Source organism: Niallia sp. FSL W8-1348 (genome assembly GCF_038006745.1).
Taxonomy (GTDB): Bacteria; Bacillota; Bacilli; order Bacillales; family Cytobacillaceae; genus Niallia; species Niallia alba.
This window is the reverse complement of record NZ_JBBOVV010000002.1, coordinates 1-57,671: the sequence shown is the minus strand read 5'-3', so window position 1 is coordinate 57,671 and position 57,671 is coordinate 1. Positions and strand designations below refer to the sequence as shown.

The window sequence follows — 57,671 nt, the reverse complement described above, 5'->3', positions numbered from 1 at the left end:
GTTTTTCAGAACATCTTGTTTACCATCATATGAAAAAGTAACATTTTTAAATTCAATAACACCATTTTTGATTTTATTTTCCCTATTAAGAGCAAGGCTTGGTTCTACGTCCTCTTCATCTAAAACAGTAAATACGCGAAACGCAGATACGATAGCTTGCTGATAAAGGGATAAACGCATCATCATATTATTGACAGGTTCAAAAAAACGGTCCAAATAACTTACAAATGCATATAACACACCAATTTCAATAGGATTCGCAAACGAAGATATACCAAAATAACTTAAAACAAAAATAAGCCCAAGAACGTAAACAAGATCGATAGCTGGTCTAAGCAATAGCCCTTCAAGCTTTATATTACGCATTCCCGCATTATAGTGCTTTGTATTGATATCATCAAATTCAGTTTTTAATCGCTTTTCTTGTCTAAAGACTTGGATTATGTTCATCCCTTGTAAAGATTCACTAAGCTTTGCATTCAATTGGCTTAATCGTTCTCTTATATCTTGATAGAAGTTCGCACTGTATTTTCGATACGTATAGATGATAAATCCAAGAATTGGAAGTAAAATTAAACAGATAGCACCTAGCTTAACATTTAAAACAAACATAGCGATAATAATTCCAAAAATCATGAATCCACTTTGGATAAATGTTGCCAGGACACTGACAAACATATCTTTAATCGCTTCTGTATCATTTGTTACTCTGGAGACGATACTTCCTGCCGGTATTTTGTCAAAATAGCGGAGTCCAAGTGTATGAATCTTGGTAAACACATCGACTCGAAGCTGTTGAATAATATATAAAGCAATTTCTTGAAACTTAAATAATTGAAAATACATGATTACAACATTCATTATCTGAATTAGAATATAGGTTATTCCTAATACCATTAATGGCTGTACTTCTAAATTTCTTGGTGTTAAATAATCATCAATAAAGATTTTAATTAAATATGGTCCTGCCAATTCTCCTAATGTCGATAATAATAACAGACCAAAAGCGATCATTACCGCTTTTTTATGTGGTTTAATATAACCCAATAAGCGAAATAATACTTTTCTTTGCTGTTCACTCGTCAGTTTAATTGTCTTATCCATTTGTATCCCCCATGCTGACCATTACTTCTAAAGCTTGGCGGTGGTACATTTCTTTATACCATCCAGTTTCCTTTACCAGCTTTTGATGGTCCCCACTTTGAATAATTTGCCCTTCATCTAATACAATGATAAGGTCTGCATGTTCAATAGCACTTAATCGATGCGATGTGATAATAGTTGTTTTCCCTTCTCTATTTGCTCTTAAAGCTTCCAGAATGCTTTCTTCTGTTTTTGCATCAACTGCTGATAAAGAGTCATCTAATATTAGTATTTCTGGATTCATAAGGAGTGCACGTGCAATTGAAATACGCTGCTTCTGACCGCCAGATAGCGAAACTCCTCTTTCACCTACTACCGTATCATATCCATCAGTAAACCCGAGGATATCCTCATGAATATTTGCCAAGACTGCCGCTTGATGGATTTCTTCCTCTGAAACATTTGGATTAGTGAAAGCAATATTTTCTCTAACACTAGCGGAAAAAAGAAAATGTTCCTGTGGCACATACCCAATCGAAACTCTTAATGCATCCAAGTCTATTTCTTTTATTTCCGTTCCATTAATCATAATCTTTCCATTATAATGATCGTATTCTCTAAATAACAATTTTAAGAGCGTTGTTTTCCCTGCTCCTGTTTTCCCAACGATCCCAAGTGTTTGCCCTCGTTTCAAACAAAAGTGAATACTTTTTAGAACATCTACTTTATTGTTATAGGAGAAAGATTTCAAATCATAGACAATATCCCCTGCTGGAGGCGTTTTGATAGCACTTGCCTGATTGATAATATCAACCTTTGTTTCTAGCAAAGCCGTGACACGATCATACGAAGCTCTCCCTCTCTCCATAATATTAAAGAGCCATCCAAATGCCAGCATCGGCCAGATAAGCAGACCAAGATAAGTGGTAAAAGAAACGAGTTGCCCCAAACTAAGCTCTCCATTAATAACGTAACGTGAACCAAAAACGATTGCTAAAAAGAAAGAAATACTGACAATAATGGAGATTGTAGGATCATAAAGTGCATCCACACGAGCTACTTTAATATTTTTATCCACTACATCAAGAGAAGATTTACGAAAGTCTTCTACATCTTCTTTTTCTTGACCGAAAGTTTTTAATACCTTTATGCCAGAAATACTTTCCTGTGTCTTATCATTCAAGGAAGAAAAAGCAGCCTGCGCTTGATGAAAATATTTATGTATTAAAGAACACTAGTGTTGCGTAAATAGTGTCATAATTTTCAGTTTAATTGTTTACTCTACTTAGAGCCAAAAAAGTAATTACCTTTCTAAAGGCGGCTCCTGTCCATTTGGAAATTTATTTACAATTAGACCTGTGCAACGACAACAATTTGTTGATTAAGGGATGGCTTTTCCTTCAATTTTGCGAAGCCAGACATGTGCTGGTTTCCACAATGATGCCCTTAAATAACGGCTAATTTGCAAGGTTTTCCGCTTACTTTTTGTTTCGAGTTGTACCAGAACATGAAGACAAAAAACAATAAGTGCGATAAACACTTGATTTTGAATCGCCCATTCACTTTGACCGTAGAATTTCTTGATATTGAGATGTTGTTTAATCCATTTAAAAAACAGCTCAATTGCCCATCGTGATTTATACATTTCCGATATTTCTTCGGCGCTTAAGTCAAAACGATTTGTGATTAAATGAAGTTCATTACCTTTTGAATCTATTATTTTTAGAAGTCGAAAATAGTTTTCAGCTCGGTTTTGAGTTGTACCAATCAACACCATTTGATCCGACAAAACAGATGAATCCTTGGGTAGTTTAAAATCATAAACCTCCCGTACGACTGCGTTTTTTCGTAGCCTAGAAAGAAAAAAGTAGCCTTCATCGGTCATGCGATCAAAACGCTCGTAGTCTAGATAACCTCGGTCAAACACATACATGCATTCTTTATCGTCAACCATAATCTCAAGTTGACCACGATCGTGTTCGCTTGCCGTTGTCATCACGGCTTTTTCGGGATAGGATTCTCCCTTTTCCATAAATACAAGGCGTAAGTGTAACTTTACGCCTGCCTTAGTTTTGCGGAACTTCGCCCATTTATGATTGGTCAAATTTAGTGGCAAAGTACTTGAATCAATAATTTTTAACGGCATGACAAGTTTTGTGTAGTGTGTTTTGGCGTGAATTTGTCCGACTAAATCAAGGAAAAGTCTTTGAAACAAATCTGGATTTAGACCATTTAAACGGCGCGAGAGCTGAGAAATGCTTATAGAATCAAGGTCGATTTCCTTTTGAAGATGATCATCAAAAAGGCAATCACTTAACGCATGAAGACTTTCAACTTCTTCTAATTGTGCAAAAAGTAATAGTTTTAGGAATGATTCTGTCGTTAACTTTTTCGTATAGCAATCTAATTTCAATGTTTTCACCTGTTCTTCAAATAATTGAAGATTAATTGGCGAAAACCATTGTCCAAATGAAGTTTTTCGTGTAATCTTGTCCATGAGATTGGTCCTTTTTTAGTGGATTTGGACGGGTTACCACCTGACTTATCCATTATAAAGGACTTTTTCTATGCATAAAATAATAAAAGTGAACATTTCGAGTATTTTTAATAGTGGAATTAAATTAATGCAACACTAGTGATTAAAGAACCATAATAACTAGTTAAGATAGCCATTAACGGCATTGGTAATAAACAAATAAGCGTAAGCTTCCAGCTAATTGTAGTTGCCATTGCAATAATAACAAATCCGCCAGTTGCTAATGAATCTACTAAAGTAAGAACTCCCTGTCCTGCCGTTTGTTGAATCGCCTGAATATCATTTGTTGCATGGGCCATTAAGTCTCCTGTTCGATTTCGTTGATAAAAGGACTGAGACATCTTCGTAAAGTGACTATATAGTTGATTTCTCATTAATTTCCCTAGCTTTACAGCAGAGCCGAATATCATTACCCGCCAATAATAGCGAAGCACATACATTGCTAATGCGGAAGCAACTAAAACTCCTAACCACTGTAATAAATTGGACCAATTCAGTGTTCTTCCCTGAATATGATCAACAACAATACCAACAATTCTTGGGGGAATTAGCTGCAGTACAGCAACTAAAATCAATAGGGAAATTCCTCCTAGATATGCTTTCTTCTCCTGCATAAAATACCATTTTAAATTTAAAAAAACCTTCAACCATATACACCTCTTATCTGTTAGCAACTAAATATGTAAAAATACCCTTCATTAGTTTAGCAAAATATTTAGGAACTGGAAAGAAATTTTATTATATTTTCAAAATATTTAATGGAGTGAAAATATTGTTTCTTTTTGTTTTTGATTTTCATTAAAATTTTTTCTCTATTAAGTAAGCTTAACTGCTGACTCCACTATCATGTTCTTTAACCCCCTTCTTATTGATAAGTTCTCCCTGTACCCGAATATACGTTCTGTTCAAATCTAGTTTATTATTGTCTTAGTTACCTGTCAACAAAAAACAGAACTTTTGTTCGAATAATTTATTATCATGTTTTTGCTAGTTAAGCTCTTAATTTTCAGAAAAAATGATATAATAGTAACTGTTATCGCTTAAGATTCTACAGACCAATTTTTTTAGGGGAGGCGTTCATTATGATAAGCAAAAGATTTAATTTGATCGTAAAATTCCATGGGGATATGCCTAGCTAATAAACTTTAGAAATCCCCATATTTCGAGAGGGGAAAAATGAATGAATAATACGGAAGTGAAACTAATAAGTTTGAATGAAAACAATTGGTATACATGTTGTGAATTAAAAGTATCAGATGAACAAGCAAAATTTATCGAACCTAACGCCATTTCCATTGCTCAATCCAAATTTGAACCAACATTAAAACCTTATGCCATCTACTTTGGAGAGAAAATCGTTGGTTTCTTAATGTTTAACGCTGAAGAGGAAGAACTTGGTGGACATTGGATATACAGAATAATGGTTGACAAGGATTTTCAAGGAAAAGGAATTGGAAAAGCAGCCACTGTATTAATGATGGAGGAAATGACTAAAATAGCCAATGTTAAAAAAATCGTGGTTGGGTATCACCCTGAAAATAAATCAGCACATCACCTATATTCCAGTTTAGGTTTTATCGATCATGGAGACAGATTCGGTAAGGAAATGGCAGTTATAAAATATATAAATGATTAAATAAAGAAGGTAAAAAAGTTCAGAGTTTAAGAGGATGGGACATAACTAAATAGATACTCTGTAAAGACGAACAATTTCTAATATAGCTAGTAAATAGCGGCTGCTTTCGCATACTTTTTACAAGAGGAAATATAATTAGTTGGAAAAACAGAGCAGCCGGAATACACGAAGACTCCTATGGGATTAGCGAGACAGTCTGAGACCCTGCAGGCCACAGGCCGAAGCGGCTCAGCGCGAGCCCCATGGAAAGCGAAGTGTATTCCGGCTGCGGGGAATCGCACCAAACTTCATGGAAACATCCTTTGAAAAACAAATAAAAGCCCGAACAATTATACGGAACATTCATTAGCATCTTCGTATAATTGTTCGGAATTATCCTTGGCTGGAATACTTATGTCCCAGCCTCTTTTTTGTTTTTCCTTTATTAAGACGTCTTTTCATCGTCAAAAAAATATATATAGAGCAATTTGTCATTTATTGCGGTTTCCGGGGAAATGATGCTTATATTTCCAACCATGTATTATATAGAATAATTAAGAATAAAAAAAATTCTACATCAATCACTTTTCTTCATTCATACGATACAACAATCGATCTACGTCTTCTTTATATAAAAGGAGTTTTTTGCTGTTTTTTCTCTCCTCCACTTGATTAAGATATTCTTCATAACTAATAGGAACTTTCTTTTCTTCCGCATCTTCTAAACTATTTATTGACTGAACCAAAGATGAATGTTTATTCTCAACATTCTCATAACGAAGAATTAAACGACTAAAATCGCTAAATTCCATATAATCACCTTGTGCGATGAGAATGAAGTACTTAAAACATATACTTATTAATTTCAAATCATCCCCACTGTAAATTGGGTTTTTACTGTATTCTATTTTTCTTAATGAGAAAATATATTCCAAATCTTCTTCTATCAATCCTTCTTTTAACATTTCATTTCCATATTGCATCACTGGGACTAATTTTAGATCAGTGTATGACTCCACTTCGTCATCTAGATTACTTCGTCCTACTTGCCTCGATTTATAAAGGATGTATGCCATTTTAGTGTATAGGCTTTCTAGTCTAATCTGGTATGTTAACATACTAAATCTCCTTTTCTTTTATTTCCTTTCATCCTTCACTTCTGTTAGTATATAAAATTCTGTAAAAACAAATAAAAACCATATTTTCCTGCTGTGTATTCACAGAAAAATATGGTTTAAGAAGTTTTGATGAGATTACCATTTATTTATAAATAATGACTGAATACTCTCCTATCAAATCAGAAAAATAGGCTTTGCTACTAGCTTGTCCTATTATTTTCCTTGTTGTTTGTTCATCGCTGTCATCATTTGATTGATTTTCTTTTGAGAAGGTTTCATTCCCATTTGCATCATCATCATTTTTAACATTTGCTCGTTAATTGGTGGGTTTTTCTTTAAGTAGTTCATCATGTATTTACGCGCAATAAAAAATCCGATAACAATACCGGCGATCAATGCTACGACAATACTCAACCAAGCGTACCAAGGCATATCTTTTTTCCTCCTTCATGTTGTCTATACTTTAGTGTACTAGACCAGATAATATTATACAATATCTGTTACAGAATTTCTCCATTTTACACAAAATTTCTTTCTTTTATCGGTTTTAACCAGCCAAATCGATCATTTTCTATATCTATTGCTAAAAAGGAAGGCTCGTGCTTTCGAATAATTTCAAAGAAAATGGATTCCGCGTCATAATAACCATCTGCTTCTATATATAAATAATCGTCCTTCATCATTAATGATGCGCTGCTTAAATTTCCATTTTCAATATAAAACACACCATCTTTATATTGGAAGCTCTTATTTCTCTGCAAAGCGGCATATAATTGATTCTCGATCATCCATTTGGAAATAGGCAGTGTAATAAAATCAACCTGTTTTTGAAGAATTTCCTTTAATGGTTGTCCATCGTCTGTTTTAGTATGGTCCGAAAATAAATTGTAAAACAAGCGTTCTCTACCGTTATAATGAATGGCGATTTTTTCTTTAATTAAATACAATTGATATCTTCTCATACTGCTCTTCACCAACCTGTCCACTTCTTTTCCTTCTATTATAAAGAAGGTTTGTTTCAAGATGTGTCTCAAGGTGTAAAAAAAACAGACTTATTTTGTCGAATCAAAGAAAGTAGAATGAACAAAGAAGTGATTTTCCGTCATTCTTGAAAATCACATCCCAGTCATTCTTACTAGTTTAACTTTCTAGCAATACTTTTAAGCGTTTTACAACATTGGGCACGGTAAATCCATATTCCTCTAATATTTTATTTCCAGGCGCAGATGCTCCAAATGTATCTATTGAAAGAACATCTCCTTCATCCCCTACATATTTATGCCAACCAAGAGAGCTCCCCATTTCTATTGCTAATCTTTTCTTTACTGATTTAGGAAGAACTGTCTCTTTATACTCGTTTGATTGCTGTTCAAACCGATCCCATGCAGGTAAGCTTACAACAGAGATATTAATTCCGTCTTTTTCTAATTCTTGCTGCGCTTCTACTGCTAGACCAACTTCGGATCCTGCTGCGATTAACAATGCATCTGGTGTTCCTGCTTCTGTAGGAGAAATAACATATCCACCTTTAGATACACCATCATATGCATTATCCTTTGTCCCTTTAATGGTTGGCAAGTTTTGTCTAGTTAAAACTAATGCTGTTGGCTTATCCGTAGATTCTAACGCAATTTTCCATGCCGCTGCTGTCTCATTTCCGTCGGCTGGACGAATGACAGAAAGATTTGGCATTGCTCTTAAGGAAGCTAATTGCTCTACAGGCTCATGGGTTGGACCATCTTCACCTACTGCAATACTATCATGGGTGAATACATATGTTACTGGCAGTCCCATCAATGCAGCAAGACGAATAGCCGGTCTTAAATAATCTGAAAAAACGAAGAAGGTACCGCCAAAAATTTTCAATCCACCATGGAGGACAATTCCATTAAGTGCTGCTCCCATCGCAAATTCTCTAACTCCAAACCAAATATTTCTTCCTTCAGGTGTTTCTGGAGTAAAATCGTCTCCTCCTTTTATCATTGTATTATTACTTCCCGCTAAATCGGCAGAACCACCAATTAAAAATGGTAGATTGTTTGAAATACTATTGATAACTTCACCTGATGAGGCACGGCTTGCTAAGCTGCTACCTTCTTCATAAACTGGTAAGTCATTATCCCAGCCTTGCGGTAATGTATCAGATAAAGCAGACTTTAACTGTTCAGCTAGTTCTGGAAATTCTTTTTCGTAATTTGAAAAAAGATCATTCCATTCTTTTTCCTTTTTATCCCCATGGATTGCAACCTTTTCTTTAAAATGATTATACACTTCATCTGGTACATAGAAATCTTCCTCAAAAGTCCATTTATATGCTTCTTTTGTTAACTTCAACTCATCAGCACCAAGGGGAGCTCCATGAACAAGTGATTTCCCAGCTTTATTTGGTGCACCAAATCCTATAATTGTTTTTACTTCAATTAATGTTGGTTTAGATTGATCCTTTTTTGCTTCTTCTAAAGCCTTAGCTATTTGATCTGTGTCATTTCCGTCTTCTACTCGGATATATTGCCAGCCATAAGCCTTAAAACGTTGCTCCACACTTTCGGAAAAGGATTTATCTAGATCACCATCTAAAGAAATATCATTAGAATCATACATCACTACTAATTTTCCTAATTGCAAATGTCCTGCAAGGGAAGCAGCCTCAGCTGATACTCCTTCCATTAAATCACCGTCACCACAAATGCTGTATGTAAAATGATCAACGATTGGATAGTTATTTTTATTATAAACACCTGCTAAATGCTTTTCTGCAAGAGCCATTCCGACAGCCATCGCAATCCCTTGGCCAAGAGGACCTGTGGTTGCATCAACTCCTACAGTATGTCCATATTCAGGGTGACCTGGTGTCTTGCTTCCCCATTGTCGAAATTGCTTTAGATCATCAAGTGATAAGTCATAGCCGGATAAATGCAATAAGCTATATAGTAATGCAGAGCCATGTCCTGCAGATAAAACAAAGCGATCACGATTAAACCAATCTGGATTTTTGGGATTATGATTCATATAAGATGTCCACAATGTATACGCCATTGGTGCAGCCCCCATTGGCATTCCGGGGTGACCTGATTTTGCTTTTTCAATTGTATCAATGGATAGTGTTCTAATTGAAGCAATCGATAAATGATCTAATTTTGTATTCAACTTTCAACATCCTCTCTTTTCCATATTTATGTTTCCTATATGATTCTTTTCTATTTATGTAATTTAGAAAGAAGCACCACTATATAATTTCGACATTTATTTGGTATTTTACCCATTAATTCCTTAAGAAAACATAAAAAAACCTTAACATTTTTTCATGCTAAGGTTTTTTTCTACTAAAAGAGTTGATCCTATCTTGCTTGGTATATTCTTGTAGACTTCTTTATTTGTAAAAAAAATCTTTGATAGAATTAATGCATCTTCTTTTTGTTTTGAATATCTTTAACTTTTTGCGGGGTAACATCGTTTCCTTCTGGATCAATAATCTTTACATTTTCGATTGTATTTACCATCGTAGAACGGAAATTTTTTAAATATTCAGCGCGTAATTTCGTTTGTTCTTTTGCTTCTTCTGGTGTTAAACCAATTTCCTTTTTCTTTTTTGCAAGTTCATTTATACGATTAAGTTTATTTTTAGGGAACATTTTATTCTCCTTCTATTAAAGTTTACTTTAAATATAGATTATTCCTGCCTATACGCCTTTAACTTTTGGTCCTATTATGGAAGGGCTATTAGGTAGGCTACACAAAACATAAAAAAGCCCAGTTTACAATGCAACTGGCTTGTTGAAAATTAATTATAGCATAAATAAGTACACTTTCCTATTTTTACGATTAGCTTAAGTTTCGTTTAATTGTTCCATATATTCTTGGTATCTTCGATGAATAGTAGCTTTTGAAAAAGCATAGCCTAGTCCCTTTAAAGTAGACGTTATTTCTGCAAAGGTTAACCCATTTTGCTTTAATTTTACTACTTCTTCAATTGGAACTTCCAGCTTCTGTCTTCCAGAATGATCTCCTAAGTTTTTTAAATTTTTATCAGGACGATAACCATTCTCTACTGCTCGTTTCATTCCTCTTTTTATCTTTAAATTATGTATCTTCCGCTGATATTCTTCTACTATGCTGACAATTTTCAATACCATTTCATCTGCCTCTGAAAGAGTAAGCTCTCCAGATGACGATATGCTATAAACCTTTATATTTTCCTTTAAAATGCAATGTAATATGGCAATTCTAGCATTTCCTCTTCCCAATCTCGTTTCATCTTGTATTAAGATCGACGATATTTCTTCCTCTTTTATCAGCGTTAATAGCTCGAGCAGTCCTTCTCTATCTAAATCGTAGCCACTTGCTCTTTCCGAGATTATTTGTTTTACTTGAAAGTCCATTTTACTTGCCAATTCTAATAATTCCTCTTCCTGTCTTGCTAAGGATGTAGTCTGTTCTTCTTTATCTGTACTTACACGACAATAAATTATTGCATTCTTTTCAATCTTCATTACTATCTCGTTTCCTTTTCTCTTATTCAGAAGCTAACATTAGTTGATGATCCTCTTCACGCACTGGGATAAGCAATTCTTTTCCAACTGTAATATTACTAGCAGAAATATTATTATTTTCTTCTACCCATTTGATAAATTGCTTTTTCGTCATATTATAGGAACCTGCATATTCATTTGATAGTTCCCATACCGTTTCTCCATTCTTCACCGTAACCGACATATAATCGCTTGAATCTGATTCTCCAGTATTAACTACAATCATTATACACGCTGCTAACCCACAAATTAAAAGAATAATAGTATATGAATATTTTTCCCACAGTTTTGCCATCTATAATTCCACCTTTTTTAGAATGTATGTTCGTTTATAAATCTAGTTTAATACGAACAAACGTTTCCTGTCAACAACAAAATAGAACTTATGTTTGTATCCTTTTATTTATCGTGTTATAATTAGTACAAGAATAATATAACGAGGTGCGTATAATGCAGAAGCTTTCAAAGAGGCAATTAGACATACTAGAATACATAAAAGAAGAAGTAAAGCTAAAAGGATATCCACCTTCTGTTCGTGAAATTGCAGAAGCAGTTGGTCTTGCATCAAGTTCAACAGTTCACGGTCATTTAGCAAGATTAGAAAGTAAAGGACTAATCCGTCGAGATCCAACTAAACCAAGAGCTATTGAAATATTGGATTTAGAAGAAAGCAATATACCAAAATATAATATTATTAATGTTCCTGTAGTCGGAAAAGTTACAGCCGGTATGCCTATCACTGCTATTGAAAATGTAGAAGAATATTTTCCATTACCCGAAAGGCTTGCACCGAGCGATGAACAAATTTTCATGCTTGAGATAATGGGAGAAAGTATGATTGAAGCTGGTATATTAGATGGTGACTATGTAATCGTCAGACAACAGCATTCAGCTAATAACGGGGATATTGTTGTCGCAATGACCGAGGAAGATGAAGCAACAGTTAAACGATTCTTTAAAGAACGCGACTTTATTCGCCTTCAACCAGAGAATAGCACAATGGAGCCGATCATTCTTCATAATGTGAGCATTCTTGGTAAAGTAATTGGTGTATACCGTCAAATTCAATAAGTACTTTTCTAATTGAAAAAGGCTTGTCATTATAGACAAGCCTTTAGACTGTAGACAAACTCCTTGAAATTTGAGGTTTTGCCTATGGTCTTTTTTTGTGGCCCCTTCTAATAGGGATGTTAATTTCCGCTACAGGGGTTCGCTTTCCATGGGGCGAGCGCCGAGCCGCTTCGTCGCTACGCTCCTGCAGGGTCTCGGACTTTCTCGCATCTCCCATAGGAGTCTCACCCCTTCCGCTCCAATCAACATGGTTTCATCAAGTTAGTCTAGAATTTTAACCGCTCGGGTTTTAAAATATAGGTAGATAATTTTTTTGAGATGAAATCATGCTTACCAATTATATTCAAAACTGGTAATCGAAGTAATCACATTAATAACTATAGAAGTAATAGTCATGCTTAAAAAGATTACAATGTATTTTTGCACTAACTCCAACTCCCACGAATGTATTTATAGTGTTATTGTTTTACTCCCAACCTTTACATACATTTACCCATTCGACTACATTACCGTATATGTATAGCTCTTCATTGGTCAATTCTATGGCTGAATTACTACTTCCGCAAGCTGGAAAAACGGTGGTGAATCGCTTCAAGGATTCATCCATATAGACAGGTAAATCTTCCGTCAAACCAAAAGGACAAACGCCGCCAACTGCGTGACCCGTTTTCTCCAATACTTCTTCTGGGGATAGCATCCTTGGTTTTTCTGTAAAGGTTTGCTTGAATTTTTTATTGTCAATTTTGGCATCACCCGCTGCTACGATTAAGATTGCATCATCTTCCTTTCGAAAAGATAACGTTTTAGCGATTCTTTTCGGCTCTACTCCTAATGTGTTTGCAGCTTCTAAAACGGTGGCACTAGAGGTTTCAAAAATTTGAATATCTTTCTCTCTATTCCATTTACTTAAATATGTTTGTACATTTTCTAAAGACAACGTAAGACACTCCCTAAGTTTTCATAATATTTTAAAATATACCACTAATTAACCAAGACCTCAAATGCTTATTTCTTAAAATTCTCCAAAATTTCTACACAAAAAAGATGTCCTCCAAAATACAGACACCTTTTTAATAAGTAATAGAAAAAATCTTCAAAATTAGAATGTGTTATAAACATTTTCGCATTCTTCTGCAGTTGGTTCATAAAAACAATGCAGCTTAAATCTCCCTACATGTGGCTGATTATACCAAGTAGGAGGACAATCGCCTGGGGGACGAAAATACCATAAGCTATATTTTGCTGGCCAAAAGGATTCACCATTCACTACCCTTCTCGCCAACCGTCGTTCACTTTCTCTTGGTCTTTGATAAAAATAACCTTTCGTTGTTGCTTCAAACGCATGGGCTTGATAAACCATATCGGAAACAGTACGTAGTCCCCTGAAATCAGAACAATCTGCTCTGATCCGATTAATTCCAACGTTCCCAACTAATAACATCCCTAATTCCCCTTCTCCCTCTGCTTCAGCACGGAGAAGTCTTGCTAATAAATCAATATCCGCATCTGTTGTTCGTACTACTGCCAATGTATCACCTCCTACACTTTCATCCTATTTCTCCATACCTTATCCTATTCCTTAAAGGAAAAATACACTGAAAGTATTTTAAGTAATCATACATAGACTATTTTTTTAAAAGTTAATAAGTTTTTTAAATTCCTTAAAACCTATAATATAGCTTGCAGCAATGAGTCCATTAATAAAAATAATATAGAACAAACCAACAATATAGACTTTATATTTTTTCCACTTTTTTTTCATTACATATCCCACCTTTAATAACTTTTATTCTCTCCCATCATTGGTAAATTTATGTATACTAAAAATATCTAATAAAAAATCCAATCTTCATTCATACTAATACCATAAAATTCTTTTTTATTGTTGAAAAATAAAAGTGGTGACCTATATGTATAGCTTAATATTGCATCTTCCTACTAACATGGAAATTAATAAAGCAAAGGAGAAATTATACCATCTGTCCATCGATCATTGGTTTCAGCATGATTTATTTTCGCCAAATTGGTGGATTCTTTTCTTAGCAACGATAATTCCCTATTTTATTTGGTGGAGGTTAGTAGATAAAAATCGTTTTTTTGAAATATTCTCTTATGGCATGGTATGTGCCACTATATCTATGCTCCTAGACATTATTGGCACAGAATTAATGCTATGGAGCTATCCGGATAAACTTATCCCCATCATCACTCCGTTAATTCCTGCTAATTTGGTCATTATTCCTATAACAGCAATGCTTGTCTATCAATACTTTAGCAATTGGCACAAATTTTTAGTAGCTACTTTAGGTTGGTCTATATTATTTTCATATATTATCGAACCATTATTTATGCTAAGAAAAATGTTTATATTAGGAGAACATTGGTCCCATACGAAATCTTTTGTTGGTTTTATTATCTTAGGTATTATGTTAAAGGCTCTTTTTGAAAAAATTAAGAAGCATCTTCCTAGCTAAGCATGTTCTCTTTCTCACATATAATTTTTATTTTTCGACAGACTATTAAAGAATAGACCATGAAAGGAGCAAAAAACATGAAAGATCAAAAGAAGAATGAAATAAACAAACAAAACAATTTAGGCTTAGATACGGATGAACAAGAAATGAACGGCTTATATGGTATGGCAGAAACAAAGGAAGAGAATGCCATAAACAAAACAAATAATCAGCAAAAGTATTAAAACGAAAAATTACTCCTGCATACTTCTTGCAGGAGTAATGATAAGAGCTCATTCTTTTTTATGCACAATTGCTTTCAACACCGCTGCTTCTATTTCCTCATAACTCGTACAACGACATATATTGGATTCCAACCACTCTTTTATCTTTTCTCTACTAGGATTGTGCTCATTAAGGAGGAGAGCATGCCCATTCATAATGAACCCAGGTGTACAGTAACCGCACTGAAAGGCAAATTCTTCGATAAAAGCTTGTTGGAGTGGGCTATCTTTTAGTCCTTCTATTGTAATGATTTCCTTTCCTTGCGCTTCTACGGCAAGCATTAAACATGATTTCATCGCCACTTGATCAATGATAATCGTGCAAGCGCCACAGTCACCATTAAAGCACCCTGGCTTCGCGCCTGTCAAAAATAGATTTTCACGCAATGTGGCCAGCAATGTTTTTGATGGAGGAATGGTTACAAAGTGATTTTCACCATTTACACGCAGTTTTACTATTACTAAATTTGGTCCACTTTCCGGCAATTATATTCCCTCCAATCGATCCAAAACTTTTTCTAAAAGGTCGGACAGCACAAACAAGCGATATTCATCCGATCCTTCTACATCATTTAAGATTGGAGAAGGTAGATGGTTTATTACTTCTGCAATGCGCTCTTCTCTTCGCAATGTTTTATTATTAATAAGATTTTCGAGTTCAAGTGATCGAAATGGAAAGGGGCATAAACCACTGATTGCTACTCTTATTTGTCCGTCGAACTTTAATCCAGCAATCGTAATTAGTGGGTAGCCAGTTTCCCACTGCTGTCTCACCTTTATTGCTATATATTCTTTAGATAAGTATTTTTTATCGATAAATGCTTGCACCAATAATTCTCCGTTTTCAAGCAATAATTGTTCTTCAAACACATCGTGAATATATTCTGTTCGAATTCCATTTTCACTAGCGAGAACTAACACACTATCTGTAAGTAGGAAGGGTAATACCGCTTCTCGATAAAAGATATTGCCACAAATATTCCCGCCAATTGTTATCTTATTTCTTGCTGTTCGATCAGCAATTTCTTTACAGACATCTGTTAATAACGGAAAATAATTAAGCTCTTCTATATCCGTCAATGTAATACAGGAACCGATCACGAAATACTCTTTATCAACCTGATGAATATTACATGCGGCTATTTGTTTTACATCAATAGAGACATCTACATTTAATTGATCAATTCTCCTTAATGTAATAATCTCCGTCCCGCCAGCATAATACGCCGGATATCTGTTTTGTCCTTCAACTTCAGCATATTTTTTTGTTGCTTGTTCTATTGTGGAAGCAACTATATATTCAAATGCCATTATGTGCCTCCTTCACGTGTCTCCAAATTGCTTCTGGCGTAAGTGGTAGACTTTTTAACTCGGTGTTTATCGCCAAGGAAAGTGCATTTCCTAATGCGGCTGGAATACCTACTAATCCATGCTCTCCCGCTCCCCTTGCCCCAAATGGAGCTTCTATATGTGGTGTTTTAATAATGTCAACTTCATATTCTGGATGTTCTCCAAACCTTAATGGTCGATATGTGCGTAATTGTGGATTTAGTACTCTTCCGTTTTCATCAAAATAAAAGGCTTCCCTGCATGCCCAAGCAATCCCCATACTCATTGCCCCTTTGATTTGACCAAGCGCTGCTTTATGATTAAGCACTTCTCCTAAATCCACCACCGTTATTGCTTTTAAAATCTTGTACCTCCATGTTTTCATATCCATTTCTATTTCTACTCCTTGGGCGGCTACTGCCCATTCTGGACCTGGGTTACCAGCACCTGTTTCTGGGTCTAAATTCGTTAAGCCAGTAAGTGAATAACTACCATTGGCTATGATTTGACCGCCAATAGAATTTCCATTGGGATACGTATACCCATAGACAATGTCTTCAAATGGAATCGAATTCTTTGGATTATCTCTTAAAAAGATCATCTCATTTGCTACTTCTAAATCATCTTCAGGCACTCTTAACACGATTGCACCCATTTTCTTCAGTTTTCGAATTGCATCATCTGCTGCAGCCATGACTGCTCTCCCTGCCATTAATGTCCCTCTACTTGCAACTGTCTTCCAATGCTCTGGCTCTGTTTGTGTATCAACGGCCATTCTCACATGAATTCGATCCACATTCATTTTCATTTTTTCTGCTAAGATTTGCGCTAGTACTGTTTTCGTTCCGGTACCAATCTCGACTATTCCAGACATTAGATTTATGCTGCCATCTGAATTAAAGGTGAGAACGACTCCAGAGCTAACCGCAGGACCAATAGTTGAATTCTTCCAACTACAGGAGATCCCTTTTACTCGTACTTTATTCGAGGCGATAGCATGGATTTGCCCCTTATCCCATTCCATTATTTCCCTTAAACGATTAATACATTTTTCAACATTTCCTACTTTACTGCTCGTTAACACCACTTGTGTAGGTGTTGTATCACCTGGATGAATGGCATTAATTTTTCTAAAATGAAGCGGATCTATTTTTGCTTTTTTTGCAAGCATATCAATGGCTCTTTCAAAAGCAAAATGGACCTCTCCGTGGCTGAATCCTCTAAAGGGTGCTGCATATGGATGATTAGTATATACACATAAAGCATCACACCAAACATTGTCAATTTTATATGGTCCAGTACAATCAACTGCTCCAGCTGTACTTAAATGTGGAGACTTATCCGCATAAGCTCCACCATCAAATACATACTTTAATTTTGCGGCAGTCAGTTTACCTTCTTGGGTACAAGAGAGCTGAACAGTTGCCTCTAAACCAATATGAACTGGGGAAACGGTTAAATCTTCTTCTCTCGTATTAAAAACTCGTACCTTCCGTCCACCGACTGCTCTAGATGCGATAAATGCAAAAATTTCTAAATGGACCGATGCCTTTCCACCATAACCACCACCTACAAATGGTGTTTCGACGACTACTTTGCCTGTTTCCACTTTAAAATCTCTACTGATGATTTTTTTTACCATATAAGGTGCCTGCGAGCTTGTTACAATACGAACAATTCCACTTTCCCTAATCTCACAAAGAGCAGCTCTTGTCTCGATAGCGGCATGATCAGAAATCGGAATCGAAAAATGTGACTCAATCGATACTTTCCCTTCCTCCATTCCAAGGTTAATATCGCCTTTTCTAATCTTTGTGTGATTAATCATATTTGTACCTTCCACAGGATAAATGCCTTCATCCTTTGTGTAATCGAGCAAATTATCATGGAGAAGCGGCGCATCGCTTTCAAGTGCTTGTAAGGCAGAATTCACCACTGGAAGCGGTTCATATTCGATGTTAATGAGCTGAGCAGCTCTTCTCGCAACAGGGATTGTTTCAGCAACAACTAATGCAATTACTTCTCCGTAATAACGTACTTTTTTAACAGCAAGTGGTGGGCGATCAATTACCTCTTCTCCGATTAAAGGTAAATTATCTCCAAGAATAATTGCTCTTACGCCTTCCAACTTTTCTGCCTCTTCTATATCAATCGAAGAAATATATGCATGGGCGTACGAACTTTTGACCATTTCTACATGCAAGGCATCTGTCGCCAAGTAATCACCTGTATACCTTGCGGTGCCCGAAACTTTTTCCAAGGATTCCTTTCGAAAAACACTTTTGCCGATATATGTCACACTTTCCCTCCTCTTTTTCATTGGATAGAAGTTTTCTCTAAGTAATAAAAGTTACTGGAAAAGAATGGTTACGTACTTTCTATTCGAAAAACTTGCGTAAGTTTTCCTGCAAATCTTTATATATATATGAGTAATTCACCTGAAATATATGGAAAGAGACTAATAAATTTACGGAGAAATATCAAACAATGGGTTATTCGAGTACAATCACGTGGATTTTTGTGCAGAAAAAAAGGAGGAAATAAGATAACTCTCTCTCATTCCCTCCCATACTTTATCTTGAAAAAGCAAGTATCATTTCACCAGCCAGCCCTTTTTCTCACACAGATTCGTAATATGTGCCAGGTGGTGACGTCCATGCCAAGCATAGTTTCCGACTAATAAACGAACCGTTTGCGTTCCGCTAACTGGATGATGCAGTTCTTTTTCTAATTCATCTGTTAGAATTAGGGATTTTATTAAATGTACCCATCTTGTATGAATGGTAGTAAGCATTTGGAGCGACACATTAACAGGCAATGAGTAATCTGCAAGCTCTGCCCATAATGCTTCTTCATATGGTTTAATAGTTGGCGTTTTTTCCGTTAAAGCAAGCTTTGTCCGTATATATGCATTCATATGACTATCTGCAACATGATGCACAACCTGTCGAACCGTCCATCCGCCTTCCCTATAGGGCGTATCTAACTGTTCTTCTCTTAATGAAGCAACTGTTTTCGCTAGTTTTTCTGGATATCGCTCTATTTCGCTGATCCAGCTATGCAGAACTTCTTCCGAGATTTCTCCTTCATGCGTGAATACTCCAATAGGATACCTTTCATCCACTCTATATTCCCCCATTATTTATCACAGTTTTTTAAAATTAAGAATCTAGCTTCTATTTCTCTAAAAATAACAAAATAGAATCTATCATTGGTTGATAACCAATTTCCATATATATTTTATTCGAGGTTGGGTTAGTAATATCTGTATAAAGACTAGTAGAAGAAAAATCGCTCTCCAAAAGCCTCTCTGAGAGTTCCGCAACACAATTTGTTGCATAACCTTTGTTTCTAAACTCTTTCGGTGTGTACACAAAATTAATCGTTATATTGTTTTTCGTCGGTCTACTTGCATTTGCCATACTAACTAGCTGATGATCTACTTCCCAACCTGCAAGTTTGCCTCCTTGAATGAGCTCTTCGACTCTCTTAATTGCCTGTTCCATTTCTAATGGTTGGTTTATTGATGCAGCGAAATCATAAACCCATTGTTGAATGGTAGATTGATCATTTTTGGTTATCCACCTAAAATTCCCTAGATTAGATGGTTTCTTTTTGACTTCGTTCAATTGATAGATTCGTTGATCCATTCCAAGAATAACTTTTAATTGACGTAACGATGCAATATGTTGGGCCATTTCTCTTACAATCGTCTTTTCGCCAATAAAACCAGGGATTTCAGTAATACTTTCATGAATTAGTTTACTGATCAAAGAGAGTTCCAAAGGAATAATTTTCTGAAAAACAGAAACGATTATTTGTTTAGGATGTGTCTGTAACAACATAAGAATAGGTTGTTCATCTTTATATACTCCAGCCATTACCGTAGGCTTAATCTTCTCGTCTATATTCATTAAGATTCCTAGAGGTAAGCCATTAACTGCTTCTTCCTTTTCTAAATATGGAATCATAACTCGCTTGAAATCTTCAACATCATAAAATTTTTGCACAAGAAACATCGCTGTCCTACTCCTATCGTCAAGTATTTACATAGTATGAAAAGAGATTAAGTCTGACTGACTTGAATAAATGATTTTATCCCAGGGGGAGTATAAGTTGCAAATTTATCAAGCAACTGTTTTGGATCAGAATCAACAATTGTTATGGTTCGATATTGGTCTTGTAAAAATTCTGCATCAGCCATATGATTAATTAATCCAACAAGGGGGTCGTAATAATGGTTGATGTTAAGAATCCCAAGTGGTTTTTTATGCAGACCAAGTTGTGCCCAAGTAAAGATCTCAAAAAACTCCTCCATCGTTCCAGCACCACCTGGAAGCGTAATAAATCCATCAGCTAGCTCGGTCATTTTTGCTTTTCTTTCATGCATAGATTTTACAACAATTAATTCACTTAAAGCAGGATGGGCTATTTCTTTTTCTTGCAGAAAATCAGGCAGCACACCTATTACCTTTCCTCCTGATTCCACCATGCTATCAGCAATTGCACCCATTAAACCAATACAAGAACCACCATATACAAGCTCCATTTCACGTCTAGCCAATTCTTTCCCTAATGCGACTGCTTCCTCCGTATAAACGGGAGAAGCTCCTGCACTCGACCCACAGAATACAGCAATTCTTTTCATTATTGATCCCTCCATTTTACAAAGTTAAGAGAACATTTCATACTTTCAATTTAGTACTTTACTAATTTGCTTCGTTTACGAAATTAGATCTTGATTGGAAAAATTTTCTCCTCCTTCTATTTTAACTCGAATAAGGAACGAAAAGAAGGAACATTTTTCCAATCTCCCTTTGAAATGAAATAATTTTTTAAAAATATGTTTAAGAAGTTTGGAAACTGGGTATGAGATAGTTAAAACAATATAAGTACACCTAATATCAAGGAGGTTAAAATGACAAAAGGGAATGTATTATATAAAGGCAGAGTGTTTAAAATTTTATTTTGCTATGATACAGGTTATTGTGAAATTAGGGATATTTATAATGTGTTTAAGGTAGAACTCGTACATAATTCTCAACTCACAATGATAGAAGACGTCTGCACTAATTAGGATATTTTTCTTTTTTTGTCATGGATCATGACAATTTATTTTCAAAATGATTGTAAGCGTTCTTCTATCGCTTAATTTCTAATGGTTATCATAGCTTGCTTAAGCTAATTGTACCATTTTACATACCTATTTCTGAATTTAGACCATTTTCCGAAAAAAATTTAATGAACTTGTCCACACCATATTCGGCTACCTTCATACAATATAGTAAATCTAAAGGTGGAGGTGACTAGTATGTCTGGATATGGAGGCGGATTTGGAAGTAACTTTGCATTAATCGTAGTATTATTTATTTTATTAGTTATTATCGGTGCATCTTATGTAAGTTAATAGTAATACTTCTATCGTTAGGAACTAATCGTGTTTCAAAAGAGGGAAATCATAGGTCTACCTATAATTTCCCTCTTTTTGTTTTTCCTTCAAATTATAAATACACACTCCCTAACCTCAATAGACTAGAACAACTAGCCTCTAATCAAAAAGCCTTTTATTCCCCATAATAGATTCTTGTCCACTCACTTTAAATTATTCCTACATAAGATATGATGTAGCTTGGAGAAGGAGGTGGCATACATGTCAGATTGTTATGGCGGTGGCGGTTACAATAGTAACTTCGCTTTATTAGTTGTGTTGTTCATCTTGTTAATTATCATTGGCGCTTCCTATTGGGGCGGTTATTAATTTGCTAAAAAAGAAGGCACTTTTGTGCTTTCTTTTTTTTATCCTAATTTACTTATTCTTCTTTCCAACCTTTACAAAACAGAAATGGTACCCTGTTCCATAAGGGTACCATTTCTCCTATGCTGCAATTAAAAGAATCTTCTTGGTCTGCAATTATTTGGGTTATTTACATTGGAACCACAATCGAAATCTTCTACTACTGTTTCGTTTACTTGTCTTTCCGTTACTGGATAATAGTTCTCGTTCCGAATAACAGTTCTATTCACATTGATTATTTCAGTTGGATGAATATTACGAATTCTGCGTTTGTTTGTTGTAGTTCTCACGACTGTTTCAGTTGGATGAACAATATCTTGGACAGGGGAAACACGATTTCCACATTTTCTCCCACAATTATTATTACCTGTACCTAAAACATCATCATTATTATAGCGACCCATTTCTTTTGCTCCTTTCCTTTTTTAAATTTCCTTACGTTATATACTATGTAAGGAAAAGGAGCTTGTCCGAGCGTTTATACTATTCTTTGTCAAAATATGCTGAAGAACTAAGAGAAATGTCTATTCGGGAAAAAGAAAGGCCTTATCAAGCATACTTTTTATATGGATTTGACTTAAAGGAAGCGGCTAAGATGGCATCCATTTTAAAAATACGTGGCTGCTTCTTTTTTAAACAATAGGCCTTGATGTATGTATCTGTGAGACCATTCACAAGAATCGATCGCTGGGATACAGTACTATCTTTTTTAACATAGATAATTTCTATCGGTCTTTTTTCTTTCCACGCTTTTTGTAATTGTTTTATCATCTTAGCTCCTCCTTTTGACAATATTATATACGAACATTAGTTCTTAATCAAGAAAAATAGAACAAATGTTCCTAAATGTATTTTATTACTATACAGTAATCGAATTTTATAAAATTATTTTATGTTTGCTTTGAGTAAAATGCTGTAATTCTCACCTGGACTAACTCAGAGAAATATTGATTTAAAGAAAGCGTTGAATTTTAACTAGACAACCATCATCCTTAGGAAAAATGGCATAGGATAACTCAAAAACGAAGGAGTTATATTATGCGTTCATCTATAACTACAGTAATGGATGGGGTAATTCCATCTCTTTATCATAGTCCTTGGAATCCATTATTACATTGTCCTCATGCAAGTAATCATGTTCATTTTGGTTATCCATCCTACCCTAGTAAACAAATATCCTCAAACCAACATGCTTATCATTATCTTGATCCAAATTCACCAATACACGTTAGGCAACACGAGATACTTTCTCAAATGATGAAAGCAATTAACGGAGAATATGCTGCTATAGCCTGTTATCAAAAGCTTAAGAACCTAGCTCCGACAAAAAATGAAAAAACAATCATAAATGAAATAAGAAAAGATGAAATCAGGCATTTCAACACCTTTTCTAATTTATATACACAGTTAACTGGAAAGAAACATACACCTATCATTACAGAAAAATGCCCCAGTGACTATAAGAAAGGCATTGATTATGCTTTTAACGATGAGCAAGAAACCGTGGATTTGTATTTAGATATTGCTTACCATACAGATAACAAAAAAGTAAAAGAAGAATTTCTAAGAGCCGCACATGATGAACAAAATCATGCCGTTTGGTTTTTGTATTTTCTGAGGTAAATAATTGGTAAAAGAAAAAGTGCAGACAAAAAATTCCCCTATGGTATTTTCCATTAGGGGATTACACTAGAGGACGTTAAAACTGTCACTTGCTTTATAACACGTCAACATATTGTAATATTGTAGGAATACTGAATGAAAAAAGGACAATTAATCCTATAAGCGTTCCTATAAGTACATAACTATTAAAAAACCATCCTGACAAAGTAAACCCTTTCAGCTTTGAAAACAATACCACAATAAAAAAGATTAATATAGGTAAAAACGAAAAAATAACTGCTACTAATATTCCAACGACTAATTGTATAAATATTAAGCCACTCATATTAGTACTAAGACACCTCCTCTTCTCCCATAATAACGCTTTAATCTTTTAATTTTGTTTATTTTCTTCCAAATAAACAAATCTGCTATGTATACTAACTGATTATTCTTTCTATATTATATCACTTAAAAGGATGAATAAATTGCTATTTAATTTCAATTTTACAATAATTATATATATTCTAAAATGTATCATTTATTCAAAGTCTGTTCAAAAAAAGAATAAATGTTTTTTATATGATATGTAAAAATTTGAAAATCCCTGCTCCAAAAAAGAACAGGGAAAGTTGTGTTAAATCATGATGTGCAGTTATTATTTGTATAACTTGTTTATCTTATAGGTATCGTTTGTCCGACTTGTAAAGTGTTCACATTTACTGAAGGATTCAATTTTTCCAATGTACCGTGCTTTATATTGAATTTTTCTTCAATATCCCAAAATATATCTCCTTTTTGAATATTATATATTTGAATAGTAACACCTATATTTAATTTACTGCCGATTTGCAGGGCATTAGGATTAATACCAGCGTTCCATGTTTTTAGCTGATCAACTGTAACTCCTTGCGTTTGCGCGATACTCCATAGCGTATCTCCTTGCGCAACGGTATAAGATCCACTCTGCGCCTTCCCTACTTCTATTACTTTCTTCTTTAATCCAAGCGCTTTTGCCAATCCTTCAACATGCCCTCTTGCAATTGCATCCAAGACATCATTCCGTTTCAATAAATTGGCATCAACTTTAGTGTCGATGAATAAGTTTTCTGATAAAAGTGCTGGACTATTCGTTTCGCGTAATACATGAAAATTAGCCGACTTTGCTCCTCTATCTATCACATTGAATGCTTTTAATTCTGCCATAACCGCAGAATGAATTGTAGATTGTACTTTGCCTGTCGCACTAGTAGCAGTTAAGGTGTTATAACGGTAATCCTCATACCCTGTTCCTCCACCTGCATTGATGTGGACAGATAGGAAGAAATCAGAGCCCCAAGCATTAGCAGCATCCGTGCGCTGTGACAAAGATAAAGTAGTATCGCTCGTTCTGCTCATTTTCACACTAACATTTTCATAGTTTTTTAATAAGCTTTCAATTTTTTTCGCAATTGTAAGCGTTAATACTTTTTCTTGCAAGCCGTTGCCAACTGCTCCCGGATCAGTACCACCATGCCCTGCATCTATAAAAATTTTTGCCATGTACCTTCACTCTCCATTCTGTTTTTTATTTATACTATGAACAGATGGTAAAATACGTGTAGATACTATTATTTCCGTTTTGTTACAAATTAGGATACATATAGATTATGCTAATTAATTTAATAATAGCTAATTTCTTAAAATGATTAAGAAAATTAATTGTAATTAGACTACCTTTATTCAAATAGCATTAATTAGGAGGTGTTTCCATTGATTAAGTTATTTAAAAAACGATGGATGCTCTTTGATCAAGTCGTGAAACCATATAAGCCTTATGTAACGGTTGATTATGGTATTATGCCTGTTTCTCCAAGTGATATTGTAGGACTTTCTTTACCAGTTAGCAAAGTTAGAAACGGCGATAAACTCAAAGAGCTCCGGAATTCTGTCGAACAAAAAGGTTGGAAAGATGATTGTCCAGCCGATTTACATTTATACCGACTTCCTAACGGAAAATATACAGTAGCTTCTGACGGAAATCACCGCACTTTTCTATCTAATCAATTAGATGTCCCTAAAATTAAAGCAATGGTTAGCCTTTTAATACCAGAAAACTATATTCCAGAAAATATTAAAGCAAAAGTGGAAGAATACGAAAGTAAAGAACAAACTTACCGATCAGAGGCAGAGAAACTCCATGAAACATTACAAAATCTCGCTATAAAGCAAAAAAACACTAAAGAAGAATTTGCATTTAAAAATTATTGTAAATTAACAGAGGATATGTACCATAAACGACAACATACACTTATAGGATTGGCTAGATTTTTAAATTTATTACCTAATGAAGCAGCGGAGTAATCCGCTGCTTATTCCTTATATCCCAATCATTTTTAATTACTATCTCTTTTTTATACCGTTCAACTCTCCCAAAGTCTTAAAGGATTACAACTCAGTAGCCTCTCATTTCTTAATCTATTTCCATATAATTTAATAAATACATTATTAATCGTTTTCGCGATAAATGCTACAGTTATATACATTTATGTTTTACAATAGAATTCAAAAGTTGTATATAGTGAATAATCTAGCCACTTTTATTGATGTATTATTGCTAATTTTTGAATTTTCATTCTCTGTTTACCCGCTATTCAATCGGACTCACCGCTTATGAGCCTATTAAAAAAGGACTCCTCCTTTTGGAAGAATCCTAATAAATATTATGGTTTTCTGTACTTTTGAAATTTTATTGCATTATCACCTGAATTACTTAATTTTCTTTTTAAAAATGAAGTGTCATTATAAACTCTTAGACAAAAGAAAAGCATAAATGCACTAAAAACACTCGATAAAATCGTGCTCCCAATTAGTAACCAAATTATTTTCTTCGTACCATTCCACATTATTCCCACCCCCTAATTGGAGGTATTGTCTGTAAAAACAATGATTATTATTCGAGTTAATTATTGGCTTACCTTAAAAAGCACCCACTTATAAGACCTGCTCTTAATATCTCAACAGACGTCCCTCCTCATGATATAATTTGTATTAGGATGTCTTCTGAAATGCTAAAAGAGTATTTATAGCTTTTTTTATTTTATTTTTTCAAGAGTTTAACGAGTTTCATTTTTCTTTAATTTGGGTAAATCTTCAAATAATTAATAATTTAAGCAGTTTATCACGTTGGATTCATTAAAAAAACTAAATAACGATAATTTAATTACTGCTTACATTTCTGCAATTAAATATAAATTATCGAATGACTTTGTTTTATTATTAAAAAAGGAATTAATAAAAAGAAATATTTCCATTCATTGATTTACAAAAGCCTCTCCATCAACTTATTTTCGAAAATGCTTCACAAAGATAGAATATTTTCAACTTTCATCACCATAATTAGTAAGTTTGATTAGTATTACACACTTTAAAGGAAGTGAACTTTGTGATTGGATCAAGAGTCTTATACCAAGAGAAAGAATATGTAGTCATCCATAAATATGAAACAGGCTATTGCGAAATAAGAACTTTAAATTCCTTTCAAGTTAAACTAATACATGAATCAGAATTAACATTTTTAGATTAGCAAAGCCGCAACACCCATTTTTACCTAATCTGATAAACTAGAAATTATCCTCACCATTCTCTCCCTCCCAAAGGAAGGAGAGTAAATCATATTCTCCCATTAACGGCAAAAGCAACATCCACAAGCTCTTAATAATCCACCTTAACTTTGTGACATTCTATTAAATCCACTGTTGCTATAATCGCACCTGTTGGCAATTTTTCATGCGATTTAATTCCGTATCTCAAAAGAGATGCTATGATTGTAACCTCGTCAAAGGCTGCCTTATCTATTTGCTTTCCCGCATGAATTGCTAATGCTCCACAATGTTTTGTTTGCCATGATGAGGTCTCAAATTCTTTTTCACCAAAGGTAATCAAATTTGCCCAAGGTTGTCTAATAGTTATAGCTTTCATTTCCCTTCACCCTTTCTTTCCAAGTCCAAAATTACGAACTTTTATTTGTATAAATATTTTCACTAGTGTTGCATTAATTTATTTTCACTATTAAAAATACTTAAAATGTTCAATTTTATTATTTTATGCAAAGAAAAAGTCCTTTATAATGGATAAGTCAGGTGGTAACCCGTCCAAATCCACTAAAAAAGGACCAACTCATGGACAAGATTACACGAAAAACTTCATTTGGACAATGGTTTTCACCAATAAATCTTCAACTTTTTGAAGAAACCGTGAAAACGTTGAAATTAGATTACTATACGAAAAAACTAAAAACAGACTCATTTCTAAAATTACTCCTTTTTGCACAGCTACAAGAAGTCGAAAGTTTGCATGAGCTAAGCGATTGTCTTTTCGACGACCAACTACAAAAAGGCATTGATCTTGATTCAATCAGTATTTCTCAGCTCTCACGCCGATTAAACGGTATAAATCCAGATTTATTTCAAAGGCTTTTCCTTGATTTAGTCGCACAAATTCATGCAAAAACACATTATACAAAGCTTATTATGCCGTTAAAAATCATTGATTCAAGCACATTGCCACTTAATTTGACCAATCATAAATGGGCAAAGTTCCGCAAAACAAAAGCGGGTGTCAAGTTGCATTTGAGACTTGTGTTTATGGAAAAAGGGAGTTCCTATCCTGAAAAGGCTGTTTTAACAACGGCAAAAGAACATGATCGTGGTCAGCTTGAAATCATGGTTGATGATAAAGAATGCATGTATGTGTTTGACCGTGGCTACCTAGATTACGAGCGCTTTGACCGAATGACAGATGATGGTTACTTTTTTCTTTCAAGGCTACGGAAAAACGCAGTCATACGGGAAGTTTATAATTTTAAACTACCCGAGAATTCAGCTGTTTTGTCAGATCAAATGGTGTTGATTGGTACGACTCAAAACCGTGCTGAAAATTACTTTCGTCTTCTAAAAGTGATGGATTCAAAAGGAAATGAACTGCATTTAATTACCAATCGTTTTGATTTGAGTGCCGAAGAAATTTCAGAGATGTACAAATCACGGTGGGCAATTGAGTTGTTCTTTAAATGGATCAAACAGCATCTCAGCATCAAAAAGTTCTACGGTCAAAGTGAATGGGCGATTCAAAACCAAGTGTTTATCGCACTGATTGTTTTTTGCCTACATGTTCTCGTACAACTTGAAACAAGAAGTAAGCGAAAAACCTTACAAATTAGCCGTTATTTAAGGGCTGCATTGTGGAAACCAGCCCATATCTGGCTTCGAAAGATTGAAGGGAAAGCCATCCCTTAATAAGCAAATTGTTGTTGTCGCACAAGTCTAATTGTAAAAAAAACCCAAATGGATGGAGCCACCTTTGAATAGGTATTTACCTTTTTGGCTCTAAACAAGGAGGATAATCAGACTGAAAATTGCGACAATATTTATGCAACACTAGTGAAATATTTTTAATTTACAAAAGATAAATTTAGGAGGAGGTGTATCTTTATGTCAAAAAATGATTCTGTATTAGGATTGGATTATTAGCTGTCCTTCTAACAACAATATATACTGCCATATTAGCTTCCCAATTAATGGCTACAAAACACAAAGTTGATTACCTATACTTTAAAGACAAATTTAGTCATAAAGAAAAGACAACTAATTAATTGTTCCAAAAGCCTTCTTTATAAAAAGTAGGCTTTTTATGTTCTGTATCTGGATGATTAGCCTTATGCAAGACAATAGCAGCTGGATCATGATTTATAGCAATATCTACTGATAATCCAGTTGCTAATTATATTCCTGTGCTAGCTCCACCATCACCAGTAAAGTTATCAACTATAATTTCTCTAAATAAATCTAACTACAAAATCCTCCCTCCTTCACAATATTTTCTCTCTCACTAACATACGTGCATTCAACCTGTCCGTTAATTCTATAAACCACTCTTCTGGACCTAAATCTAAGGCTAAATCTATTAGGCTTCTAAGCTGATGCTCGTTTAATTTTGGTTCATTTTGAATTCTTATAAAGTCTTCCATCATTTTTTTAAATAAAGGGGTATAATTCCACATAAATATTCGCCACTTAGGAAAGGTTGGATTACCAAGAGATTTAAATATACGCTCATGCTGTATTACTTTTAGAATCAAAGGTGGAAATGAAACACATTCAAGAAGCATTAGGGCATAGATCTATGCAAATTCCATCTGATGTTTATTCTCATGTTAGTAAGAACATTGAGTCAGATTCTATCGTAAAGTTTGAAAATCACACAAAAAAAATTATTTTGGGGGCAGAAAAGGTGTACAAAACAAATTAGTGTCCTTCCCTTCTGCTTTTGCCCTGAAAGAAAAAAGCCTCGACGCTTAGAGCGCCAAGGCTTTTTCATTTTAATACATTTCCATATACTGGTCGCGCTCCCATGGGTGCACTTGGACTCTAAACATGTTCTTGGTTATAAAAGTGGTGAAAAGCTCATATAAATACTGATGTTTTTAAGTATTTCTTTTTAATCTCATAATAACAACTCATTGTTTTTCAAGTGATTATGGGTGCATTATGGGTGAATTTATGGGTGTTAGCAGATAGGTAGCTGACACCCTTTTTCCTATATCATACCTATAATTATATAGCTCCCCCAATCTGCTTCAATACATTTAAAATCAATGGAGATAGTTGAATTAACACGTATCCTAATCCAGCATTTTGGATTGTACTCCAAGCCTTTTCACTGTTTCCTAGCATGAAGAAAAAGCAGCCTCCAACAATGATTACCGATGCAACTGGAAAGGATAAGGCAACAAGAACATCAACTAATGGATCTAGAGCATGAGCTAAAGTTTCTAGTGCTTTTTCTCCCATCCATTCTGTTGCTCCTACTGGTACCGCATTGGGCGTGGCTGCAAAAGCTGGTTTTGCTAACAACAATGGAATAGTAATAGATGTTCCTACCCTTCTTACAATCTTACCTACATTCGATTTTTTCTTTCCTTCCACACGTTTCTCTTTATAGCTACCTGTCATAAAATCATTGAATGCTATTGTTTCCATTTAGATCACTCCTTATTTGATTTCATCAATCGTATAAACAGCACACGGTATTTCCTTACACAATTCTTTTAGCTGCTTCTTTCTTAATTGAGTTGTAGTAAGCCATATTAAGGCTGGGAAGTATCCAAAGTGTTTAGATAGATGACCTGCTTTATATAAGGCAATATAGTTGTTTACCTTCACTTTGTTTTCCTTCATTTTTTGCAATGAATCCACTTCTAAAAAATGATATTTACCACCTACTTTAAACCAAGTATCTGTGATTAAAGTTGTAATACCATCGCTTATTTTCACTTCATTAGTCCATTCAGTTGGTTTTTTAGCAAATATATAAAAGTAATTTCTAAGTATAGTGTGATTAACAAAAGGGTTCTTTCTACGTACCTTGTTAGAGTTCACATATGCCCTTCCTTCGGCATTTAGATAATAGATGGTGGAATATTCCTCACGATAACTTTCTAAGTATGGAGAAAGTTCTTTTAGGATTCTATTGGCATTACGTACCTTTCCTAAATTGTGGATGGTCTGCAATTGATCACGATTAAGAAAGTCTAGTTTTTTCAATGATAATAGGATTGCTTCTTGGCGGTTGCTTAGCTGCTTCAACTGTTTTCACCTCTCTTATGTGTGGATCAATAATAGAATGAATAATTTCTGAAGTAATTAGTGGAGTTTGAACTATGACTTTTTTGTCTGCTGTTTGATATATAGCACGACCTTTTATTTGTGGCAATTGTTCTGCTCCTGTTTCGTCTAACACAACTCTTGAAGCTGTGGAAGACTGTACACGAAAGCATAGTTTTGCATCACTATTTTGTTTGCATTGTCTTGGGATAACGTCGCCTGTTGGATACTGCGTTGCTAATACTAGTCTAAAACCAAGTCCAGCTCCCAGCCTTGATATTTGACTCATATACTTTTGACATTGTTTTTTTAATTCTCTTTCTTCACGATCCACTGCTTCTTCTGGGTTCAATTCCCCAACTTCATCAATGAAGATAAAATGCCTTTCTTTTATTCCTGCTTGCTGCACATTCTTCTTTCCTGTTTTCTTAACTGTTTGTTGCAGTTGTCTCATTAAGTTAAAAGCATTCTCTAAAACAACTAGTGCTTCTTCTGGCTCATAAGCGATTGATACTGTCTGTTTAATGTTTTCATAGTCACACAGTTCCACACCGCCCTTTAAATCGATTAAATGAAGCTTTATGTTGTTTGGCTGCTGTTTAATGAGTGAAGTAATTATTGCGTTGATAAGATTAGATTTACCGTACCTAGTAGCTCCACCTAATACAAAGTGTGGAATCTTTTCAAAATCATGAAGGATATATTTATTCTTTTCTCTCATAATTCCTATTGGTACTTCCCATGCTTTTCCTTCGAACATATCAACTAATTTCGGCATTGGCTCATTGTATATTCGAATGACTAACATTCCGTCATATGATAGCTCTATTTCCTTCCTCTCGGTCAATTTCTTCTTATAGAGACTTCTAATACTCTGAATGATATTTCGGTCTAATTTAAGCTGTTTAAGGTCTCTTATTTGAAGTTTAACTGTGCGTGTATTTATGCCTGCTTCAATAGATTTCTGTTTAGAAATATAATCCTCGAAACTTCTTCCAAGTGGAATACGATAGCGATATTCTGTCCCCCAATCATAATTACGTTTCTTTACTAGTTGAGTAGTTAATGTCTGCTTTCCATCCTTTACGTTAAGTCCAGTAAGTGCAAATATTTTATTGAGTTTCTTCGAGTCATTTCCTGCTCCTTTTTTTGATAAGTGAGCTTGGAAAGCGAACCCTCCCATAATGGCTGTAGTTACTACTTCAAAAATCAAGTTAGTTTCCTCCTTCCTCGCGCCACCTCTTTATAGATTCTTTAGAATCTATCCCATTAATCTAGCATGCAAAATAATAGCTTGATACGTTGATATATAGGAATCAGGCATATGCTCGAATGAGCTACTAGGGTGGTAATTGACTTGGTATAGTAAATGGTATGAGAGTTGGCATGTCCTTTATATCTTGTCCCTAAAAATAAATTTAAAAGGACAATAATACTTTTTAGAGAATTATATGTACGAGGTGTTTTTATGGACTATAAATGTAGATTGAAAATAATTTTTGCGGAAAGAGAGATTCAGCAAGGAGAATTTGCGAAAAAAATTGGATTGAGTCCAGCTGCAATGAGTTTAATAACAAATAATAAGTCTCTCCCTACGTTTCCAGTTGTTTATAAGATTTGTAAAGAGTTAGATTTAAGAATTAATGACATTTGGATTGAGAAGAAAGATGTGTAACTTTTTGTCTAGTTTTGTCGAAAACGTAGTAAATGAGTACCTTTAATTGTAAAATTATCCTCGAGATGAGATATATTTGGGGGATAGGAACTCTATGGAGAAAATTAAAGATCTTGTAAAAAGAAAATCAACTTGGATTGTTGTAGTTATCTTTGTAATAGCGATGGTTAGTGTATATTCTATTGGTAGTAACAATGCAAAAGTGGTGTTAAACGATAAAAAAATGACTATTGTTGAACTTGAAGATAGTATACAAGCTAAGCAAAAAGAATTTAACGCTGTAGAATCGCAAGTCAAAGAAATAAATAATGAATTGTCAGAGAAACAAACAGAGATAAAAGAAGGACTTAGCGCTATTAACACTTTAGAAATTAATCGAAATGAAGCTAGTGATCTAATTGATGAGATAGAAGGAAAGAAAGATGAGATTGCGAATTTAGATTCACAAATTCAACAGTTGCAAGGTGGAATTAAAGAAGCTAAGGGCAAAGCTGTTGAATTACCAGCCGGTAAGTTTATTGTTGGTAAAGACATACCCGAAAATAGATATAAGGTTTTACCTATAGGTCGAGGAAGTAATTTCGCTGTATTTGATGAAAATGCTTCAGTCATTGACAACACAATCATTAGTTCATCTAAAGGTCATGGAGTACCAGAATACATTGTTTACTTGATTGATGGTTATATTATTGATGCTCAATCACCTTTTAAATATGTTCCAGTTGAATAAAAAACAGCCCCTCTCTAATTGAGAAGGGCTTTTGTGTGAGATAAATCATGATGTACAACTATTGTATATCCATCCGTATTATTTTATGCGGATTTTTTGTTTTGGATAGATTTTATTAATATCTTTAATACTTGGGTTAAGCTTTTTAATTGCTGCAACAGTTGTACTATATTTCTTAGCAATCTTCGTTACGTTATCTCCACTTTTTACTGTGTAATGTTGCTTGATGTTTTCTACACTACCAGTTGTTTCATACTTTAATGTTTGCCCAATGTAGATTTTATTTGGATCTTTAATATTATTTAACTCTTGTAGACGTTTAACCGTAGTACCCCATTTAGATGCTAGTTTACTCAGTGCATCTCCACTTTTTACTTTGTATGTCTTAGTTACTTTCTTAGTTGCGGAAGGCTTATTTGGTTTAGTAACAATCTCAGCAGATACTTTTTCCTCTGCCGGCTTAACTGTTTTTTCTTCCACGCTATCGTATTGGGTTAGTTTATTGCTCTCGATAGTCTTGATTAGCTTAGTCGCATAATCAGGATCAGTGGCATATCCTGCAGCCTGAACAGCTTTTGCAGCAGCTTTATAATCCTTCTCACCAATTACTTTTTTGTATTTATTTCTATCCCAAGACACACCCTTTTGATAAAGGTTTGCAAGGTCTTTTAAAGACTCATACCAGGATGGATACTTGCGGAAATTAGCATCCACATAGACAGATTTATTGTTATATACTTCCCATGTTTTCATAGTAACGAATTGACCGTTGTAAGTACCTTTGATTCCAAATAAGTTAAATCCCTTTGTAGCTAACCCGGATTTCCCCCAGTTCGATTCGTGGATAGCTTGAGCTAAAATAAGGGACACCAAAATATTAAACTCTTTTCCTACTTTTTTAGCATGCGGTAAGATTTCGTTGATAAATGACAATGTAATCACTCTCCATATTTTTTTATAAAGAAAAAGAGCAGCCGTTAAGCTACCCTCTACTTTGTTTTTGATTGATTTTTAGCTAGGTTATGAGCAATCAATAAATCTTTTTGCTTTTTACCTTTGCTAGTTACATAATTGTTTTTAAACCACGCAATAACAGCAGTCACAAACGTAAATATCGCGGAAATAAATGCAGTTTGTTCCTCTGCTGTTCCCGGTATTTCATACAATCCAAACGACACTAAAAACTGATTAACCAAAGCAATAAATAATACGATTGTTCTAATTAAAGTACCTTTGTCCATTTTCAACACTCCTTAACGTGTAAATATTTTTTCGATCAATAAATAAAGAAGCCCTCCGCTACCTGCGAGGACTCCTGCCGCTTTCCATATTTGTTGTTGGGTAAAGTTTTTTCGATCGTTGGCTGATTGACGGGAAAAAGTGTCGTTTTCCAATACATGATCAATTAATTTTTGAGTCATTTCTTGCTGTTTGCCCGATTCCTTTAACACTGTATTTTCCGTAACTGTTAATTGATTTCGAATTTCAGTATTCAACTTTTCCTGCTCTACCCTATACTTTTCAAGCACCTGCAACCTTTCTTCATGATTTTCAACTTGTTTTTCCAATGTCAAACCCTCCTGCGTTGGCATTTTCCCATCCCCCTTTTCTCTCTATACATAGGTTTTCACCTCCTTAAATGTAATAAAAATAGCCCTGCCATTAGGCAAGACTACATAGGTAAATATTTTTTGTGTTGTTCCTGTTTAAATTCCTCTGTGATATTTAGATATCTCCGTGTAGTTTCTGGGGAAGCATGTCCCAAAATATCTTGTACGGTAGCAATTGAAGCTCCTGTCTCTAACATCCTTGTTGCCATTGTTCTTCTGAACCAATGAGGAGTAACAGGATGGGATATTTTTGCTCTGGAAGCAATTGTGTCAACCTCATCTTGGATAGACCTACCCGATACTCTCCTGTAAGGTTTTCGGTAAGTTACAAATAACGCTTCGCAATCGTCGTTTCTGCTGTTAATATACTTTTTAAAGTAATATAAAGCTTTAACGTTAAAGAAAACGATTCGCTCTTTGCGTCCCTTCCCAAACACTTTTGCTTTCTTAGAAAACATATTAACATCACTAATATTCATATTAGCCATTTCACTTAGTCTACAGCCAGTCGTATATAAACATTCTATCAACGTTCTTTCTCGAAGTGTTTTGCATGCTTCCCTCATCATTTCAAATTCTTCAACAGTTAAAGTCTTTACTAACATATTGTCAACAGTTGGAGCTCTTAGTTTAGCTGACGGATCCCTGTTTATGATTTCTTCTCTATGTAGCCATCCGAAGAAACTTTTTAGCGATCTTTCACACCTCCAATTGCCATCTCACCCTTTTCTGTCATTACAACAAAAGGTGAAGCATCTGTACTTTTTATATCCACCAATCTTACTTTTTGCACTCCAATAGGGGTCTTTACCTTCAAGAAATCAGTTAATGTTGTATCTAAGTCTGAGTAAGTTTCTACTGCAACAGTTCCATATTGAGTCTTCATGTTAAATTCAGTTTTGGAATGGTGCAGTAGTAGTGCTAATGAAGAGAGAATTTCTCCACCCCAATAGTTGTACCAACTCTTACTGTCTACACTCCAAGTACCATTAACAAAGTCATTATTCCACTTCATATCCTTATCAAATGGCTTAAATAACTTATCTAGGTACTGAATACTCCTGCTAATGATGCTGACTAATAATAACTCTTCTGTATCATCATTAGTTGCTAAATAACCAAATATAGCTGACCTTAACAATAATGAAGCCATGTGTGGCTCATCATATTCATTCAATGGTGTACTATTTGCAGGGAAAGTAGATACTATTGGCTCTTCATGACTCTGCCAATAAGTATCTATTGCCTTAATGAAGTCCATTGTAATTTGCCTTGCTTTTGTATTAGAAGGGTCATTGTACCAAGTCCTTGCAACAGTTTCTATTGCTCTGTATTGGAAGCCACCCCAATGAGTATTTGGGTCAGCACCTTCCCAAGAAAAGGTATTAGCTGTACCATATTCCCTAGAGTCCCATCTATCCCATATAAATACAGGCATAAAAAATCCTCTTATCCCTATATTCTTCTCATATTCATCCTGAGCTGTTTGCATAAATGTTAATACTACATCTAATCCTTTTGGATTATCTAATTCCTGCCATATCCAAGGTGCTTGATAACCTGTATATGGAGTACCTCTCCACCCATCTATCCTATTATTAAGAGTATTTACTGTAAATGGAGCTACATAAGGTACATAAGTGTACTCCTCAGCAGGTAAAGGTCTAAGATAATAAACTTGTAGTTTTTGTTCCTCTTGAGAAGTTATATTAAATAATACATCATAAATCTTTGCATCATTAGGCATATTCTTAACAGAACCTACATACATAAGAGTCATGCTACAATCAGTATCAACAGCATCAAACAATAATTCTTGTAAAGGAAATGCCATTTTATTAGGTCTTGAGCCTGTATTTTCTTGATAATCCCCTAAGACATAATCACTTTCAGTTGTAGTGATTGTGTAGTAGCTAGGCTTAATAGGTAAAGGCTTAACCCATAGCCATCCATTCTTATCTTTTAGCCTAATGTTAATCTCTCCTTTAGACTTATATCTGAATGGAGGTATACTGTTAATATCTTCCTCCCAACTAGGAGAGAACTGCGACCAACCTGCGTAAGAGTAATCCTCCTCATTAGTCTCTGTACCTACTGTAAAATCTACTTTAAGTACATCCCTACTATTTTCTGTCACTACTTTTGCAGATATTTTACTATGTTCTGAGATATAAGTATCCCATGCAGACATACCCTGTAGGTTAAACACATCCCAAAGCAAATCATTTTTCTGAGTAAAATCCTCTCTATTAAACCTTACTTTTTGGGGACTGTCACTAGCAGTTAGCCTAAAGTTAGCTGTATATCTATTATCCTCATCATATCCCCTACCTGTAGCAATGATTAAACTCATGATAGTAGTAGCATTAGACTGTAATCTAGCCTCTAAATATCTTTCCTCACTAAACTCAGTTTCTAAACCACCCCTACCATACTGCACAATTCCTTCACCCTCAGGAATATCTATAATCATAGCTCCTGTAGTTTTATCTCTTATAAATTCAGCAGGAATTTCCCTATCCTGATAGCTGTATGTCCCTGCTTGAAAAAAAGGATTTTCAGGATTCATCATATCAGTAGTAAGATAATCATTCATGTTAGATACATCCACTACAAAAGGAATAGTCTCCTTTATGTTTGCATAAGCATTTACCCATTTAGCATCACCTGTAATTTCTGCTAATAACTTGTAACAATCATAGCTCCACCAAAGGCTATCTATAGCACAGGCAATCTCAGTATCTAGTAGCTTTCTCCATATTGCCCATGCCTCATAAGGCTCATTTACTTCTATAGTCCCCCCTCCTAAATCAGCATAGACAACCTTTAAATCTCCTGTATAAGCAGTTTTTAGATTTATAGTAATTTCCTTACCATTCAAGCTATAAGATTGTATATCATATTCTGTACCCATAACCTTTGAGTATACATTCTGCCACTCTAACTCAGCATCTAATGCCCTTACTGTATAGACTTCCCTTGCCTCATAATCAGCAGTAAATACACCTACACCATCCTTAAAAGTTACTACCTTGTCTAAATAATAAGCTTCAGCTATAAAAGGCTCTGAGGCATTATACAGCCAATGAGGTAGCCATAGATTATCCTCATCAAACTTATCAGGAATTGCTTTTCCTCTATAAAGTACCTTTAGAGATGCATCTGCCATTTCAACAGCTAAATTAAGCCATTTGCTCTCTTTAGTGATTAGATAGATGTCTAAACAGCCCTTGATGGTAAGAAACTGTGCCTCAGATGTTCCACTCTCAGGAGAAAAATATCCTCCCCTACCTTCCTCAACATGAAACTGTGCCTTAGCCATGTAATCTGTGTTTATCATTAAAGGAGTCTGTCCCCTTCTGTAGAAGTCTAAAAAATTCCAATATTGGTCAACCCAAGCACCTACATTATTTATATTGATACCTAAGTCCTGCTCAGTTAATGTCTTATTCATACAGATATTCCTCCTTGTTTATAAGTCACTCCTAAACCACATAGTTCCTACAGGAGCATCTAGTAAGTCATCTGTTCTTACCATCATTACATCATTGTAATTCATAGCCCCATCTGTATACTGTATATCTAACTTTGAACCTTGAGTAATAGGTATAGCACTTACACAATCAATGTAGACTGTTGTACCACTGATAACCTCAATCTTTAGTACGCATGTTTTGTTAGTAGGGTGTAACTCAACAAAATACTTGGAATTAAACCAATTCATACTATCAATTGTGAAGTCAAAGTAGTTTCTTTGAATGTATTGATTGTTTACATAAGAGAAAATAGGCTGTACAACACCATCTGACAGCACTGATACTCTTATAACACCATCACCAATGGCTCTAAGGGTGAAGTCAGTTGAATAGTCAGCCCACTTAAAGCATTGTATTGGCTTGTCTTTTATTTGTGCATATTGCCCTTGTGACAGCCTTAAACTGTGTGAGCCTGCTAAATGCTCTAATGGTGTAATAATTCCTGTGGTGTCCCAAAATGCAGGTTTACCATCTTCATTAAATCTTTCAAAAGAAGAGTTATAGACTGCATTAGGATAGTAAACAGGGTTTTCTAGAAATATAGATGGTCGTCCTCCATCTAGCAGTGTTGCCACCCAGCTATCGAACTCAGTCTGAGTCATCATTGTCGACAACTGTTCGGTAACTTGCTGCTTGTTTTCGTTGAATTCTGTTAGCTTAACTACTTGATTTTGTTCTATTAACGTAATAGCTTCATCTGCTTTTCCCTTCGCTTCTTCCACATTAATACCAACAGTATTAATGATTTCCGTTGTTTCATCAGCGATAGAATTAATGGTCGCTTTTAATTCTTCGAAATCATCTATATAAAACTCTGTTAGCACTGGAATATCTTCATCGATTAAAGCTTGTAAGATGGTAAATGTAAATCTGTGGACGGACAATTTTTGTTCTTCGTAATAAAGATACAATTCCGCTGTCACTTTACCATAATGCTTTAATTGTTCTGCTGTTAATTTATACTCAGCAATACCATTTACCTTATCAATGATTGAAACGTTATCCGTAAATTTACTACCGTCTCTCATTCTCATAACTAATTTACCAACAACAGCATTCAATGGTAATTCCACACCGTCTTTAAATAAAAAGAAGGTCAGTTTAGCCGACCCTTCATCTTGTGTGGAAAAACGGATATTTGATGTAATGCTTTGATTAGTTGTAGCTGAAATATTAAACTTTAAATCTGCGTTCTTTTCCATATTTTCACCTTCCTATTACTGGAGTGACAAAACATAAAGCTACTCCATATCCTTTATTCTCGTCATAAGGTGAGGTTATTTTCATGACTTTCCAGCCATTCTCACTATTTGTTCCTATCCCATCATTAGGAGATATAAAACCATTTTCTTGCACTGTTTCATCAATTCGTATTCTGACTTGACCTAACAATCCTACAATATTCCATTCGTCTCTTTCTTCTCTTGATGTATATTGTTCATTAATATCAAATTCTGGATTTTCCACTGGCAACATATGCTTTTCTTCTTTGTATTCTTCGGTTTCATCATCCAATATTTTCACTGTTTTTTCTTCTAAAATTAAACCGCCAAATTCATTTGTCAAGAAACGATTTTGCCAATGGAAAGTAGCCTGTCCTAAGACAGTACCAGCTGTTTCTGAAATTACTCCTAGTGCTATGTCACCTTCATCGGCTTTACGGATTTTCCCTCCTTCAAGGGTAACAATATAACCACTCTCGATTTTCTTACCATCTAAAGACTCAAAATACTCTGCGTAGTCGCTAAAAGTTGAAGAACCTGTGATTGATCCAGAAAACTTTCCATTTCCTGATATAGAGTCTAATTCCCATTTTGTATTTGCAGTTGAAGGATTAGTACTTTCTCCATATCCACCACGAACAGAATAATTGTTATCGTTTATTACTCCATTACTGCTGATGATAGCTTTTCCATTTTCTGAACTTCCTGTAGTCCTAGAGTTATTGGAACCGATAATTGCATCCCGGCCGCCTTCGGTTTTAGAATCACCACTTGAGGCAATAACCACACTTCCTTCTCCAGCTGCCTCAGAATTAGAAGAAGCAATCACTGCTGTTTTATCACCCGTTGCTTTGCTATCTGTTGTTGTGGCAATAACTGCTGATGTTTCTTTTTTTGCATAGCCGCTAGTACTGGCAATTCTAGTTCCGCCTTTAACATTATTAGGAACAAAATCTAAATAATCATTACCAGCAATAGACGCAGCCAATGTATATCCTTCTGCGTGTACCCCAACAATGCTATCTTGTGAATTAACACTTCCTAAACCTACTGAACCATTTTCGCCAATCATTGTAATATTGGTCAAATTCACATGATAAATAGCTGATCCTATACCAATTCCTTCTTTGGCTGACTTATAAATTTGTACATTACTTATATTAATATTGTCTGTTTTTTGATCTCCACCAATTAGGCGTATATCAGTACTTGCCTTCTTGAATCCACGGATATTTATATTATGAAAACCTATATTTCTAGATTTGTATTGAACTGCAATTACTGGGTTGTCATCATAGTTATAAGTAGGGTCTCCGATTGCAGTAAAGCCAGAAACATTCACATTTATATATGCTGATATCGCTAATGCTCGTGGAGTCAATGCTGCATACAATGAATTAAATACAGGTTCGATTGCTGTACAATTTGTAACAACGATATCATAAGCAGTCGTTGAGTCTGGCTCATCCGCTGTGTGATGTCCTATATGTCTAAAATCATAAGACCGAACATCTCTATATGATGTATGTCCGATAATATGAACATCTTGTGCTGCTGGCCATTCTGCATGAGCTTTTACTTCAACTCCGCGAATATTCCCGCTTGTGTAATTGTTTATTACCCACACATGCTTTGAGCCGTCATCGATTTCAATACCGTTGCTATTAGAAACACCATCTTCATGCGCATCACCATCTGGATCACTACAATGGTTGTTAAGAATCCAAATATACTCACTATAATGAGTAGTTATACCGTCATCTCCATAGCCACTAGCAACACAATTTTCTATCCAAACAAAACGAGATCCATCTTTTGTATAGTCAGTGTTTGGTAATTTATCATAAGTTGGAGAAGTAATATCAAATGAGTGAAGACCAGCGTTGATTCCTTCCACATCTTTTATCCAAGCGAATTTTACTTTCGCTAATGCCAAACAACTTGAATGTTGACCTCCAGTAGCTCCAACGCCGTCTTTTCTGGATTTGTTCCAATCCAAGGTCATACCCTCGATTACGATGTTTCTGTTGCCATTTATATAATCAGCATTGGTGATAACCCATTCATCAGCTGGAGTGTCTTCATGGAGCTTAAGAATAGTTAACCCTTTGCCGTCGCCGACAAAATATACCCATGAAGGAATTTTAATTCCTTTTATTATATAAGTCCCTTGAGGAACTACAACGCGAACCTTTCCATTCCCTAACGCCTTCTTAAACGCTTCTGTATCATCAGCTACACCGTCACCAACAGCTCCAAAGTCTGTCACATAGACAGTCTTCTTAATTTTCGAAAGTAATTTATTATATTCTGAGTCAAGGCGATCTTTCAAAACAGGATGAATATTTCCCTCAGCATCTTGCCTAGCATCTGTTATTTCTGGTAAGTCTGATTTGTTTAGAATTAAATTAGAAATTCGAAGGTTAGTGTCACTGATTCTTCTCGCCAACGATTTCATATCTTCTTCGATATCACCAAATATTTTATTAACCAAGTTTCTTAATATTCTAGTTGTTTCTGTTCCTATTGGTCCGTATGGAAATTTCAAGTTATAACACCTCCATCTTCTAATGCTTTTAATCTATTAAGTATGTCCTGTAAATCCACTGTCTCTTCACCAACCATAATTTTGCTTAATTTTACAAAGTCGCTACTGGACAATAATCCATCTGTAGTTGCGTCTGCTAAAGCAGTAGTTATTCCAGCAACAATCTCTCTTGGATCATATCCGTCATCAAAAATGGTTCCTGCACCAATACGTACTTTATTAGCTGCCAACACACCAATTGCATAGGCTAGATTGAATGTTATATTTCCACTTAATGCAGATTGCTTAATTTGACCTGTTTTCGAATCCACAACCTTACTAACCATTTGGGAACTAGTGGACAAACTCGCAATCGTATCTGTTCCTTTTTTCTTGATGGTACCAAAAGTAAACTTAGGTGATTTGTAAGGGTCTGAATAACTTTCTTTTTCTACAATACGCAATAATAAATCAATGCCTAAAGGGTCTAAAATACAGTAAGCATAATCTAACCTGTGAATATCCGATAAGCCCATTTCCGCTAATTCTTGCGCTGTGAGCGATATTGATATATCCCAAGAATCATATAGGCCTTTTTTTATAGTATTGAACAATTTAGTTTCATCTGTGATGGTATCCGAATAGAAAGGATCTGCTTCAATAACTCCATATTCCTCAGCTAGTGGTGATGCATACTCTGTCACGCATGTATATTGCTCATCCCCCACAAGTTCCCTAAAGGTTGTAATGATGTTTCCATCTAACAAATAATTAAATGGATCATTACCTTTTGTCTTTGTATTAGGATTATCAGTATCCTTACTAAAAGTCGCTTTTACTGTGTACTCTTTACTATCCAAATCCCTAACTACTTCAATCGTTTTTTCTGTAGTTTGTTCCGAATAGGTTGTAATTGTTTTACTGGTATCGCCTATTTCGAATTTCCATTTACCGCCCATTTTATGAACGATTGTTTTAAAAGAAAAACCTGTACCAGTGAATTTGAAACTAAAAGTAGCTCCAATTTCCTTAGTAGCAGGCTTGTTTTGAGTCGGTTCTATATAATATGCTCCTGTTTTTGATTGATAAGGAATGGAGTTGTCGGAAGGAGCATCTTTATTTTCTTTTGGTTTTCCATATCCCTTAATGTAAGTAGCAAAGTTAGATGAATCAGTATCTTCACTAATGTCACTTATATTAAACTTGTGGAGGAATTGTTTATCTGTGACAACTCCTAATTTAGCAGCAATATAAACAACCTTTGCAGCATAATCAAATTCAGCTCCTAGATCACCAATCACTTGTTGATATAGTGATAGTTTGTTATCATTGCCAAAATCCTCATATTCGAGTATTTCAGGCAAATCAACTGGATTGAATACATAGGTATACCCCGTTCCTTCAAATACCATATCGAGCAAATAATAAGGCGAGAATGAACCTTTGAAAGTTTCATAAATTCTTGTTCTTTTTAAGTCATCAAAGAAACGATGATCATTGGTGCAATCAATTTTCACTCTATTACCAACTACTCTACGTCCTCTCTTGATGATAAGGAATTCTTCATTCTGATATACAAAATAATTACGTTGCTGAATCATATCAAAACCAGCTTTATTTTCTTCTGATCTCATTCCTGATACAGTAAGAGATTTTTCTCCTTGCTCCCCTTCATTTAGAGTGCAAGAAAATCCATACAAAGGCTCCATATATCCTTTTCTGTCTTTAATTATTAACAGTTCACTGTCCTTCATAATCTCACCTACTTGTACCAGAAATGAAAATCAAAAGTAATATTGAACGTACCAGTAGCTCCGGTTATCTCGAAATCATTAAAACCATTAGCTAATGTAATTCGCTTATGATTCGTATTAGCAAAAATACTCACGCCATTCTTCAAATGCCTTACTCGATTTAAAGTAATTGTGTCACTTGCATTCGTGGTTCCTGTATATTTAAATACATCGCCTGTTGTCTTATTTGTAATTTGCAGATTGGTTGAAGCACCTTTAAAAGTGATAGTTAAGGGGAAGTCTTTTGGATCCATTAATACTCCACCGTTATATACTTTAAATCTTGCTGTATTAAAGCTATAAACCAAGTCTTCTTCTAATGAAATTCCTCCACCTATTGCTTGCCATTGATCACTTCCGTAGTCGATCGGATCTGATAATGTACTGCCAAGTGAACGGCAATAAGGAGATGCTGAAAGAAACTCGATTGTAAACATCGATGTCCTAAAATCAAAATACTCAGGAGTAAATTCCGTTTCTACTTTTGCAAACCAAATCTTTCCCGGCTGCCTGCTATCGACAAGTCCGATTTCATCTTCGGTTGAGAATATCTCCATCAATTCATCAATCACTAATATTAGGTCTAGATGATCTAAAGATTTAATGTAAAACTCTGCTGTTAATTTTCTTCCTCCCCAAACTGTACCTGTGGATATTAAACCATGTTTTCCTTCCACAACTTCATAATTATTTGTTGGAGCTAAAGAAGACTTTCGAAAGCTCAAAAGTTCTACACCTAGAGTTCGGTGATCGATAGTTTGATTATTTTTTATAATTGTTAAATACATTATCGATCACCCCCTTCTATTCAATGCTCGATCAACGGCATCCTGTATCATTTCGTTAATATAATTAAATTGAACTTGAGCTAATTCATAACCATCCATGATAATTGGCGCCGGTGCAATAGTAGGTAACTTTAAGTTTTGAAGTGTTCTTACTACTTGATCAAGTTTATTCGTGACTGCCCAATTACTTGTGGAGGATGGCTGTTCCATCGTATTTAATGAATTAACAATTTGATTAGCTTGACCACGAGAACTAGCACCACTAGCATAAGCTGGCATCTTATTAAGTGCCTTTATGATGTTTTTGGATTCAGCATGTGTAAATACTTCATATCCTGCTGGTCGATTATATCTACCAAGTTCTAACCATTCCCATCGATTACCCATTTTCCCAAGTTCGAATCCTTGTTCACCAGCGATAAATGGTCCTCCTGGATGGTTATCGGTACCTGTTGCATAACCTGGTTCGGCATGATATCCACCAACAGTTTTAATGTTAACTGTTTTAGCTGTTGGATCAGAAAGCCTTCTGTAATTACCATCTAAAGCTGTAAAAACACTAACTTGTTTTCTTACACCTTCGGACAACTCTTTATTGATTGTTTGAATGCTTGGCTTTGTGGATACTTCCACATCTTTATAAACAGTCTTACCTGCAATTTCATTCATTTGGGCTAATTTCTCTTTGGCTACATCAAGTTTTCTTTGTTGTTCATTCAGATTTTCGTTTTGTTCTTTATATTCGTGAGTTTGACGACCGTTTTTCTCTCCGAACTTTTCTAATTCTGCTCGGGCTTTATCTATTTCAGCTTGTTGTTGTTTTATAGCTTCGTTCGCTTTCCCTTTTTCTGAGTTAATACCTTGCTCATAAAGAACCATTTGAGCGTATTTGTCTAGTAAGCTATTAAAAGCTTCGAGTTCTTTATTAGTGGTTTCTAAGGACTCTGATTTATTTTCAATTTGTGTTTTAATTCGATCGATTGTATCTTCATGTATTTTGTTATTTATATTTAATGCATTCTGTTCATTTATCAACAATTCTTGTTTGTTTTCAAGTTCTTCTCGTTCTTCTAGATTCGCATTAACTAACTTGCTCTTAATCTCTACTAATTCTAAATCGATTTTATTACTTCGTTCATTATTTGAAAGAATTTTTTTCTGAGTATCTTCCTGTAACTTTTTCTGCCTATCTATTTCTTTTTCAAGCTCAACTTGCTTTTTGAGATTCTTTTCTTGCTTATCCATCTCATTCGTTATTGCTTTATAAGTATCATCCACCAATAATTGACGTTCTAGGTTATTTAACTTTTTAAGTTCATCTAAAGTTTCAGCGTAGGCGTTTCCTTGTTCGGAAATTGCCTTTGCTGCATTAGGAGACTTCTCTATGATTTTGTCGTTAAGACCTAGAAATTTTTCCATTTCCTTATTGGTTAAACCAGACTTTTCGAGTAATTTAGCTTGTTCATCAGTTAATGCTTTAACAGCATCTTCACCTTTGGTGTCTTTTAACTCATCTACTATATCCATGTAGCGCAACATTTCATCAGTAGACAATTGGTTCTTTTTCTTTAACTCTTCATATTGAGCAATCAACTTGTCTGTTGAATCAATCTCTTTTTGGCGAGATTCTATGGACTTGTTAATATTTTGTACACTTTCTTTACTCGCTTTCGAAACAGCGTATATTCCAAACGCTAACGCAGCAGTACCAGCAACAGCCAAACCAACTGGACCTGTAGCTGCTCCCATCAATCCAATTCGACCCAACAAGCCTGATCCGCCAGTTCTTCCTAGTAAACCAGCAAGAGAACCACCAATCTTTATAACGCTACCTATTCCGGAAGTTAATTGACCAAGAGCAAAAGTAGCTGGTCCAATAGCTGCTACCAGAGCAATCATTTTTAAAATAGTTCGTTGTTGATCCTTGTCTAATTCACTAAACTTTTTAGCTCCGGATTCAATTTGTTTGAAAAACGGCTCAGCTGCATCGATGGCATCCATTACAGCAGGTACTAAAGCATTTCCTGTTGTGATAGCTACATCTTTAATTCGATTCCACAAAATGATTAATTGACTTTCTGTAGTGCCGTATCTCGTTTCTGCTTCTTTAGTTAGTGCATTGTTTTCTTTCCATGCATCATTTGATATTTTAACGGCATTTGTTAGGACGTCAGAAGCGCCTGATAAACGTAATAAAGTATCTTGTTCACGAATACCTTTAATTCCTAAATCAGCAAGTATTTCTGATAAGTTCTCGCCTTCTTTTGATGATTTAGCTAACCCTTTAACGAAAGATTCCATAGCTACAATAGGATCGGCATTCCATTGTTTAGCAAACTCCTTTGCAGATAAATCTGAAGCTTTAGCGAAATGCGATAACATCTTTCCATTATCCATTACTGCTGTTTGTAGTTTTTTCATAACAGTAGACATCGCAGTACCACCAGCTTCTGCTTCAATCCCAACAGATGACATCGCAGTTGCTAAGGCATTGATTTGCGCTTCTGTTAAACCAATTTGAGCACCTTGTCCAGCCAGTCTAAGAGCCATGGAGACAATTTCTGATTCAGTTGTGGCAAAGTTATTACCTAGCGCAACAATAGAAGAACCTAAACGATCAAATTCTTTTTGGGGCATTTGAGTAATGTTTGCAAGTCGTGCTAAATCAGTAGAAGCCTGTTCACTAGTCATGTTGGTAGCAACGCTTAAATCAGCCATAACACGAGTGAATCCCATGATATTTTCTGTTTTGATACCAAGCTGACCAGCCATTTCAGATATCCCTGCAATTTCTGTGGCTGCAACTGGAATTTCTTTCGCCATATTTCTAATACCTGTAGAAAGATCAGAGAATTCTTTTTCTGTTGCATCAACCGTTTTTCTAACGCCCGCGAAGGCTGTTTCATAATCAGATGCAGCTTTAAACATTGCCACACCACTAGCAACAATTGGAGCAGTTACTCTCGTGCTATACGCTTGACCAAAATTACTCATTCCTTGGCCGAACGATTTAAGACGATTGCCAGCATCATTCATGTTATTACTTAGAACATTCCACGGATTCGATTGTCGCTCTATTTCAGATGTGACACCTTGTAAAGCAGACTCTGTTCTCCGCATGTCTGCAACTGCTCGTTGGTATGCTACTTGAGCATTCTGAGTTTCCCTAGAGTTTTCTCCTGTAGCTCGTCTACTCGCTTCATATCTTCTTGCTAACTCTTGCACCTGAGCTTGTTGAACGGTTAACGTACGATTTAATACATCTGATTTAGCCCTTAATTCATTCATTCCCCGAGCGAAACCAGTACCTGATGAGGTGACGGCTTTCTGTTCGTGCTGCAATGCTTTCAGTTGCCGATTAATACCAGCCATACCTTGCTGAAACTGTGCAGAATCAAGGGATATTCTTGTACTTAATGCTCCTACTTCCATAACCGTCACCTCCTAAAATAATTTAATTTCATCAATATAGACCTTCTCTTGATCTGAATTTCCAAGTTCAAAATAAAAGTGGATGTCCATCTCATCTATTTGATTGAGAGTCCATCCACTTTTTAATAGACTTTTATATATTTCTTTAACTTTCTTCATTTCTTGTTTAGCGTTTTTAACCTGACGAGAAAATATCTCATCAGGTGTTAGGCGTTTTTTTCATTTTCGTCCTTTTGTTCTGCTGTTAATTCCTCAGGTGTTTTTCCTGTTCGAACAAATGCAAAAACGTTAATCAAGGTTCCAACCGTTTCATGAGCAGGAATACCTTCGTAAAATTCATCAACTGTAAATTGATTTTGGAATACATCACAAACGAAACCGACCAGCTCATCATGTTCCTCTACACCTAAATTGGCGTAGTTGATTGTTTCATCAAACTTCAATAGTTGGCGATAATGTTTACCATTCGCGTGAGGAATAGTAAAAATCCTTTCTTCAACTTTTATTTCACCGTCAGTGTTATTTATATTTTTAAAGACAATTTTCATAGATTAACCCTCCGGTGTTTCTTCATAGACAGATTTAAACCAATTGTCAACTATACCATCTGCCACTCCTTCTCCATCTTCATCAACTTGTGCACCAATCTTATTATCAGACTGGCGGCGTAAGAAACGACCGTTTATTGTAGGAGTTTGAAATGCTGGTGTTTCTTGTTTAGTTTCATAATTTGTTTCTGGTGGGGTAAATTTTCCTTTGTATAGCACAACATAACGATATGCTCCATTTGCCTTCTCAGCTCGGAACATCAATGCTCCATAAGGAGGACGATCATCCTCACTGTCAATTAACACACCATCACTGTTTACTTTTTTACCCAATACATAACCTTGTGTGTCTGGCGATAAATCATCAGTATTCAAACCGACATTCGTAACACCACGAGATTCAGCTGTTTCTGCTACACCATCATCAGCGCGTAAATCAGCTGTGTTAAATTGAGGTTGAACATTAGCAGTAATTGCCCGACCGACCCTTTTAGGAGTATCGTAAGTAGTACCAGTTTCATCATCAGTTAATATTTTTGCAAAATAAACATCTTTTAAGCCAACTGTAGCCATTAATTATTCCTCCGTTTCAGATATAAAATAAAAACGAAGCACCTTGTGATAGAGCTTCGTGTCTTCTTCAATCATTTCAGTTTCAAAATTCTTTTTAAATCCTGCTTGTTTCATTTTCTTCTTTGCATTTTTCACTAGAGATAAATAATTACCTGATGAAAAAATATCAATTTGGATATAATGAACATTGTTTTGTTCTTCATCGTCCGCTTCTAATCCAGCGCTTTGGTCGTATTCGAAAAATGTTATATACGTCCTTTCTGAACCTGTATAATTCAAGTAATCAACTGGAGAACCAACGTCTTTGAGAGTATTTAAGATTAATTGATTAAGATTCATCATGTACCCCTCAAACGATTACGTAATTTTTCTGCCATTGCTTGGTTAATTTTCATCTTGCTTTTATTTAATGATGGTGCCATAAAAGGTTTTGCGGGCATTTTGGATGTACCGAATTCATGCATATGACCGTAATAAGCTTTACCTTGATTGTCCACGTAAACAAATATATTTCCATCTTCTATATCTGATATTTTTATATTAGCTTTTAAGTTCCCTGTTTTCTTTGGGGCGGCTTTTTCTGTTTCTTTTTGCATAACCTCTCCACCAGCTTTTAAAGCTTCATCTCTAGCGTTTTCCATTCCCCTATTGGTACGTTCAATTTCTGCCATTAATTCTTGTAAACCCTCGAATTCAAATTTCATCAGCTCACCGCTTTCAAAATGACCGTCATGGATATGTTTAACCCGTCGTCATTTTCAATCGATTCAATTTGATGGGAAATACCCCTCCACAGCACTTGCAGATTGCTGGGGCGAACATCATCCATCAATCTCCTTTGATAACGAATCGTAAATACACGATTGTGCTGGAGATTATCTCTTGCGGCACTAAAAAAAGAACTCCCTTTCAATGTTTTTAAGGAGCCCCAAGCCGTTGTATATGTGGAAGGTTCGTCGATTGGAAAACCATCTTCATCTGTTCCGCCGGAAGGAATCTGAAAGATTAACTTTTGTTTCATGTCTCCCGGATTCATGTCCCTTCACCGCCATAGCAATACTTCAATTGACGGACAAGACTGTCTAAAGAATAAGGTATTTCATAAGAATTATTACCGATACGAAAAGACTCACGGTTATCGTACCAATGTTGGGTAAGCATGGCACAAGCTTGATTATATTGCGACATCATATCATCATTATCTGTCTTAATAGTCCCAACTTGGTTCTTAATATAAATCTTTGCTCGATCATAAAAAGCCAATAAGTCAGCTTCTTCCTCCGTCTCCAAGGGGTAATCCATCCGTAGATACCTTTTTAATTCAGCAATTTCCATGTTATCACCTCAAGAAAAAAAGGACGATTATTCGTCCTCTCTGTTTGGTGGTTCTGCTAAACCTGCAATATTGGCTTGTTCTTCAAAAAATTCAATGAGACTCTTTCTGTTTTTACCTTCTTTTTCCAACTCAATCAATTTATCGTAATCTGATTTTTTCAAACCATCGACAGTTGATTTAATTCCATCTATAGTTCCGTTAAGCGTCGATAAATACTTATCATCTTCTGTTTTGGATTCGACGATCTCATCCCCAAGCCACTTCTTACCTTGGAGTTCTTTTATGCGTTCTTGAGTACCTTCATATACAGTACCAACATTGTGGATTTTTTTCGTTTCCTTATCTCGGAAACGAACGATTACTGGTGCTTTCATCGTCTATCACCTCTTACCCTTCTGGAATTTCTACTGTGATATCGATTTGACCGTATACAACAGATTCAGTATCCCATTTAGTTACATCTTCGCGTTGAATCGCACGGAATTCAGTTGTATTTGTTCTCCACGCTTGCCCGCCTTCTTTAGTCATATCTAAAGACAGTTGTTTTCTATCCCACAATATAATCGCTTCGCTTAATAAACCAATGATAAACGGTGCTTTTCCCTCATCAGTTGGAATAGTTTTATTAGATAATACAACCACTCTACGACCAAATAAAAGTTTAGTTGTTGGGCTTTGTGGATCTGGTTGCAGAAGTGGACGATTATTTCCATCTTCTAATTGATCAAGATAGTTAAATCCATCTTGATTTGTATAAATAGTTGCTTCATTAGCAAAAGAAGGATCTAATGTAACATTTAGAGTGGTCTTAATTCCTTTATAATCAACTAAATCCTTTTTAGTTAATGTTTCAACTTGCTGTAAAATCAAATAATTATCAGTTGCTTTTGACTTTTTACCAATCCATTGGATTAAATACTCTTCAAGTGCTTGGTCGGTATCTTCTAATACCGTATTAGGGACTGGTAAGAATCCAGCATAATCCTCGATTGCATATGATAAACGATCGAACTTGGGTGATGCAATTTCTTGCATAGCATTTGGATCACCATATTCAGATAATGGAGCAAAAGGTGTGTGATCTGCACGACGTTCTAAAGTACGAGCTCCTTTATTAGTAGAGACAGGAACTACCTGAACGTACTGTCTTAAATCATCAGATGATTGACGCAGCTTGTTAATTCTAGTTTGGATATCTTCTGGAATGATATAACCGCCATCTTCACCATTACCAGCAGTGATTCTTGCTTTATATTGGTCCATAACGTCTAGTTCATCATTGGATAAAGACTGACCACGCAAAGCCTTAAAGAATAATGCTTTATATTCTGGTTTTTCTTCTTTTGTTTGTTTAGGAAGTTTAGCAGCTTTATTTTGTGGCTCAGGAACACTTAAATTCTCAAAATCCTTTTGTAAGGCAAGGAAATTATCAAGGTCAGTTTTAGCAGCTTTCGCCTCTTTCAATTTAGCTTGAGCTTCTTCATGTTTTCCTTCTTCCATCAATGCTTTGGCATCCTCTTTTAAATCAGCAACCGACTGGCGCAACTCTTGCTCTCGTTTTGTCATTCCGCCATTCATTTGAACAGTGAAAATATTTTTGTTTAGCATTAATGCTAGTAGTGCGTTAGTGAATAAAGTTTTCATAATTTCCTCCTATTTGAGCATAAAAAATAGACCTTACAATGTTAGTAGGTCTAGCTCATTTTGAAATTTTATTTTGTCAAAAGTTTCATTTTCTTGTGTTTTTTCTTTTTTGATAAGTGTTTTAGGTGTCTTTTCATATTTGTTAAGATAGTCCACCGCGGATGCAGCATAATTTTTAGCTTCTGTAACCTTTACGTTAAAGTATTTAGCTACTTCATCACCATTTAGCCACGTCTCATTTTGAAGCATATCACGGATTATATCAGCTTCTACACCTTCCACAAGATTATCTGTGTAGACATTCATCAATCCTTCTTCAAGCGCGTCTAAATCATCTGCTGCCTTTCTTAAATCGGTAGCATTGCCATACATTCCTACAAGTGGTTTATGAATCATCATAAAAGCATTTGATGGTATATGAATTTCATCCCCTGCCAACGCAATAATAGATGCAATGGAAGCAGCCACTCCGTCCACATGAACTATTTTCTTTGCCTTGTTTCGACTTAGCATATTGTAAATAGCAAGACCAGCAAAAACAGAACCTCCTGGACTATTGATGTATATATTCACTTCACTTAAATCATTAATCTGATTCAATGCATTTAATACATCTTCTGGCATTACATCCGATTCGTCCCATTTCCAATCTGTATTATTTACTATTTCTCCGTAAATATATAGATCAGCTGATGATGAAGTGAGGTTTTTCACCGTCATAAGCGACTTTTTCTTATTCTTCATTTCCCTCACCTCCTTTCAATCCAGACTTAGCAAGCTGGTACTCATCGGCAATATCGAGAGACACATGGTTAAGGTCCACACGGTGTTTATCTCCACCCTCAATACCATCCATATCCTCAAGCTCAAGCACTTTATTGATGCTAAATACACCCTTGTCTAGCATAATGGCATAGAACTCTGCTTGAGTCTTTTTGTCCGCTCGAAGTAGAGCTTCTAGATTAAATTTCAAGTAGTATCTTAACTGCTCTTTTTCTGAAAAGAGTTGGTATGAGAATTCCTCTTGATATTGCGTATAAATCGGACTTAGTACATTTCGAATAAAATCAATCGCCTGTTGTTCAATGTTAGAATGTGTAGCACGTTCCAATTCATTAACCATATGCAACGGAATATTATAAAAAGTGGCAATCTCTGTTTTATCAAACTTCATACTTTCTACAAATTGAGCATCCTTTAACGGCATGGATATACTTTGATAATCAAGTCCAGCATCAAGAATGGCGATTCGTTGAGCGTTGTTAATACCTGTATTTGCATTTTCCCATTCGGCACGTACAACTTCTTTAGCATCTCGATTAAGCATTCCAGGAATCTTTAAAAAACCATTAGTTGATACACCGTTCTTAAAAAACTTCCCTTTGAATTTTTGAGAAGCCTGTGAACTACCAATCGTCTCCCTAACTACTTGAATAGGCGATTTTCCTTTTATCCCATCTGTAGATAAGGTGGTTAGATGAATAATATCACCATACCCAATTTTTACGTTTTCTCCATTTGGTAAAACAGTGTGATACCATAATGTGTTTGTGGGAATATCAACAACAGGTTCTGTTACTGATGGATTAAGTAACCACAACGCCTTCGGTCTCCCATCCGCTCCCCAGCTGATGTTAATATAAGCATTTCCCCATAAATTTCTATGAGTCTCTATTAAATGCTTAAACTTAAAAGGGCTCTGATAAGGATTAGGGCGTTTTTCTAATAATCTAGACACTATATGGTTCTTTTCACGTACCCTCCCTGTGGAAGTCTTTTTGTACATCTGAAACGGCAATGTGGCAATACCATTTGCTAATATGTTTACACAAGCGTATACAGCTGGAACTCCCAAAGCAGAATTCACCGTGACTGTTTCACCACTAGATGCTTGATGACCAAACATCTTCAAAAACCAAGGGGCAGGATCTTTTATGTCCGTTGTTTCATTCTTGGCAGCCAGAGCACTTCGAAAAATCACAATCTCACCTCCTTTCTATCGCTTGGCTATTACTATTCCTGTGATGATGAGGACAAATCCTAAAAGATAGTTACCTGCAAGGATGTTTCCTTCCACAATTGTTATTAAATATGTGTTAACAATAATGATTACTGCCCCTGTAAAAATAAAAAAATCCTCCAACCATTGGGTGAAGAATACCGTAAAAAACAATATAAAAAATTTCTTAATAGCTTTAGCCACTATACCCCTCCTACATGCTCCAATTGTTTAAGAAATGACTGCTTAAATCTTCTGATTGTCCACTCATTGCTCTTGAAAAAGCGTTAATTATGGCAGCTATTGGATCAATACGTTCTATTGATTTTGATTTATCTAACATAATATTTTCTTGGGCATCCATTTTTGTTATGGCGTTACCAATTGCCCATGCCAATAATGGATCATCAAAATGAATAATATTCCCCGCAAGAACCATTTTTCTAAAGTCTTTAGTGGGTAGTGAAAGATGTCTAAGCATCTGTGGTATCTCTACTGTAGTAAAACCGAGCAAATCAAGGTTTTGCGCAAAATGAGAAGCATTCCATTTGTCATAATCAATCTCTTGTATTTTATATCCTTCTTCTCTCCAATTTACTATCTTTTGTTCTACAAAACTATAATCTACAATACTACCAGGCGTAGTAGTTAAATATCCTTCTCTCTCCCACGCATCAAATGGAACACGGTCTGATTTAATTCGTTCGTATAGCTCATCTTCAGGCATGAAAGAATGCTGTTTAATTACAAATTTATTATTGGGTAATGTAAACACTTTACCTAAACTCGTTAAATCCGTTGTGGCAGAAAGGTCACTTCCAATCCAAACAGGGAATTGTCGTAAATCCATTTTTACTTCTTCAACTTTTGATTTACACTTAGCCCATTTAGACATGTCCATGTATCCATTATCTTTTGCATCTACCCAAATATTCATGTTCTTCGTTAAGAAATTGCGCATCTTTTCAGGAACATCAAGTGCAGCTTTTAATTGTCTTCTTATATAATCCATTCCAGCTTCATAAGAACAAAGAATAGGATTTGCTTTTGGCCAGTTCTTTTCTTCTTTTATGTCATCACCTTTATCTAACTCATTAATCATTATGAAATATTCATCATTTTCAGTTGGATCGTATGGGTCTAAGATACGTGAAACATATTTATACTCAACTCTGTAACATGGTTTGTTTAAATCAAAACCTGCTGTAGTGATAATCATAAGTAACGGCTGCTGTCTCGCACCCATACCAGAATCGCCAATATCGTAAATTTCAGTTGTATCATGGGCATGGTATTCATCGACAAAAAAGGCGCTTGGATTCGTTCCATCGCCTGTTTTACGGTCTTCTTTACTTAATGATTTTATAATAGAACCACTCTTTATATGAGTAATAATTCCATAAGCAACCTTGAATTTATCACGGAGAAACTCATTGCCCATTATCATTGCTTCGATTTCTTCCCAAACAATTTTCGCTTGGTCTTTTTTCGTAGCAGCACAATATACCTCTGCCGAAGGTTCACCAAAAGCAGAAGCTTCATAACTTCCTGAACATCCAAGTGATTGGGATTTAGCATTTTTCCTTCCTACTTGCCAATATGCCTTTTTAAATCTTCTTAGCCTAGTCTTTTTATGGACCCATCCATATATATTACCGAAGTTAAATTCTTGGATGATATGGGGTTCAATGTGCCGTCCTGCCAAAACCCCTTTTCGGTGTTTAAATAACCTCATCCAATCTAGGAACCGCTCACCTAGAGATTCGTCAAATACATAGGGGAATTTTTTTGTTCCTTCCCTTTTTAGGTCATTTAAAAAACGGAGACATGCCCACTTGTGCTTTTTACAAGCGACTATATCTCCGTTTACTATTTGTTTACTATACAGAATCAGTCTAGCTTTAAGTCCTGGTTCAGCTGTAACATTATGCATTAGATATCACCAAACTTTTGTTCGAAGGATGATTTTTTCTTTTCTCCATCTTCGGGTTTTGGAATAACCAATTTTAAACGAGATGTAATGGACAGACCAAGTTCACTTGCTGCTCCTTTGCATTCATTAAAAAGTAAATTTTTCGTTTTCTGTAATTTTGTATATGCATCGTTTATAATCCTTTGTCCATCTACAATTTCAACTGGTTTTAAGTTTCTTAACAACTTTGTTATTTTTATATATTCACTCCTACTATCGATATACCGAGCCAGTCCGTCCACATCTAAGTTACTAAATATCTTTAATTTAATTAATTCATTCGATATTTTTTGAAATTCTTCTTTCTGTTTTTTTGTTAGATAAGAAGGAATTTCTATATTATCTGTACTACCTCTAATAGCATTTTCTTGTTCTTCCCGAGCCTTCATTTCCGCTTTTGTTAGATGATTAGAACGCCCTTTTCCTTTAATTACCTCTAATGGCTGTCTTGGTCTCCCTGCCATGTCCATTCACCTCCTTAAAAAAATATGAATAAACGGATTTTTGTGTACGGAAGGGGCGGATTCGCTTCCCGGCAAATGAATTTCAAAATAATTAACCCCGGGGGGCTGTTTTATGATGTGCGTTATGGCATGAATGGCACAAAGATTCAAGGTTTGAAAGCAATAATCGTTGATTCCAGTCTTCTTTCACTTCAATGATGTGATGGACGACGTTCGCTGACTTTAAGATACCTCGCTTCACACATCGTTGACACAGACCATTGTCACGTTCGAAAGCCAACGCACGCATGTGCTTCCATTCCTTTGATTTATAGAATGAATTGATTTCAGAATCCCTGCCATATCTATTGTAAATTTGTGTAGATTTCCTACGGATTTCTTCACCAAGCTTTTGGTGGTCCTCACAATATGTTTTATCTGTTAGCTTTCCGCATCCAATCTCTGCACATGGTCTGCGTGGTTTGCTAGGCATTGCTTCTATCAATCTCTTCTAATTCATCAGCCAATGCTTTTGCATGCTTGGAAATAACTCTTAACTTTGCAGAAAGATTATCTGTATTTGCATCAAGATTCACCGTTAAAGCATTTGAAGGCTTTTTAGTATTTTCTTTTCTATACTGTGCAGCCTTGAATATATCAACCAAAGCACCATTACAATTAGGACAGACGTTAATTTCTTTGTAGTTTTCTTTGGAACATCTGATTGTTTCTTCATTGCTGCATACTAAGCAAATGTATCTAATTCCTTGAATCACACTCATGAT

At 35.3% G+C, this 57,671-nt stretch carries 66 protein-coding genes and 4 pseudogenes (1 of these 70 running past the window's edge); 15 read left to right on the top strand and 55 right to left on the bottom strand.

Annotated elements, in window-relative coordinates; genetic code table 11:
• From NST60_RS18770 to NST60_RS18755, 4 genes and pseudogenes are all read right to left on the bottom strand, one after another.
• Positions 1–1,104: the 5' portion of an ABC transporter ATP-binding protein gene (locus NST60_RS18770; protein ID WP_016204865.1), read on the bottom strand. 708 nt of this gene lie to the left of the window's left edge; the window shows 1,104 of its 1,812 coding nt (coding positions 1–1,104); it begins with the start codon at positions 1,102–1,104; its stop codon lies beyond the left edge, outside the window.
• Positions 1,097–2,314: pseudogene (locus NST60_RS18765) on the bottom strand (ABC transporter ATP-binding protein); the annotation flags it as partial. The pseudogene NST60_RS18765 and the gene NST60_RS18770, both read right to left, overlap by 8 nt.
• Positions 2,315–2,464: 150 nt before the next feature.
• A complete protein-coding gene (locus NST60_RS18760) occupies positions 2,465–3,580 on the bottom strand; it encodes an IS4 family transposase (protein ID WP_016205139.1) in 1,116 nt (371 codons plus the stop codon).
• Positions 3,581–3,720: 140 nt separating this feature from the next.
• A pseudogene (locus NST60_RS18755) lies at positions 3,721–4,266 on the bottom strand (ABC transporter transmembrane domain-containing protein); the annotation flags it as partial.
• 533 nt (positions 4,267–4,799) lie between these two features.
• On the opposite strand from NST60_RS18755, the gene NST60_RS18750 reads away from it, so the two are divergent.
• Positions 4,800–5,255, top strand: coding sequence for a GNAT family N-acetyltransferase (locus tag NST60_RS18750; protein WP_101731228.1), 456 nt, complete (start codon positions 4,800–4,802; stop codon positions 5,253–5,255).
• A 560-nt stretch (positions 5,256–5,815) separates the two neighbouring features.
• On the opposite strand, the gene NST60_RS18745 is transcribed toward NST60_RS18750, so the two are convergent.
• The 7 genes from NST60_RS18745 to yneA all read right to left on the bottom strand — a co-directional run bounded on the left by NST60_RS18745 (position 5,816) and on the right by yneA (position 11,176).
• Complete coding sequence (locus tag NST60_RS18745) at positions 5,816–6,352, bottom strand: hypothetical protein (protein ID WP_341099935.1); 537 nt, start codon at positions 6,350–6,352, stop codon at positions 5,816–5,818.
• Positions 6,353–6,565: 213 nt separating this feature from the next.
• Positions 6,566–6,784, bottom strand: coding sequence for a YneF family protein (locus tag NST60_RS18740; protein ID WP_016205025.1), 219 nt, complete (start codon positions 6,782–6,784; stop codon positions 6,566–6,568).
• Between the two features lie 86 nt (positions 6,785–6,870).
• Positions 6,871–7,338, bottom strand: a complete 468-nt coding sequence (sirA, locus tag NST60_RS18735) for a sporulation inhibitor of replication protein SirA (protein WP_224428158.1) — start codon at positions 7,336–7,338, stop codon at positions 6,871–6,873.
• A 154-nt stretch (positions 7,339–7,492) separates the two neighbouring features.
• Complete coding sequence (gene tkt, locus NST60_RS18730; RefSeq protein WP_341099932.1) at positions 7,493–9,499, bottom strand: transketolase; 2,007 nt, start codon at positions 9,497–9,499, stop codon at positions 7,493–7,495.
• A 251-nt stretch (positions 9,500–9,750) separates the two neighbouring features.
• The gene (locus NST60_RS18725) at positions 9,751–9,984 is read right to left on the bottom strand and encodes a DUF896 domain-containing protein (protein WP_016205022.1); all 234 of its coding nucleotides are present in this window, start codon (positions 9,982–9,984) and stop codon (positions 9,751–9,753) included.
• 195 nt (positions 9,985–10,179) lie between these two features.
• Entirely contained in the window at positions 10,180–10,842 is a 663-nt protein-coding gene (locus NST60_RS18720) for a YneB family resolvase-like protein (RefSeq protein WP_169188534.1), read from the bottom strand.
• 22 nt (positions 10,843–10,864) lie between these two features.
• On the bottom strand, positions 10,865–11,176 hold the full coding sequence (yneA, locus tag NST60_RS18715; protein ID WP_016205020.1) for a cell division suppressor protein YneA: 312 nt from the start codon (positions 11,174–11,176) through the stop codon (positions 10,865–10,867).
• Between the two features lie 155 nt (positions 11,177–11,331).
• On the opposite strand from yneA, the gene lexA reads away from it, so the two are divergent.
• Positions 11,332–11,952 (top strand): transcriptional repressor LexA, encoded by a 621-nt coding sequence (gene lexA, locus NST60_RS18710; RefSeq protein ID WP_016205019.1) that lies wholly within the window; start codon positions 11,332–11,334, stop codon positions 11,950–11,952.
• Positions 11,953–12,418: 466 nt separating this feature from the next.
• Here the strand turns inward: lexA and NST60_RS18705 are convergent, their stop codons facing one another.
• From NST60_RS18705 to NST60_RS18695, 3 genes are all read right to left on the bottom strand, one after another.
• Positions 12,419–12,889, bottom strand: a complete 471-nt coding sequence (locus NST60_RS18705; protein ID WP_016205018.1) for a YbaK/EbsC family protein — start codon at positions 12,887–12,889, stop codon at positions 12,419–12,421.
• 162 nt (positions 12,890–13,051) lie between these two features.
• Positions 13,052–13,480, bottom strand: a complete 429-nt coding sequence (locus tag NST60_RS18700; RefSeq protein WP_101731270.1) for a cell wall hydrolase — start codon at positions 13,478–13,480, stop codon at positions 13,052–13,054.
• Positions 13,481–13,585: 105 nt separating this feature from the next.
• A complete protein-coding gene (locus NST60_RS18695) occupies positions 13,586–13,714 on the bottom strand; it encodes a hypothetical protein (protein ID WP_263479837.1) in 129 nt (42 codons plus the stop codon).
• Positions 13,715–13,862: 148 nt separating this feature from the next.
• On the opposite strand from NST60_RS18695, the gene NST60_RS18690 reads away from it, so the two are divergent.
• Positions 13,863–14,426 carry a CBO0543 family protein gene (locus tag NST60_RS18690; RefSeq protein WP_016205016.1) on the top strand — a complete coding sequence of 188 codons (564 nt, stop codon included), beginning with the start codon at positions 13,863–13,865 and terminating at the stop codon, positions 14,424–14,426.
• A gap of 77 nt (positions 14,427–14,503) precedes the next feature.
• Positions 14,504–14,650 carry a DUF4021 domain-containing protein gene (locus tag NST60_RS18685; protein WP_156827883.1) on the top strand — a complete coding sequence of 49 codons (147 nt, stop codon included), beginning with the start codon at positions 14,504–14,506 and terminating at the stop codon, positions 14,648–14,650.
• Positions 14,651–14,698: 48 nt separating this feature from the next.
• Here the strand turns inward: NST60_RS18685 and NST60_RS18680 are convergent, their stop codons facing one another.
• From NST60_RS18680 to NST60_RS18655, 6 genes are all read right to left on the bottom strand, one after another.
• Entirely contained in the window at positions 14,699–15,175 is a 477-nt protein-coding gene (locus NST60_RS18680; RefSeq protein ID WP_016205015.1) for a (2Fe-2S)-binding protein, read from the bottom strand.
• Positions 15,176–16,000 (bottom strand): FAD binding domain-containing protein, encoded by an 825-nt coding sequence (locus NST60_RS18675; protein ID WP_169188533.1) that lies wholly within the window; start codon positions 15,998–16,000, stop codon positions 15,176–15,178.
• On the bottom strand, positions 15,990–18,317 hold the full coding sequence (locus tag NST60_RS18670; RefSeq protein WP_169188532.1) for a xanthine dehydrogenase family protein molybdopterin-binding subunit: 2,328 nt from the start codon (positions 18,315–18,317) through the stop codon (positions 15,990–15,992). Before NST60_RS18670 ends, NST60_RS18675 begins: the two co-directional genes overlap by 11 nt.
• Before the next feature lie 294 nt (positions 18,318–18,611).
• The gene (locus tag NST60_RS18665) at positions 18,612–19,157 is read right to left on the bottom strand and encodes a YfiT family bacillithiol transferase (protein ID WP_040344268.1); all 546 of its coding nucleotides are present in this window, start codon (positions 19,155–19,157) and stop codon (positions 18,612–18,614) included.
• Between the two features lie 37 nt (positions 19,158–19,194).
• A complete protein-coding gene (locus tag NST60_RS18660; protein ID WP_341099923.1) occupies positions 19,195–20,037 on the bottom strand; it encodes a GNAT family N-acetyltransferase in 843 nt (280 codons plus the stop codon).
• A gap of 47 nt (positions 20,038–20,084) precedes the next feature.
• The gene (locus tag NST60_RS18655; RefSeq protein WP_016205010.1) at positions 20,085–20,666 is read right to left on the bottom strand and encodes an LOG family protein; all 582 of its coding nucleotides are present in this window, start codon (positions 20,664–20,666) and stop codon (positions 20,085–20,087) included.
• 270 nt (positions 20,667–20,936) lie between these two features.
• Here NST60_RS18655 and NST60_RS18650 point away from each other — a divergent pair, with 270 nt between their 5' ends.
• From NST60_RS18650 to NST60_RS18640, 3 genes are all read left to right on the top strand, one after another.
• Positions 20,937–21,095, top strand: a complete 159-nt coding sequence (locus NST60_RS18650; RefSeq protein ID WP_169188530.1) for a hypothetical protein — start codon at positions 20,937–20,939, stop codon at positions 21,093–21,095.
• 234 nt (positions 21,096–21,329) lie between these two features.
• Entirely contained in the window at positions 21,330–21,425 is a 96-nt protein-coding gene (locus tag NST60_RS18645) for a YjcZ family sporulation protein (RefSeq protein WP_084668784.1), read from the top strand.
• Between the two features lie 243 nt (positions 21,426–21,668).
• The gene (locus NST60_RS18640; protein WP_016205009.1) at positions 21,669–21,776 is read left to right on the top strand and encodes a YjcZ family sporulation protein; all 108 of its coding nucleotides are present in this window, start codon (positions 21,669–21,671) and stop codon (positions 21,774–21,776) included.
• Between the two features lie 128 nt (positions 21,777–21,904).
• Here NST60_RS18640 and NST60_RS18635 read toward each other — a convergent pair whose 3' ends face one another.
• Together NST60_RS18635 and NST60_RS18630 are read right to left on the bottom strand one after the other, a co-directional pair.
• Entirely contained in the window at positions 21,905–22,216 is a 312-nt protein-coding gene (locus NST60_RS18635; protein WP_016205008.1) for a spore coat protein, read from the bottom strand.
• A gap of 145 nt (positions 22,217–22,361) precedes the next feature.
• Positions 22,362–22,583, bottom strand: coding sequence for a WYL domain-containing protein (locus NST60_RS18630; protein WP_169188529.1), 222 nt, complete (start codon positions 22,581–22,583; stop codon positions 22,362–22,364).
• A gap of 267 nt (positions 22,584–22,850) precedes the next feature.
• Between NST60_RS18630 and NST60_RS18625 the strand changes: the two genes are divergently transcribed.
• Positions 22,851–23,435: a ferritin-like domain-containing protein gene (locus NST60_RS18625; RefSeq protein ID WP_318010517.1), complete on the top strand. Its 585-nt coding sequence runs from the start codon at positions 22,851–22,853 to the stop codon at positions 23,433–23,435.
• A 654-nt stretch (positions 23,436–24,089) separates the two neighbouring features.
• Here NST60_RS18625 and NST60_RS18620 read toward each other — a convergent pair.
• Entirely contained in the window at positions 24,090–24,956 is an 867-nt protein-coding gene (locus tag NST60_RS18620) for an N-acetylmuramoyl-L-alanine amidase (RefSeq protein ID WP_169188528.1), read from the bottom strand.
• A gap of 210 nt (positions 24,957–25,166) precedes the next feature.
• Here NST60_RS18620 and NST60_RS18615 point away from each other — a divergent pair, with 210 nt between their 5' ends.
• Positions 25,167–25,757: a hypothetical protein gene (locus NST60_RS18615; RefSeq protein WP_016205004.1), complete on the top strand. Its 591-nt coding sequence runs from the start codon at positions 25,167–25,169 to the stop codon at positions 25,755–25,757.
• Between the two features lie 359 nt (positions 25,758–26,116).
• Here the strand turns inward: NST60_RS18615 and NST60_RS18610 are convergent, their stop codons facing one another.
• Positions 26,117–26,299: a hypothetical protein gene (locus NST60_RS18610; RefSeq protein WP_016205003.1), complete on the bottom strand. Its 183-nt coding sequence runs from the start codon at positions 26,297–26,299 to the stop codon at positions 26,117–26,119.
• Between the two features lie 280 nt (positions 26,300–26,579).
• Between NST60_RS18610 and sda the strand changes: the two genes are divergently transcribed.
• Both sda and NST60_RS18605 read left to right on the top strand, forming a co-directional pair.
• On the top strand, positions 26,580–26,714 hold the full coding sequence (gene sda, locus NST60_RS26840; protein ID WP_016205002.1) for a sporulation histidine kinase inhibitor Sda: 135 nt from the start codon (positions 26,580–26,582) through the stop codon (positions 26,712–26,714).
• A 124-nt stretch (positions 26,715–26,838) separates the two neighbouring features.
• Positions 26,839–26,979: a hypothetical protein gene (locus NST60_RS18605; protein ID WP_169188527.1), complete on the top strand. Its 141-nt coding sequence runs from the start codon at positions 26,839–26,841 to the stop codon at positions 26,977–26,979.
• A gap of 128 nt (positions 26,980–27,107) precedes the next feature.
• On the opposite strand, the gene NST60_RS18600 is transcribed toward NST60_RS18605, so the two are convergent.
• Positions 27,108–27,374, bottom strand: coding sequence for an ASCH domain-containing protein (locus tag NST60_RS18600; RefSeq protein ID WP_101731281.1), 267 nt, complete (start codon positions 27,372–27,374; stop codon positions 27,108–27,110).
• Positions 27,375–27,574: 200 nt separating this feature from the next.
• Between NST60_RS18600 and NST60_RS18595 the strand changes: the two genes are divergently transcribed.
• Complete coding sequence (locus NST60_RS18595; RefSeq protein WP_016201461.1) at positions 27,575–28,690, top strand: IS4 family transposase; 1,116 nt, start codon at positions 27,575–27,577, stop codon at positions 28,688–28,690.
• Positions 28,691–29,051: 361 nt separating this feature from the next.
• On the opposite strand, the pseudogene NST60_RS18590 reads toward NST60_RS18595, so the two are convergent.
• Both NST60_RS18590 and NST60_RS18585 read right to left on the bottom strand, forming a co-directional pair.
• A pseudogene (locus tag NST60_RS18590) lies at positions 29,052–29,225 on the bottom strand (DNA cytosine methyltransferase); the annotation flags it as partial.
• 37 nt (positions 29,226–29,262) lie between these two features.
• Complete coding sequence (locus tag NST60_RS18585) at positions 29,263–29,454, bottom strand: IDEAL domain-containing protein (RefSeq protein WP_016205000.1); 192 nt, start codon at positions 29,452–29,454, stop codon at positions 29,263–29,265.
• Between the two features lie 86 nt (positions 29,455–29,540).
• Here NST60_RS18585 and NST60_RS18580 point away from each other — a divergent pair, with 86 nt between their 5' ends.
• Positions 29,541–29,702: a hypothetical protein gene (locus tag NST60_RS18580; protein ID WP_341099919.1), complete on the top strand. Its 162-nt coding sequence runs from the start codon at positions 29,541–29,543 to the stop codon at positions 29,700–29,702.
• A gap of 305 nt (positions 29,703–30,007) precedes the next feature.
• Here the strand turns inward: NST60_RS18580 and NST60_RS18575 are convergent, their stop codons facing one another.
• Genes NST60_RS18575 through NST60_RS18565 form a run of 3 tightly spaced genes read right to left on the bottom strand, consistent with a single transcriptional unit; the run spans position 30,008 to position 32,270 of the window.
• Positions 30,008–30,433: a hypothetical protein gene (locus NST60_RS18575; RefSeq protein WP_341099918.1), complete on the bottom strand. Its 426-nt coding sequence runs from the start codon at positions 30,431–30,433 to the stop codon at positions 30,008–30,010.
• 12 nt (positions 30,434–30,445) lie between these two features.
• The gene (locus NST60_RS18570; RefSeq protein ID WP_224428487.1) at positions 30,446–31,039 is read right to left on the bottom strand and encodes a replication-relaxation family protein; all 594 of its coding nucleotides are present in this window, start codon (positions 31,037–31,039) and stop codon (positions 30,446–30,448) included.
• The gene (locus NST60_RS18565; protein WP_341099917.1) at positions 30,975–32,270 is read right to left on the bottom strand and encodes an FtsK/SpoIIIE domain-containing protein; all 1,296 of its coding nucleotides are present in this window, start codon (positions 32,268–32,270) and stop codon (positions 30,975–30,977) included. The genes NST60_RS18570 and NST60_RS18565 overlap by 65 nt, the downstream gene beginning before the upstream one ends.
• A 255-nt stretch (positions 32,271–32,525) precedes the next feature.
• On the opposite strand from NST60_RS18565, the gene NST60_RS18560 reads away from it, so the two are divergent.
• Together NST60_RS18560 and NST60_RS18555 are read left to right on the top strand one after the other, a co-directional pair.
• Complete coding sequence (locus NST60_RS18560; RefSeq protein WP_341099916.1) at positions 32,526–32,732, top strand: helix-turn-helix transcriptional regulator; 207 nt, start codon at positions 32,526–32,528, stop codon at positions 32,730–32,732.
• 94 nt (positions 32,733–32,826) lie between these two features.
• Positions 32,827–33,462 (top strand): hypothetical protein, encoded by a 636-nt coding sequence (locus NST60_RS18555; RefSeq protein ID WP_341099915.1) that lies wholly within the window; start codon positions 32,827–32,829, stop codon positions 33,460–33,462.
• A gap of 78 nt (positions 33,463–33,540) precedes the next feature.
• Here the strand turns inward: NST60_RS18555 and NST60_RS26835 are convergent, their stop codons facing one another.
• The 25 genes and pseudogenes from NST60_RS26835 to NST60_RS18425 all read right to left on the bottom strand — a co-directional run.
• Entirely contained in the window at positions 33,541–34,395 is an 855-nt protein-coding gene (locus NST60_RS26835) for a glucosaminidase domain-containing protein (RefSeq protein ID WP_445304414.1), read from the bottom strand.
• Between the two features lie 56 nt (positions 34,396–34,451).
• Positions 34,452–34,703, bottom strand: coding sequence for a phage holin (locus NST60_RS18540; protein ID WP_445304413.1), 252 nt, complete (start codon positions 34,701–34,703; stop codon positions 34,452–34,454).
• A 12-nt stretch (positions 34,704–34,715) separates the two neighbouring features.
• Positions 34,716–35,054 carry a hypothetical protein gene (locus NST60_RS18535; RefSeq protein ID WP_341099913.1) on the bottom strand — a complete coding sequence of 113 codons (339 nt, stop codon included), beginning with the start codon at positions 35,052–35,054 and terminating at the stop codon, positions 34,716–34,718.
• Positions 35,055–35,134: 80 nt separating this feature from the next.
• Complete coding sequence (locus NST60_RS18530) at positions 35,135–35,677, bottom strand: tyrosine-type recombinase/integrase (RefSeq protein WP_341099912.1); 543 nt, start codon at positions 35,675–35,677, stop codon at positions 35,135–35,137.
• Between the two features lie 83 nt (positions 35,678–35,760).
• The gene (locus tag NST60_RS18525; RefSeq protein ID WP_341099911.1) at positions 35,761–38,526 is read right to left on the bottom strand and encodes a hypothetical protein; all 2,766 of its coding nucleotides are present in this window, start codon (positions 38,524–38,526) and stop codon (positions 35,761–35,763) included.
• Positions 38,527–38,544: 18 nt separating this feature from the next.
• A complete protein-coding gene (locus NST60_RS18520; RefSeq protein WP_341099910.1) occupies positions 38,545–39,810 on the bottom strand; it encodes a phage baseplate upper protein in 1,266 nt (421 codons plus the stop codon).
• A 4-nt stretch (positions 39,811–39,814) separates the two neighbouring features.
• On the bottom strand, positions 39,815–42,289 hold the full coding sequence (locus NST60_RS18515) for a peptidase G2 autoproteolytic cleavage domain-containing protein (protein ID WP_341100299.1): 2,475 nt from the start codon (positions 42,287–42,289) through the stop codon (positions 39,815–39,817).
• A gap of 86 nt (positions 42,290–42,375) precedes the next feature.
• A complete protein-coding gene (locus NST60_RS18510) occupies positions 42,376–44,112 on the bottom strand; it encodes a prophage endopeptidase tail family protein (protein WP_341099909.1) in 1,737 nt (578 codons plus the stop codon).
• An 8-nt stretch (positions 44,113–44,120) separates the two neighbouring features.
• The gene (locus NST60_RS18505) at positions 44,121–44,939 is read right to left on the bottom strand and encodes a phage tail family protein (protein WP_341099908.1); all 819 of its coding nucleotides are present in this window, start codon (positions 44,937–44,939) and stop codon (positions 44,121–44,123) included.
• A 6-nt stretch (positions 44,940–44,945) separates the two neighbouring features.
• Positions 44,946–48,371, bottom strand: a complete 3,426-nt coding sequence (locus NST60_RS18500; protein ID WP_341099907.1) for a phage tail tape measure protein — start codon at positions 48,369–48,371, stop codon at positions 44,946–44,948.
• 206 nt (positions 48,372–48,577) lie between these two features.
• On the bottom strand, positions 48,578–48,919 hold the full coding sequence (gpG, locus tag NST60_RS18495; RefSeq protein WP_341099906.1) for a phage tail assembly chaperone G: 342 nt from the start codon (positions 48,917–48,919) through the stop codon (positions 48,578–48,580).
• Positions 48,920–48,922: 3 nt separating this feature from the next.
• A complete protein-coding gene (locus NST60_RS18490) occupies positions 48,923–49,492 on the bottom strand; it encodes a major tail protein (RefSeq protein WP_341099905.1) in 570 nt (189 codons plus the stop codon).
• Positions 49,493–49,495: 3 nt separating this feature from the next.
• Entirely contained in the window at positions 49,496–49,834 is a 339-nt protein-coding gene (locus NST60_RS18485; protein WP_341099904.1) for a hypothetical protein, read from the bottom strand.
• On the bottom strand, positions 49,831–50,196 hold the full coding sequence (locus NST60_RS18480) for an HK97-gp10 family putative phage morphogenesis protein (protein ID WP_341099903.1): 366 nt from the start codon (positions 50,194–50,196) through the stop codon (positions 49,831–49,833). The genes NST60_RS18485 and NST60_RS18480 overlap by 4 nt, the downstream gene beginning before the upstream one ends.
• Positions 50,196–50,513, bottom strand: coding sequence for a phage head closure protein (locus tag NST60_RS18475; RefSeq protein ID WP_341099902.1), 318 nt, complete (start codon positions 50,511–50,513; stop codon positions 50,196–50,198). Before NST60_RS18475 ends, NST60_RS18480 begins: the two co-directional genes overlap by 1 nt.
• Positions 50,514–50,524: 11 nt before the next feature.
• Positions 50,525–50,827: a head-tail connector protein gene (locus NST60_RS18470; protein WP_341099901.1), complete on the bottom strand. Its 303-nt coding sequence runs from the start codon at positions 50,825–50,827 to the stop codon at positions 50,525–50,527.
• Positions 50,828–50,854: 27 nt separating this feature from the next.
• Complete coding sequence (locus NST60_RS18465; protein WP_341099900.1) at positions 50,855–51,202, bottom strand: hypothetical protein; 348 nt, start codon at positions 51,200–51,202, stop codon at positions 50,855–50,857.
• Positions 51,203–51,215: 13 nt separating this feature from the next.
• Complete coding sequence (locus NST60_RS18460) at positions 51,216–52,394, bottom strand: phage major capsid protein (RefSeq protein ID WP_341100298.1); 1,179 nt, start codon at positions 52,392–52,394, stop codon at positions 51,216–51,218.
• Between the two features lie 111 nt (positions 52,395–52,505).
• On the bottom strand, positions 52,506–53,216 hold the full coding sequence (locus NST60_RS18455) for a head maturation protease, ClpP-related (protein WP_341099899.1): 711 nt from the start codon (positions 53,214–53,216) through the stop codon (positions 52,506–52,508).
• Complete coding sequence (locus tag NST60_RS18450; RefSeq protein ID WP_445304412.1) at positions 53,206–54,453, bottom strand: phage portal protein; 1,248 nt, start codon at positions 54,451–54,453, stop codon at positions 53,206–53,208. The genes NST60_RS18455 and NST60_RS18450 overlap by 11 nt, the downstream gene beginning before the upstream one ends.
• A 15-nt stretch (positions 54,454–54,468) precedes the next feature.
• Entirely contained in the window at positions 54,469–54,675 is a 207-nt protein-coding gene (locus tag NST60_RS18445) for a hypothetical protein (RefSeq protein WP_144581591.1), read from the bottom strand.
• Positions 54,676–54,685: 10 nt separating this feature from the next.
• Positions 54,686–56,404 (bottom strand): terminase large subunit, encoded by a 1,719-nt coding sequence (locus NST60_RS18440; protein ID WP_341099898.1) that lies wholly within the window; start codon positions 56,402–56,404, stop codon positions 54,686–54,688.
• Complete coding sequence (locus NST60_RS18435) at positions 56,404–56,907, bottom strand: phage terminase small subunit P27 family (protein WP_144581593.1); 504 nt, start codon at positions 56,905–56,907, stop codon at positions 56,404–56,406. Before NST60_RS18435 ends, NST60_RS18440 begins: the two co-directional genes overlap by 1 nt.
• Before the next feature lie 91 nt (positions 56,908–56,998).
• Positions 56,999–57,196: an HNH endonuclease gene (locus tag NST60_RS18430; protein ID WP_341100293.1), complete on the bottom strand. Its 198-nt coding sequence runs from the start codon at positions 57,194–57,196 to the stop codon at positions 56,999–57,001.
• A 175-nt stretch (positions 57,197–57,371) separates the two neighbouring features.
• Positions 57,372–57,671, bottom strand: a pseudogene (locus NST60_RS18425) (hypothetical protein); the annotation flags it as partial.

Coding starts and splice junctions, on each gene's coding strand:
- NST60_RS18480 (WP_341099903.1), bottom strand. CDS start 50,196: ATGAAATTTGAATTCGAGGGTTTACAAGAATTAATGGCAGAAATTGAA.
- NST60_RS18690 (WP_016205016.1), top strand. CDS start 13,863: ATGTATAGCTTAATATTGCATCTTCCTACTAACATGGAAATTAATAAA.
- NST60_RS18760 (WP_016205139.1), bottom strand. CDS start 3,580: ATGGACAAGATTACACGAAAAACTTCATTTGGACAATGGTTTTCGCCA.
- NST60_RS18600 (WP_101731281.1), bottom strand. CDS start 27,374: ATGAAAGCTATAACTATTAGACAACCTTGGGCAAATTTGATTACCTTT.
- NST60_RS18510 (WP_341099909.1), bottom strand. CDS start 44,112: ATGAAGGACAGTGAACTGTTAATAATTAAAGACAGAAAAGGATATATG.
- NST60_RS18625 (WP_318010517.1), top strand. CDS start 22,851: ATGCGTTCATCTATAACTACAGTAATGGATGGGGTAATTCCATCTCTT.
- NST60_RS18750 (WP_101731228.1), top strand. CDS start 4,800: ATGAATAATACGGAAGTGAAACTAATAAGTTTGAATGAAAACAATTGG.
- NST60_RS18695 (WP_263479837.1), bottom strand. CDS start 13,714: ATGAAAAAAAAGTGGAAAAAATATAAAGTCTATATTGTTGGTTTGTTC.
- NST60_RS18740 (WP_016205025.1), bottom strand. CDS start 6,784: ATGCCTTGGTACGCTTGGTTGAGTATTGTCGTAGCATTGATCGCCGGT.
- NST60_RS18575 (WP_341099918.1), bottom strand. CDS start 30,433: ATGGAAACAATAGCATTCAATGATTTTATGACAGGTAGCTATAAAGAG.
- NST60_RS18745 (WP_341099935.1), bottom strand. CDS start 6,352: ATGTTAACATACCAGATTAGACTAGAAAGCCTATACACTAAAATGGCA.
- gpG (WP_341099906.1), bottom strand. CDS start 48,919: ATGAAAATTGTCTTTAAAAATATAAATAACACTGACGGTGAAATAAAA.
- NST60_RS18675 (WP_169188533.1), bottom strand. CDS start 16,000: ATGGCATTTGAATATATAGTTGCTTCCACAATAGAACAAGCAACAAAA.
- NST60_RS18665 (WP_040344268.1), bottom strand. CDS start 19,157: ATGGGGGAATATAGAGTGGATGAAAGGTATCCTATTGGAGTATTCACG.
- NST60_RS18610 (WP_016205003.1), bottom strand. CDS start 26,299: ATGTGGAATGGTACGAAGAAAATAATTTGGTTACTAATTGGGAGCACG.
- NST60_RS18515 (WP_341100299.1), bottom strand. CDS start 42,289: ATGAAATCGTTGGCGAGAAGAATCAGTGACACTAACCTTCGAATTTCT.
- NST60_RS18535 (WP_341099913.1), bottom strand. CDS start 35,054: ATGCCAACGCAGGAGGGTTTGACATTGGAAAAACAAGTTGAAAATCAT.
- NST60_RS18455 (WP_341099899.1), bottom strand. CDS start 53,216: ATGAAGAATAAGAAAAAGTCGCTTATGACGGTGAAAAACCTCACTTCA.
- NST60_RS18630 (WP_169188529.1), bottom strand. CDS start 22,583: ATGATAAAACAATTACAAAAAGCGTGGAAAGAAAAAAGACCGATAGAA.
- NST60_RS18560 (WP_341099916.1), top strand. CDS start 32,526: ATGGACTATAAATGTAGATTGAAAATAATTTTTGCGGAAAGAGAGATT.
- NST60_RS18475 (WP_341099902.1), bottom strand. CDS start 50,513: ATGAAACAAAAGTTAATCTTTCAGATTCCTTCCGGCGGAACAGATGAA.
- NST60_RS18580 (WP_341099919.1), top strand. CDS start 29,541: ATGAAACACATTCAAGAAGCATTAGGGCATAGATCTATGCAAATTCCA.
- NST60_RS18520 (WP_341099910.1), bottom strand. CDS start 39,810: ATGGAAAAGAACGCAGATTTAAAGTTTAATATTTCAGCTACAACTAAT.
- NST60_RS18525 (WP_341099911.1), bottom strand. CDS start 38,526: ATGAATAAGACATTAACTGAGCAGGACTTAGGTATCAATATAAATAAT.
- NST60_RS18650 (WP_169188530.1), top strand. CDS start 20,937: ATGACAAAAGGGAATGTATTATATAAAGGCAGAGTGTTTAAAATTTTA.
- NST60_RS18640 (WP_016205009.1), top strand. CDS start 21,669: ATGTCAGATTGTTATGGCGGTGGCGGTTACAATAGTAACTTCGCTTTA.
- NST60_RS18655 (WP_016205010.1), bottom strand. CDS start 20,666: ATGAAAAGAATTGCTGTATTCTGTGGGTCGAGTGCAGGAGCTTCTCCC.
- NST60_RS18505 (WP_341099908.1), bottom strand. CDS start 44,939: ATGTATTTAACAATTATAAAAAATAATCAAACTATCGATCACCGAACT.
- NST60_RS18585 (WP_016205000.1), bottom strand. CDS start 29,454: ATGTGGAATTATACCCCTTTATTTAAAAAAATGATGGAAGACTTTATA.
- NST60_RS18645 (WP_084668784.1), top strand. CDS start 21,330: ATGTCTGGATATGGAGGCGGATTTGGAAGTAACTTTGCATTAATCGTA.
- NST60_RS18465 (WP_341099900.1), bottom strand. CDS start 51,202: ATGAAAGCACCAGTAATCGTTCGTTTCCGAGATAAGGAAACGAAAAAA.
- NST60_RS18440 (WP_341099898.1), bottom strand. CDS start 56,404: ATGCATAATGTTACAGCTGAACCAGGACTTAAAGCTAGACTGATTCTG.
- NST60_RS18540 (WP_445304413.1), bottom strand. CDS start 34,703: ATGGACAAAGGTACTTTAATTAGAACAATCGTATTATTTATTGCTTTG.
- NST60_RS18530 (WP_341099912.1), bottom strand. CDS start 35,677: ATGTTAGTAAAGACTTTAACTGTTGAAGAATTTGAAATGATGAGGGAA.
- NST60_RS18500 (WP_341099907.1), bottom strand. CDS start 48,371: ATGGAAGTAGGAGCATTAAGTACAAGAATATCCCTTGATTCTGCACAG.
- NST60_RS18430 (WP_341100293.1), bottom strand. CDS start 57,196: ATGCGTGCGTTGGCTTTCGAACGTGACAATGGTCTGTGTCAACGATGT.
- NST60_RS18470 (WP_341099901.1), bottom strand. CDS start 50,827: ATGGAAATTGCTGAATTAAAAAGGTATCTACGGATGGATTACCCCTTG.
- NST60_RS18685 (WP_156827883.1), top strand. CDS start 14,504: ATGAAAGATCAAAAGAAGAATGAAATAAACAAACAAAACAATTTAGGC.
- NST60_RS18720 (WP_169188534.1), bottom strand. CDS start 10,842: ATGAAGATTGAAAAGAATGCAATAATTTATTGTCGTGTAAGTACAGAT.
- NST60_RS18490 (WP_341099905.1), bottom strand. CDS start 49,492: ATGGCTACAGTTGGCTTAAAAGATGTTTATTTTGCAAAAATATTAACT.
- NST60_RS18485 (WP_341099904.1), bottom strand. CDS start 49,834: ATGATGAATCTTAATCAATTAATCTTAAATACTCTCAAAGACGTTGGT.
- NST60_RS18435 (WP_144581593.1), bottom strand. CDS start 56,907: ATGGCAGGGAGACCAAGACAGCCATTAGAGGTAATTAAAGGAAAAGGG.
- NST60_RS18660 (WP_341099923.1), bottom strand. CDS start 20,037: ATGTTTCTTGTGCAAAAATTTTATGATGTTGAAGATTTCAAGCGAGTT.
- NST60_RS18595 (WP_016201461.1), top strand. CDS start 27,575: ATGGACAAGATTACACGAAAAACTTCATTTGGACAATGGTTTTCACCA.
- yneA (WP_016205020.1), bottom strand. CDS start 11,176: ATGGCAAAACTGTGGGAAAAATATTCATATACTATTATTCTTTTAATT.
- NST60_RS18635 (WP_016205008.1), bottom strand. CDS start 22,216: ATGGGTCGCTATAATAATGATGATGTTTTAGGTACAGGTAATAATAAT.
- NST60_RS18555 (WP_341099915.1), top strand. CDS start 32,827: ATGGAGAAAATTAAAGATCTTGTAAAAAGAAAATCAACTTGGATTGTT.
- NST60_RS18620 (WP_169188528.1), bottom strand. CDS start 24,956: ATGGCAAAAATTTTTATAGATGCAGGGCATGGTGGTACTGATCCGGGA.
- lexA (WP_016205019.1), top strand. CDS start 11,332: ATGCAGAAGCTTTCAAAGAGGCAATTAGACATACTAGAATACATAAAA.
- NST60_RS18460 (WP_341100298.1), bottom strand. CDS start 52,394: ATGACAAAACGAGAGCAAGAGTTGCGCCAGTCGGTTGCTGATTTAAAA.
- NST60_RS18725 (WP_016205022.1), bottom strand. CDS start 9,984: ATGTTCCCTAAAAATAAACTTAATCGTATAAATGAACTTGCAAAAAAG.